The organism is Tenacibaculum larymnensis (assembly GCF_028829235.1).
In the GTDB taxonomy this organism is placed as follows: Bacteria; Bacteroidota; Bacteroidia; order Flavobacteriales; family Flavobacteriaceae; genus Polaribacter; species Polaribacter larymnensis.
The window spans coordinates 114,971-172,641 of record NZ_JAIWJY010000008.1 but is presented as its reverse complement, the minus strand read 5'-3'; the positions used below and the strand labels follow the sequence as shown (position 1 = coordinate 172,641).

Here is a 57,671-nt window from a genome sequence, read left to right as displayed (position 1 = left end):
ACGGTAACTGTATAAGTCCCCTCTGTTAACCCACTAAGGTCTTCTGTAGTTGCTCCTGTATTCCATAAGTAAGTATAATCTGCTGTTCCTCCTGATACTGTCAAGTCAATAGCCCCATCACTTCCTCCACAACTTAAATCACTTCCTAAAAGAGAAAGAGATAATATTGGTGGTTCTGTTATAGTAACATCCGCTAGTGCTATACAACCATTGGCATCAGTTACGATAACATTATGTGTTCCTACTCCTAAGCCACTTACGTCTTCTGTAGTGGCTCCCGTACTCCATAAATAGGTATAAGGAGCTTTTCCTCCTGTTACTGTTAAATCAGCTATACCATCATTAACCCCATTACAAGTAATATTCGTTCCAACAATAGCAGCTGTAGGAGTACTATCAATCGTAATATTTTTTATTATTGAGTTTGTATCACCATCTTCGTCGGTCACAATTAATGTTACCATCTTTGATCCTGCACTTGTGTAATTAACAAGATGAGGGCCTTCTGATGTTGCTACCATCGGAGAAGCATCCGTTCCAAAACTCCATTCATAAGTTAAAACCCCATCTCCTCCTGTAGAAGTATTTGTAAATGTTGCTCCTTGAAATCCGCTATCGTTAGTTCCACAATTATATTCAAATGTAAAATCTGGTGCTATTGGTGTTTGTACATCAATTGGTGGTAAGTTCTCGCCAGAACACTTGGAAGTTTGTGTAGCACATCCTGGTCCTACAACACTTCCTGGTGTTTGCCAAGAAAGATAAACGTCTGTTAAAGTTAATTCTTCACCACAAGTGTAATTTATTAATTCAAACATTTGATAAGTACCTGGACTAATTGAACCTGAGATTCCAATACTAATCTTATCAGTACCTACATAAACATTTCCGTCTTTATCAATTTTATCTGTACCATTCATCAAGTAAAACTGCATGTATAGGTCAATTTTACTTGCTGCTTTTGAAATATCTACATATAAATAAACGTTAGAGAGCTGTTGCCCTACTGTACACGTGCTTATTGGATTTCCATTTATGTCTCCTATATAAACACTCCCTATTTCAACATCCTGAGCTCCACACCCAGAAAGGCTACAGGGACTCTGCATAGATACTGTTGTTTGTGAAAAAATATAGTTAGCACTAAACAACAAAAGTATCAGCATTAATTTTCTTAAATGAGTAGTTTTCATTCCCATACCTTAACTTTTAAAATTTAACTTTTAAATACTCTAAACTTCTTTAGGTATTACTCTTATCAAGTCTTAGTGTTAGCTAAAACCATTTTACGGGGATAGGGTAAAATGGGGGTAGTTGGGGTAATTAAGGGTTACGCATTTCTGAGTATTACAAGAATGTAATACATCAATAATACACAATGGGTATACAATAAAATTTTTTGAGGAAACTAAAATAATACTGAGTGGGAATAGTATTATTTTGAGGGATTAACGTTTTTTAAGTTCTAAAAACTGTTATACCAAAAGTAGCACTTATTTTTAGGTTTAAAAAATGAAATGTTAAAAAAGGGGGTTTTCCCCTATGGCCATACAGGTAAAAAATATGTTCTATATATTTTATAATACTTCTTTTTTAATTAGGTAATTTTGCAGTATGATACAAAACGATACAATTATTGCTTTAGCAACACCAGCAGGGGTTGGTGCTATTGCTGTTATTAGACTTTCTGGGGAAAAATCGATAAAAATTGTAGATTCATTTTTCTCTTCTATAAAGAAAAATAAATCATTATTAAATCAAAAATCTCATACCCTACACTTAGGTCATATTGTAAATAATGGAGTGGTTATTGATCAAGTTTTAGTATCTATTTTTAAAAATCCACACTCTTACACTGGCGAAGATGTAGTAGAAATTTCGTGTCATGGTTCTAGTTTTATTCAACAAGAAATCATTCAACTTTTCTTACAAAATGGTTGTAGAATGGCTGATAATGGCGAGTTTACTATGCGTGCTTTTTTAAATGGTAAAATGGATTTATCGCAAGCTGAGGCAGTGGCCGATGTTATTGCTTCTAATTCTGCTGCTTCTCATCAAATGGCAATTCAGCAGATGCGTGGAGGTATCACCAATGAATTAAAAGAGTTAAGAGCTCAACTATTAGATTTCGCTGCATTAATTGAGCTTGAACTAGATTTTTCTGGTGAGGATGTTGAGTTTGCTGATAGAACCAAATTTAAAGAATTGGTTGCTAAGATATCAGCTGTTTTAAAGCGTTTAATTGATTCTTTTGCTTTTGGAAATGCTATGAAAAATGGAATTCCTGTTGCTATTATTGGAGAACCTAACGTTGGTAAATCTACGTTGTTAAATGCCTTACTAAACGAAGAAAAAGCTATTGTATCTGATATTGCTGGTACTACTCGTGATGCTATTGAAGATGAACTAATTATTGATGGTGTTGTTTTTCGTTTTATAGATACTGCTGGTATTAGAGAAACTGAAGATGTTGTTGAGAGTATCGGAATTAAAAAAGCTTATGAAAAAGCAGAAAATGCACAACTAATTATCTTTTTAATTGATTCTAATAAATACATACACTCAAAAGAATTATTTTTAGAAGAAATAGCAACTATTAAACAGCGTTTTCCTAATAAACGTTTGTTAGTTATTGCTAATAAAATAGATACATTATCTTGCCATGATTCTTCTATTTTACAATCAGAAATTGAAAACTTAATTCTACTTTCTGCTAAACAAAATATTGGTGTTGATGAGTTAAAACAAGAACTTATTTCTTTAGTGAATACAGGTGCTTTAAGTAACAATGAAACAATTGTTACTAACTCACGCCACTTCGAGGCATTAAACCATGCTCTAGAAAGTATTAATTCGGTAAAAAATGGAATTGATTTAGATATTTCTTCTGATTTATTTGCTATTGATATTCGAGAATGTCTACGACACTTAGGAAATATCACTGGTGAATATGATGTTGACAAGGATATTTTAGGTCATATTTTTGGGAATTTCTGTATTGGCAAATAGATTTTCTTTCCTTTAATACTACTTTGTTTTCTTTTTACAACTAAAAGAAAGAATAAGAAAACAACAATATTTATTTCACAGCTAATTTTATTTCTCTTAAATTTATTAATTACTATTTATTTTTACCTTTGCACTATAATGCGAAGAGCAATTCAAATAAAAGCATCTTTTTTATTAGCTATTTTTAGCTTAATATTAGTGCATCAGTCGATTCCTCATTATCATCATGAGCATCAATCTGATGGAGAAATTGCTAATCATCATCATTCTGACACTACTCACGAACATCATCACAATCATTCTGATGAGCAGGATAAAGCTGTAGTTACTAAGAGTATTTTAAATGCTTTTTTAGAGTTCCATTCTCATGGTAATACGCTTGTTAAAGATCATTTACCGAGCTACACCATTCTTAAAAAGCAAAAGTCTTTTGATGTAGAATTGGCTTCAATACCTATTCTTGATGATAATTTTGGATATGTAGATGTTCAGAAAAAAAACAAACTACCATTATATACGCCACCAGATATTGTTTATAAAACATACTTGGCTGGGTTAGAATTACGGGGTCCTCCTGTATTGGGATAAACACGCACTACAAATAGCCTAAAAGGCTATAATACTGTTTAACCTAATAATATAATACAATGAATAAACGTATAGCGTTCACACTATGTGGATGCCTATTCTATATGTTTATGACTGCACAAGAAACTCACTTTAGTAGTCTTTTTAAACAGATAGAACAAAACAATAAAGAGTTGAAAGCTTTTAAGTCTTTTACAGAAAGTGAAAAGTTAAAGACAAAAAGCACTAATAACTTATCTGATCCGGAAGTAATAGGGTATTATTTACCTTTTGCTTCTCAAAGCAATGCTTCTGATTATACCGAATTTGAAATATCTCAATCTTTCGAATTTCCAACAGTTTATGCTGCAAGAAAAAAATGGAGCAACTTAAAAGCAGAGGAATTAAATTATAAGTATAATGAACTTAAACAAAGTATATTACTAAAAGCCAATAAGCTATTGGTAAAAGTTATTTCTCTAAATAAACTGAAGAAGATTAGAGAAAACAGACACCAAAAGAGTAAAAAGGTTTACGAGCAAGTTTTAGCATTGTACCAAAAAGAGCAAGTTGGAATTTTAGAACTTAATAAAGCTAAAATAACTTGGATACAAGTACGATTTCAGGTTGAAAAAACTGAACTTGAACAAGCGTCTTTATTAAAGGAATTAGCAAACTTAAATGGAGGCAAATCCATCGAATTTAATCAAAATGATTATTTAGAAAAAAGCGCTATTGAAACCTTTGAAACGCTTTGGAACAATAAGCTAACAAAAGATCCTTTATTAAATTATTATAACGTTCAAGAAAATGTCTCTTTACAGCAAATAAAAGTAGCGCAACAAAAAATCTTACCCAATTTAACATTTGGATACAATAACCAAGGAATTTCTGGAAATCGTATTTCAGGAATTATGGGTGGTATTTCTATTCCTCTATGGAGTACAAAAAACAAGGTAAAAGCTGCTAAATACAAGCATCAATTTCAGGTAGATAATAAACGGTCTAAGGTTTCTAATATAGAAGCGAAATACTTTCAGCTTTATAATAGCTATGTGTTACTACATAAAAAGTACACAGACTATAAGAACACCATGGCATCATTGAATAGCGATGAACTTATTTACAAAGCGTATGAATTTGGTGAGTTTTCATTTATGGAATATCATCTTGAGTTAGACTTTTATCATAAAGCTATAGATGAAATGCTTAATATGGAATTGGAATTACAGCTTTTAAAAACTGAATTATACAAACACACATTATAACCATAATTAAATTTAAGAACATGAGAAAAATTAAATCAATTTTAGCGCTATTAACGTTAACAGCCTTTGTTTTTATTGGCTGTAAAAACGATAAAAAAGAGCATGGTCATGAACATGATGCTAACGGCAAGCATGTTACTACCGAAGTAAAGAAAGATGAAAGTACCAATGTACAAGAAAATGAAACTACAATTACTGTAAAAGCAGGTAGTGCATTAGAATATAAATTCAAAATTAATAACGGAGAAGTGTTAAGTTATAAATGGTCTTCTACTGCGCCGTTAGTTTTTGATTTTCATGGAGACCCAGAAGAAAAGGATAAATATCCAGAGGGTTATTTTAAGAGCTATTCTAAAGGAACATCTACTGGAGAAGAAGGAAAAGAGACTATGGCTTTTAAAGGTTCTCACGGATGGTACTGGAAAAACACTTCAGATAATGATGTAAAAGTGACTTTAGCTACTAAAGGAAACTACATTATTATTGGAAAAATTCAATAACACTAAAACAAAACAGAAATGAAAAATATGGTTATAATTTTGTGTTGTGTATTCGTTTTTTCTTGCAGCACAAAAAAAACTACAAATGCTACTGCAACTCTAGAAGAGTTTCCTACTAAAAGCGAAACTCTATGGACAGATAAGACAGAGCTTTTTGTAGAGTTTCCTGCATTAGTGGTAAACGAACCAAGTAGGTTTGCAGCTCATTTTACACAATTAAAAAAGCACCTTCCTGTTACTGAAGGAAGTGTAACGGTAAACTTGATTAAAAAAGGGGAAGTTGTAGCTACTCATACTGTAAATGTTCCTAGTTCTCCAGGTATATTTTCACCAACTATTACACCTAAAACACAAGGGAATTTTCAATTAATATTTAAAATAAATACTCCAACATATAAAGACGAGTTAATTATTGAAGATGTCATAGTTTACCACAGTAAAGCTATTGCTATTGAAGCTTTGGGGACTTCCAACGAATCTGGAGGGATTACATTCTTAAAAGAACAGGCTTGGAAAATGGACTTTCAGACAGCTCCTGTGCTAAAAAAAGAAGTTCATGAAGCTATTAAAACTTTTGGTATTTGGGAAGCCGCTCCTAGTGATTTTGAAACTTTGGTAGCTAATGCTAGTGGTAAAGTTACTTTTACAAAAAATATTACCGTAGGTACTTCTATTAAAAAAGGAGAAACTATCATGACAATTTCTAGTCGAGGTTTTGTTTCTAATAATTTAACTGTCGAATTAGAAAAAGCTAAAGCTGTTTACCAGCAATCTGAGGCAAATTACAATCGTAAAAAAGAGTTATTTGATTCTAAAATTATAGCAAAATCAGAGTGGGAACAGGTAGAACGTGATTACACAATAGCTAAAGAAAACTATCAAAATTTAGCTAAAGGATATTCTAGCAAAGGAAAAGGGATTAGAGCTCCTTTTAATGGATATATACAATCGCTAAATGTTAGTAATGGAAGTTATGTTTCCGAAGGAAGTTCACTATTTATAATCACCGATTCTAAATCTAGCTTGCTAAAAATTCAGGTAAGTCCGAAATATTCTAATATACTTCAGCATATAGATAATATTTGGTATCAAACTGATGACACTAATTGGTCTAATATTAAAAGTACAAATGGAGAAATTCTATCAGTAGATAAAACCGTTTCTTTAGAAAAACCGATGCTTTTAGTATATGCTAAAGTAAATGATGCTATTAGCATGCCAATTGGAGGTGTTACACAAGCAACCTTATCTGTTGGCAAACCAGAAATAGGATTGGTTATACCTACTTCAGCTTTATTAGAAGATTATGGAAACTACACCGTTATTGTTCAATTATCAGGAGAAAGTTTTGAAAAAAGACAAGTTACTATTGGAAAACAAAATGGTGATGAAGTTCAGATTTTATTAGGGCTTAAAGCGGGTGAATATGTAGTTTCTAAAGGAGCATATCAAGTAAAAACAGCATCAATGTCTGGTGAAGCTCCAGCACATGGTCATGCACATTAAAAGGAAGTAGTATGTTAAATAAAATATTATCATTATCACTTCAAAATAGGTTAATGGTGCTATTAGTTACTGCATTTTTAAGTATTGCAGGAATCTATTTAGCAAAAAGTATGAATATCGATGTGTTTCCCGATTTAACTGCTCCAACAGTTACCATTCTTACAGAAGCACACGGAATGGAATCTGAAGAAGTAGAAAAGTTAATAAGCTATCAGTTAGAAACAGCAATGAACGGTTCGCCTAATGTACGTCGTATACGCTCTTCATCTGCTGCTGGAATTTCTATTGTTTGGGTTGAATTTGAATGGGGTACCGACATTTATAAGGCAAGACAAATAGTAAGTGAACGTATACCTATGGTTCGTGAAAAGCTTCCTAAAGAAGTTGGTACACCTACTCTAGCCCCTATTTCTTCCATAATGGGAGAAATTATGCTATTGGGTATTCGATCTGAAGAAATGTCTCCAATGGAAGTCAGAACTTTAGCCGATTGGACTATTAGTCCACGTATAAAATCTATTGGAGGTATTGCTAATGTTATTGTTATTGGTGGTGAGTATAAGCAATATCAGGTATTGGCAAATCCAAATAAATTGAGCCAGTACAATATTAGTATTCAAGAACTTTTAGAGAAAGTTAGAGAGAGTAATATAAATGCTCCAGGAGGTATCTTAAATGAATATGGAAACGAATATATTATAAAAGGAAGTGGACGTGTTTATAATTTAAATGACTTAAAGGAAGCGGTTGTAAAGCAAGTTAATGGTCAAACTATTAAGGTTAAAGATGTAGCTACCGTTGTTATTGGTGCTGCTGATAAAATCGGTGATGGTTCTTTGAATGCCAAATCATCGGTAATCATGACTATTTCAAAACAACCAGGAGTAAACACCTTACGGTTAACTAAGAAATTAGATGAAGCTGTAGCAGATCTAAAAACTACTTTGCCAAAAGGTGTTACTGTAGAAAATCAGATATTTAGACAGTCTGATTTTATTCAAGCTTCTATTAGCAATTTACAGAGTACCTTATTAGAAGGCGCATTTTTTGTAGTGATTGTATTATTCATTTTCTTAATGAATTGGCGTACAACTGTTATCTCATTATTAGCAATTCCAATTTCTTTATTGGTATCAATTATCATATTAAAAGTATTAGGATATACCATTAACACCATGAGTTTGGGAGGTATGGCAATTGCTATTGGTGCTTTAGTAGATGATGCCATTATTGATGTAGAAAATGTATTTAAACGATTACGAGAGAATATAAAGAAACCTAAAGAAGATAGACTCTCAGTAATTGAAGTAGTACGGGAAGCATCTATAGAGATTAGAAGTTCTATTATTATAGCAACACTTATTATTATTGTTTCGTTTGTACCATTATTTTTTCTAAGTGGTATGGAAGGACGTTTATTAAAACCATTAGGTATTGCTTTTATAACGTCCGTATTAACATCGTTAATAGTGGCCGTTACTCTAACTCCTGTTCTGTGTTCTTATTTATTAAAATCTGAAAAGGTATTGAGCAAACAAGCTGAAGGTACTCAGGTGGAGAAATGGCTTCAAAAGCACTATTTAAAAGCTTTAGATTACGTACTGAAGATTCCTAAACTTGTATTAACCACCACGATTATAGCGTTTTTAGGTTCGTTAGTGATGCTCTCACAATTGGGAAGAAGTTTTTTACCTGAATTTAATGAAGGCTCTTTAGTAATTAGTATGGTGGGTATACCAGGGATGTCTTTAGAAGAAAGTAATAAAAATGGTAAACTGGCGGAACAATTACTATTAAGTATGCCCGAAATAGATGTGGTTACCAGACGAACAGGTAGAGCTGAACTCGATGAACATGCACAAGGTGTTAATGCAGCCGAAATTGATGTACCATTCAATTTAAATGGAAAATCTAAGGAACAGTTTTACGAAGAAGTCCGAAATAAACTGAGTTTAGTTCCTGGTGTAAATATTACCTTAGGACAACCCATTGGACACCGTATAGATCATATGTTATCCGGTACTCGTGCCAATATCGCTATTAAGATATTTGGAGAGGACTTATCTAAACTTTTCGATTTAGGAAAAGCTATTGAACAAAACATAAAAGAGATTGATGGTATTGCAGATGCCGCAGTTGATCAACAAATTGAAGTACCACAGATACGAATTGTTCCTAAACGTCAACTATTGGCTGCCTTTGGAATGACCGTAAATGATTTGTTAGAACAAATGGATATTGCCTTTGCAGGTGAAACTGCTGGAGATATTTATGAAGGACAAAAGTTTTTTGATTTAATGATACGTTATGAAAAACCTTATAGAAATTCTCAAAAAGCCTTATCTAATGCTTTAATTTCTTTACCTAACGGTCAAAAAATCACGTTAAGTGAGCTTGTTTCAATACAGTCTGTTAGTAGTCCTAGCAGTGTGAGTAGAGAAAACGTACAACGTAAAATCGTGGTTGCTGCAAATGTTCAAGGTCGCGATTTACGTTCTGTTGTAAATGATATTAAAACCAAGATTAATAACAACGTTAACTTACCAGAAGGCTATCGAATAGAATATGGCGGGCAATTTGAAAGTGAAGCAAAAGCTTCTCAATTACTTTTAATGACTGCTCTTGTAGCTATTCTTGTAATTTTATGGTTATTGTATTACGAGTTTAAAAATTTAAAACTGGCTTTTATCGTTTTACTCAATTTACCCTTAGCTTTAATAGGTGGTATACTGATTGTTCATTTTACCTCTGGAATTGTAAACATTGCAGCTACAATAGGCTTTATTAGTCTTTTTGGTATTGCAACAAGAAATGGAATTTTATTAGTTTCAAGGTATGAAGACTTAAAAAATGAAGGAATAAAGGGTATAGTTTTGTTAAAAAATGGAGCTATAGATCGATTAAACCCTATTTTAATGACCGCTTTTACAACGGGGTTAGCTTTAATTCCGTTAGCTTTAAAAGGTAATGAAGCGGGTAATGAAATTCAAAGTCCAATGGCAATTGTTATTTTAGGTGGATTGCTTTCTGCAACACTATTAAACTTAATAGTAATTCCTTGTGTTTATCAATTAGTGAATTCAAAAAACGAGCGTTACCTTTAAGGTAACGCTTTTGTTTTTTTAAATTCTAATAAAAGAAAACAAAATCTTCCACCTCTACTCCACCTTAACCTGCTGAATACACTGATTTTATTAACATTATTACTTTTTGTATCGGAAAGTAAGTTTATTTTCTCAAATTTATAACGGTTTACTACGCTTATAAAACAAATTTCTATCTACTTACATGGGTTTATAATTTTACTATAAAATTTTAAACTTAAAAAATGGGACTATACATTACTAGCGGAGCACTAGCTAGCTTTAAAGAAATGGATGAAGAAGCTTTTCAGCATTACTCTTCAGTATTTAAAAACATCAACAAATTATTAGAATTAAATGGACTTACACCTTACGAAGAACCAGCTGAATTAGAAGATGGTCCTTTAGAACTTGGTGGATTTTCTTACGATTTTATTCATCACTTAAGACGTTTTTACGCTTATTGTGCCGAATATGAAGATTGGACTCCTACTCCATTTAGCCCTAACAGTGAGCCTAATGAAGATTCTATTATAGATGACCATGCATCATTATTAACTTGTCATCTTATATGTCATTCAGATTGTACAGGTTTTTATCTTCCTGTGGATTTTATCGATATTATTTTTGATAATGATGAGACTCCTATTGATGGTGCAATGATTGGTTCGTCATACACACTTTTTAAGGAATTGAAATTTATAGCAAATAAGCTTAATATTCAACTAGATGAAGAAGATACTATTGTAAATATTGATGCTGTAAATAAATCAATAAACACAGAAGAAGACTTTTGGAGAGAGAAACTAGTTTGGTGTGAATTATTTAAAGCTGCAAAGCATAGTATTCGCAACAAAGCAGCAATCATTTTTCATTAAAAACTTCAATAATTAATAAAACACATCTCATAAATGGAAAGAGAGATAATAATACAGTCACAAGAAAAAAAATATCAAACTATAGGAAAGCTTACTACAAGTAAAATTATTGATTTTTTTATCGAAAGTGAAAACGAAGCTTTACTCCATAAGTTTCAAGGTCAATTTTACCCGTATCGTCATTATGATATTAATGCAACACTAACAAAAGCTTTAAAAGGAATAGACAAGCAAAAAATTGTTGATGCTTATTTTCACGCCTCTAGATTAGGTATTATTACAAAAGTAAAAGAAAACAATTATCCCCTTTTACAAAAAGGTATTGAAAGAACACTATCCTCAATTGGAAAAGGATATAATATTAATGTTTTAAGACCTAGTACGGTATATTTACTCTTTGGAGTGAACTCACTAAATGACATAGAAAACCTATACAATACAAAGTATAATGAGTTTTTAGAGAATTTAAAGTTTGTTACCAAGGTTAACTCTTATACAAGTTATCCTAGTCTAAGAAGAAAACTAAAAGCATCACTTTTCTTAGAGAATCCTATACTTTTAAAAAGGGCTCAAAAAATGACTCCTTTCTATAATCAATTTAATTTTGAAACAGCTGGAGCATTGGTTCTACTATTAGTTGACTCTTCAAAAACTTCAAAACAAGTTCTTTTAGAATATCATAAAACAGACTTACCTAGAGAAACAGTTTGGGTTCTTGGTAGTTTTTATAAAGATTTTAAAACTTCCGAAGCAAATAAGCTACTTCTTAACAACTTATATAATAAATATCCTACGGAATGGGTTGACGAATATTATAACTCTATTTACTAGTAGTTTTATAAGTATTTTTGCTTTATGGATTCACTTACACAAATTGTTCTTGGAGCAGCAGTTGGAGAAGCTGTATTAGGAAAAAAAGTTGGTAATAAAGCAATGCTCTACGGTGCTATCGCTGGTACTATACCTGATTTGGATGTGTATATTGGTAAGTTTTTCGACACTGTTACAGCACTTGAAATACACAGAGGTTTTACACACTCTGTTTTTTTTGCAATTGTTTTTGGGTGGATTTTCGGTTGGCTCATTTCCTTGTATGAGAAAAAAGCCTCCACAAAAGAATGGGCGTTACTCTTGTTTTGGGGACTTTTTACACACCCTATTCTAGATGCCCATACTACTTGGGGTACTCAACTTTTTTGGCCTTTAGACATACGGTTAGCTTTCAAAAATATTTTTGTTATAGATCCACTATATACAATACCTTTTTTAGTGTTTCTTTTAATGGCTATGTTTCAATCAAAAGCATCTAAAAAGAGAAGAAAATATAACAACTTAGGTCTTATAGTAAGTAGTTCTTATATGGCAATTACCATTATTGTCAAGGGAATTACTTATACTAAATTTGCGAATGCTTTAAAAGAACAAGAAATAGCTTATAAAGAAATAGAAACCAAACCAACACCCTTTAATACTATTTTATGGTCAGCAAATGTTGAAACTGAAGATGCTTACCTTATCGGTTATTATTCATTTTTTGACACTAAACCAATTGAGTTCTACTCCTATCCTAAAAATCATCACTTATTGGGTAATTACAAAGATGATACTTCAGTAAAACGACTCATTAAAATTACCAAAGGTTGGTATACTGTTTCTGAAAAAAACAATATGTTATACTTAAACGATCTTCGTTTCGGGCTTTTAAGCGTAGCTCCTAATTTTCAACAGTTTGCTTTTAGCTTTGAAATAGATGAAAAACAGGGTGAAATTATTATAAATGAAGTTCCTAGGAATCGTGAAAAAGCAAAACAATTATTAACAGATTTATGGGAAAGAATTCAAGGAAATTAATTGAGTAATTCCTAGTATATATCTTAAACTTACTGCTCTTTTATAAAGCAAAATTAATCAGATTTTAGACAAAATACTTTTACTTTTTTTCAACTGATTTTACTATTTAAAAATTAACTTAAATTAATTTTTTTTAAACAGTTTATTCGCGAATTTTGTTGTCTCAAAAAAAAAATAAAATCTTACCTATGAAACGTTACCTAAAACAATTAAGCTTTCTTCTTATATCATGTTCCCTATTTATTTCATGTTCAAGTGATGACAATATTGAAGAGCAAAAATATTTAAACATTCCAGATGCACAATTTGAGACTAAACTAATCAATCTGGGTATAGATTCTGATGGCATTATCAACCAACAACTATTAAAAAGTGACGCATTAGGGGTTATCAGCCTCGATTTAAACTCATCTAATGATGATATAATTACAGACCTAACAGGTATTGAAGGGTTTACTAATCTAAAAAAATTACATGCAACAGGAAATAATTTAACCACAATAGACTTGAGGTTTAATAAACAGTTAGATACTTTGGTACTTGCTGGTAATTACCTTAAAAATATTGATTTGAGTAACAATACAGAATTAATCAATTTAGACCTTGATGTAAATGAATTAAGTGTTATTACTGGGTTAAAAAATGCTACTAATCTAAAATCGTTAAGTCTATATTATAATTCATTAGAAACGTTAAGTATTGACAACCCTAATTTAGAAACCTTAAATGTTAGAGATAATTTCCTGGTGTCTTTAGATGTTAAAAAGGCAGTAAACTTAAAAACCATTTTAGCACAAAACAATAAGATTTTGGAAGTAGATTTTTCCGCTAATAAAGCTTTAGAAGTTTTAGCTTTATCTGATAACAAGCTTAAAAATATCGACTTGAAATCTAACAGTAATATTGAAGTATTATATTGTTCCAGTAATTTACTTACATCACTAGATATAAGTGGGTTGGTTAATTTGGATCGCTTAACCGTTAATTCAAATCCTAGCTTATTCTGTATTAAGATACATAGTGGTCAAAATATTCCCATGTTTTCTAAATCTGATTACCAAGAATTTAACACAAGTTGTAATTAATAAAATCTTGCTATGATAATATCTCCCAATTACTTAACTTAAATTACTTTTGCTAAAAACAATAATTCTCAGATAATATCACTTAACTTTATGCTTCCGAGAATCTATGAAAATTTAATTTTTCTTTATGCTTTATTCACTTAATGTGTGAAACATTTTTGCAAAAGCAATTTCAAGAAAAATAGAAACCTCCATGTTCGTTTTACCCTCTTCTAACATTTTTAAAATAGTATTTAAATGCGTATGCTTAAAATTATAAAAATCTCCTCCTTCTTTATATAAATCTTCCTTCTTTAAGTTTTCTAGCTGTTCAAGCATATATTTATTTGCTTTGTAAGCTGATTTTCTTTTATTTAAAAACAGTTGCATCTTTTTATTCTCTTTTTTGCTTGATTTATTATACATAGATAAAGCTGTTTTATACTTCTGTTCTACCGACCATTCTACCCTTTTGGCATCTCTATACAATTTCTTAAGTCCATTAAAAGCTAAATCATAATATGTTTTTACATAATCTTGATTCTTATGTAAATGACTTAAGTACTCAATTGCCTTTTTCTTATACTTATTTTTAGATTTTAGTTCAGCATCTTTTAACTCTTGTTCTAATACCAAAAATTTATCTGCTATTTTATTTATTTTTTTTATCTCTTCAAATCTCTTTGCTTTCCCAATAATTAATACTTCTGGAGTTATTTCATGAGGCTCTCCTTTAAACATATGTTCTTTATAAGAAAAACTAAATACACCTCTAGTTCTTTCTTCTTTAGCCTTCTTTTTTGCAGATAAATCAAAAGCGTAATTATAACCGAAAGTAACTGTTAAGTCTTGAGTATTCTTTAAAGAGGTATTTCTAAATAACTGAATAGCACTTAAGTTAAAATTATGCTTTTCTCTATACACATAATTTGTATTTAATCTAAAGTTTGTGGCACTTGCTTTATTTATTTTACTATTATTTTGGTTATAAGAAGTACTAAATGTTGTGTTTAATTTGTCTTTTAGAAATTTTTTATTGACAGCAACTGTTGGTCCCCATGTATACGACTCATCTCTTCCTATAGTATTATAAGTAGTATTTAAAGCAGAGGTTATGTTTATTTTTCTTTGTGGTAATCCTAATGTATAAGAGGTATTAAAATTATGAAATGTTGAACCATTACCTATACGTACAATCCCATTTTCAGCATTTGCTACCGTAGCTAACGAATAATTTGTGTTTAAATTTTGTCTTCTATTTTTACTATTTTCTAAAATATAACTTACATTAACGTTAGCATTTTGAGATAACTGCTTATAGTTGAATCGCTCTTCTTGATTATCTAACAAATTATCATCATTTATAATCTCAAACTGATCTAGTTTATTATTAGTGTAAGTAGAAAAGTTGGAGTAACTTCCTGTTATATTTACTCTTTTATTCATAGCGTAAGTAGCATTTATACTCCCTACTGTTCTACTAGTATTAGTCTCTTTTTGATTGGCTAAATCATCTCTTTGGTATCCTATATTAAACCCTAGACTTATTTTGTTATTAAATAAAGTAGTATTACCGTTTAAAGTAATATTTTCAAAATCATTATTAAAATAATATGCTCCTAATGTTTGGTACCCTGGATCTATACGCTCATACCCTACTCCAAATCGATACTTATCAAAGCTGTATTCCATTTCTGTTTTGAACGCTTTGTAATGTTCTGTTGACGCTCTATTATTAAATAATAGACCTGCTATACCGCTACTGTAGTCTACTCGTTCGGCTCTTAAATCTTGTGTTATCGCCGTTGATGCATACTCCCCTTTAAATCGAAGTCCATCAGTTACAGTTACAGATCCTGACATACTTAATACTAAATTTTCTTTAGGTAATACCTTTTTTTCTTCTGGAACCGCACTTATGGAATTTATTTTGTCTTTTGCATAAAAACCAATTAATTCTAAGCTATACTTTTCTTTTTTAAATCCTACTTTGGCCCCATATCCCATGCGTCTAAAAGCAGGTTGTGTTCTATTATCTTCAGAATCTTCTGTGGCTTTTAATAATCGCCCGTACATTGCTGAAAATGTAAAACTTCCTTTTGGAGTTAAATCAACTCCTCCTCCAGTAAATTGATGACCTGCTAAGGTATATGGTGAAAAACTCATACTCACATCTCCAATATGAGCTTGTATCCATCTATATTTAGGGTGTAAACTCAAACGATTGAAACTAAACGGTAACTGATACTCTAAATCTCCTCCTTGATTCGAAAAACTATAGCTTACTGGAATTGAAAATTCATAAATATTAAAATTTAAGCTTCCTTGTAAAAAATAGGTAAATGGTGCTCTCGCGCTATTTTGGTTTGATGAATAAAACACAGAGTTAGCCGCTATGTTCCCGCTAACTTTAAATGGTTTTCCTCTTCCTATATTCTCAAAATCTAATTGTTGTCCTACTATACTTTCAGCAAAAAATATGCTTAAAGTAAACACTACTACTTTTAGTGTTTGCCCCCTCATTGTAATCATTAAAATATACTTTTTCTTTTTATAACTGTTTTGCTAAACACTCTTCTGAGTCTTTAACTTTTACGTTGTATGCCGCTTTATTTAAATTACTTATTCTTGTTGTCTTTGCATTCGTAAACGGAAACCATGTTTCATTATCAGCATTATTTCCTTTATAATTAACCCAATTCGTGCCATTAAAAACTTGTATTACATCATCTTTTTTTAGTTGGTATAAAAATGTTCTACTACTTTCTCCTGTCGCACTAATATCTATATACCCATCATTCACCGTAAAACAATTTTGATCTGCTGAGCCTGTTACTTGGAAATCAACTTTTGCTGTTTCTTCAATAGTAAACTCTACAGGAACTAAATTTGACCAAGAAATGTCTTCGGGATTTATTCCAACTCCTTTTTTTCCTGTTTGATATTTAAGTTTGTAAGTTCCATGAGGTAAATTGTTTGCCCATTGATACCTATAGGTAGTTTCGTTTATTTTCTCTAGAGATTCTATATCAAGTTTTTGATCTAAAATAACATCGTACTTTCCAGATTCTGTGTTCTGTTGATATATAATAACTGCCAACTTTTCTGTTGTGTATAAATCTCTTTTAAAGTCAAATGTTAGGCTTCCGTCTGCTTTATAATTACAACTTGTTTTTTGGGTTACTATGGGATCTTGTAATTGAGGAGATTCAGAAATAAATACATAAGTATAAGGTTCTTTTGGGCTCCACCCATTACACAACTCTAATTTATATTGAATACTTTTACTCGTATACAAATGAGCTTCACTACCAAATAAGTCTTTAGCCGTAAACGTAATTGAACTTTTTCCCAAGTACTCTTGAGGAAACTTCTTCCAACCATTGGTTATTGGATCATAATACATCCAATTATATACTAATTCATGATAACCTGAAGAAGCCTCTAAGGTTATTGATGTAGTTGTATTATTTACTCCTGGGTCAGGTGTCAGAATTTTAAAATCATTATCTGGTATTATACTTATGTACGTTACTTCATGGTTGTAACAATAATTAGATAAATCTAATCCTTCAATAAAAGTATATCCACAAAATAACTGTTCAGGATTCAATTCTATCAACTCAAAATTATTACTATCACTACAATCAATTTTATTTCCTTTTTCACTCTTTAAAATTCCTTGAATTTCTCCGTCAACTATAGAAATAGAAATACTATTTTTACAAGGAATAGCACCATCAGCTATATCTCCATTACCACAAGTTAAACTCAAGCTTTCTATTACCTCATGAAAAACATAACCTTGCCCAAACCCTAAACAACTATATAATAATAGTATTAACAATAATTTCTTTTTCATTTTTCTCTCCTTACTGTTTTGCTAAGCATTTTTGTGAGTCTCTCACTTTTACACTATACGCTCCTTTATTTAAATTATTTATTCTTGTGTTTTTAACATTGGTAAACGGAAACCAGGTATCATTATCAATATTACTCCCAGTATAGTTTAACCAATTGGTGCCATTAAAAACTTGTATTGTTCCATTTTTAGTCAATTGGTATAAAAATGTTCTATTGCCTTCTCCTGTCGCACTGATATCTATATACCCATCATTCACCTCAAAACAATTTTGATTTGCTAAGCCTACTACTTGAAAATCAACGGGTGTTGCAGGTGCTATAGTAAAGGGGTCAGAAAACTCAAGGCTTTTCCATGTATCGTCTGCATCATCTATTCCTCCTGAACCTGTGTGTGTTTGAAACTTTACTCTGTAACTTCCTGCATCTAAAGGTTCTGTCCAGGTATAACTATAAACTCCAAAATTATTGGTTAAGGTTGATGTATATTCTTGTCCAAACAATACACTGTCATCTGTACCATCATATAAAGTCATTACCAACTCTTCTCCTGAGTTTAAATTTCTATTAAAATTTAAAGTAAAACCTCCATCATTTTTATAGCTACAGCTTGTTTTTTGAGTTACTACTGGTTTTAGTAATTGAGGTGAGCATCCTACGATTTTATATGTCAAAATATCTGAGTATGCATTAATATTCGTTTCTCCTTTTAAAGACGTATATCGAACTCTTAATTGTACATTTTCTCCTACTTGCAATCCTGGGAAATTTGATTGTGATATATTAACTGCACTAGGATTACTTCCATAAGTTAACAACTCCTCCCAATTTGAATTACTTGGTATTTTGTACTCTAAAGAATACATACAATTTGTAGAAATAATTAAACTTTTAGAGTTACAAGATTTTAACTCGTTTCCTGTTGCACCGTAATTATTTATCGCTTTAAAATCTTCTATTTTAATTAAATTAAACTTAGATACTGATCCCGAAACACACCTATTTTTATTTACAGCCTCCATTATAAAGCTAGAATCACTGGTACAACTATTATTTACCGTTTGAATATCACTTGTATGACTACCAGCCGTACAAGATGTTAGCGTTCCTGAAACCGACAAACAAGAAGCACCCAAAGCAGTTATTTCCTTACTAGTTGAAAAAACATAAAATGTATCTACAGAGCCACTATTAGTGTTAGGAGGTGTAGTAGTTACATTATATATTGACTTAGCAACACCATCTTCTATATAGGATATTCTGACACCCCACGCAGGTTGTATAGATGATGTACTAAACGATGCTTTATACTCCAATAAATAAGTATGTTGGCTAAAACTTGCCATACTATACAGTAAAAAAATTATATGTAGTAATTTCTTTTTCACAGCAATTTACAGCAGTTACTCATCTAAGTATTTAGCTAATGAAAATCTATTCTCCTTTATAACTAGTGCCAGTTTATCTAAATTCAATACTTTATTCTTATCTAAAACCTCTCTTTTTAATTCAATAAGTTTGTTGTTTTCATATAAGTCATAAAGTAATTGTGGCTTAATATTTTCAAATAAACTTACCCAGTTAGTAAACCTATCATTAATCTCAACATAACCATTGCTATCTTTCTTATATAGAATGGCTTTATTAATATTATTTCTACTATACTTAATTATACTGTATGTATTATTATTATCTTCAAATGTAAATTTTGAAATTAATGTTGTAATTTCTTTGTCTATCAAATTAAACTCTGGTTTTCTTTCATACTTTTTCTTTGTTTTCTCATTAGAAACCAATTTATTATCATTTAGTAAATATTCTGAAAAAAAAGATTTCTCTAATATAAAATCTTGTTCTGTTTTAATTTTAAAAACTTCTGGTGTTTGCCTCAGCTTCGCTTTTGGATAATTATACCCCTCAACAATAAGTCGCTTATCTTTTACTTTATATAAACTTTCTGTCTTCTTAACTTTATACCATCCTCTATAAATATTCGCTAACTTTTCAAAATCTAATCCTTTATTTTTCCCTCTTGTTTTTTTTATTAAACCTTTTATGAAGTCATCTTCGGACTTTCCTTTTAATAACTCTAGCAAAATAGCAGGCTCAAAATTGGAAAAAATACTTATCATGTATTCTTGATTTAATAAATCACTTATGTACCATCTATCTTTAACTTTTTCTATGGAAATTACCCCTATAATAGGAAATGGTATCTTCTCCATAATAAATGAGTATTTTAGAAAAGCCATATTCCTTCCATTATAATTATACTCATATACTGTTTCTATTTGTATATAATTTTTGGATGTATCATTTTTTTTAACCGCTTCAAAGTGTTCTTCATCCCTAACTATTTTAGTTCTTCCATCTAAGTATTCACTCAATGCCCATTTTCTATTAGAAGCCGAAAAAAAAGACTGTATTAAACCTTCATAAGTAGAATAATCAATTTCTTTTTGAGAACCTACTTGGTTTATACGCAAAGGTGTTTCGTATATTTTATAAGTAGCCATTACTTCTTTTGAAAAACGAATAGCTATACCTTCTCCTTTTTTAAATTGCGAATAACTGATTGTTACTATAGTTAATAATAAAGATGTTATTAATTTTCTCATTATTTTATTTTTTATTTTTTTCTAATATTTTCAATCGTATATAATAAAGTAGTGATGGTATAAATAACACTATTAGTATAAGGTTAAACCATATTCCTCCTAGAGTTTTAGATGGTTTTTTTTCATTTTTCTTTCTTTTAAGAATAAGATTTCTTTCTTCCCATTTACAATACCATACTAAAAAATTACCATTCTCATCTTTATCTAAAGAAGGCATATAACCTGAGATTGTTTTTTTTACTTTATTCTCTTTTAAATAACCTTCAATATAATATAAGTCTGTAGCTTCTCCATCTACATTATAACGCTTTTTCTCTATCAATACATCTTTCACATAGCATGATTGCTTAAAATTGACGGTATACAATAATTTTATTTGATAAAAATCATTCACAATGGCTGATAATACCGCAAAAAAACCTACTATACTTAAAAATAAACTTAAACCTTTCATTTTACTCTTTATATAAATCTATTGGATCAACTAATTGAATTCTTTCATAATATGGTGAAGTTTCTAATTTTTTACCTAAAAACACTAGATAAGCACCTGCATTTAAATCTAAATACACTCCTTTTCTTAAAGGAAATACTCCAAATTTTCCATTAGAATAGCCAATACTTAAAAGTTCAGCTCCTGCTACACCACTTGCGTAACCACTAATAGCAAACCAATCATTATTTTTAAGTAAACTAAACTCTCCTTTTGCACCAAAGGCAACATCTAAACCTATTATTGCAGGATCTATTGATTTTTTATATTCAATCCACTTATCACTCTCTACATATTTTCTCTCTTCACTAACTACTTTTACCTCTCCAAAAGCATTGGCACTAGCTTCAATTTTTACTTCGGCAGTAATATATTCTTTCGCCTTTTTTATTGCCCAATCAGGTATGGGCAACTCATCTATAGGCAATCCCCATTTCCATACAGTAACCTTACCTTTTAATCCTACTTTAAATCCTCCTTTGGTTTTCTTTTCTCTATAATATAGACGAGATTCTATATCTTCTTTATTTTCAGATATACTTTCAAAAGGAACAATTTCATAAAACCAATTAATACCTACTGGACTTGATGTTGATGTCGATTTAATAAAAGAAAGACTTTCTAATTTCTTTCCATATTTTTCAATCAATTTTGTAGCTTCAAAAGCTTTTTTTATTGTTTCTGATCCAAAGTTTTCACTCCCTAAACTAAATTTCCTTTTTTGATAATCTCTTTTTACCCATTTAACGTCTAAGCTTTTTTCTTGCTTATTAGGATAGCCCGCATTAACAGTTGTAGTTACAGTTTCAGTGTCTTCATACAACCATTTAAATGTGGTTTTCTTTCCTTGATGTTCAGTCTCTAAATTATCATTGAAATACCATTTAATATCACTTTTAGAAATAATATCTTCATTTAAATTTGGTGATATTTTTATTTCATAGTCTATTATTTTAGAATCTTTTGTGATGGAAGGTTCGTTAATCAAATAAAGAATTTGTCCTGATTTTGCAGCTCTTTTTTCATTTTTATCTTCTTTAGCAACCAATTCCAAAAACTCAAATTCTTTAACTATTCTTTTAATTGTTACTTTAACTTTTTCTTTATTATAATTAGCAACCACATCTAATACATGAATATCTTTCATGTTAATACCTAAATTATCGTGTGTAGTTTCATTTGTTACAAAATTAGAAGTGTTATCTGTGCCAAGTTCTAATACTTGCCAATTAATTTTCGCATTTTTTGGGTAATTTTTTAATAAGAATGCAAAATTTGTTTGCTCTCTAGAATAAGGAACCTCTATTGTGTCTCCGTTTTTATAACTTTTACCGTTATGCTCTATTACTGCATTTTCACTTTCATTACTTGAAGAATTGTTACTCGTATTTGCATCCCCTCCTGTATTATTAGTTGTATCTGTACCACTACTTGTTCCTGTTCCTGAAGTATCTCCTTGGTTCGTTGCATCAGTATTTGTAGTGTCTGTTGAATCTGAATTATTCGTATCTGGTGTTGAATTATTATCTGTACTATCTCCTGTTGTTGGGCTTTCTCCTGTAGTAGTCTCACTATTGGTTGTATCTGAATTCTCTTCTACTGGTTCGTCTTCTTTAAAGATGTCATCTACTAGGTCTCCTAAATCTTCAATAACTTCATCAGCATCAATAATCCCTCCCCATTCAGGATCGTAATCTGTAACTACTACACCATCAGTAAGCTCATAACTACTATTTACTTGAACATTGTCAAATACTACTTTAATACGTGTGTATTTACCTATATTAACTTTTCCTCCTGTTGCTATGTTTGCCGCATCAATAATTTCTTTTAAATTTTCTAAGAAAGGAAGTGTAATATACCCCCAACCGCTAAACGTACCATTACTTCCTGTTACTTCACGTGTAGTTACAGGAAAGTCTCCTGCAGTGAAAGTTTCATTGATACCTAATTTTGGTAAAGGCTCTTTGTTTGTAATATTAATTTGTGGTGTTAATCCACAATTGTAATATGCAGCTTCATCGTTACTTGGCGTGGTAAACTCTTGAATATTTGAATAGGCAAATCCTGATAACTGAGTACACTCTCCTCCTACACGAAATTCGTACCCGGTAGCAGGTTCTAAATTACGTATTTTCCCCTCGTTGGTATAGCTATTTACCTCAAACCAATCATCATCTCCAAATCCTTTTTTACGATACTGAATTCTATAGCGTAAATGTTCTGAACTTTGCCAATTCACCTGTACCGACTCTGCGGTTAATGCTTGTGAAATAACAAAGCTTGGTGGTTGACAATCTTCTAAATATTTAAACCAAAAAATTTCACTATTACCATCATTTTTAAATACAGAGGTTTCATTAATTCCGTCACTTACAAAAGCACGGACTTGCCATCCGTAAATTTTCCCCGATAATAGTTGTGGGGCTTCGGGTCCTACTAATAATGTTGTACTATACGTAGTTGTTTGATAAAACGGAACTGATGCTAAAAAGTTAGCTTGCGGATTTTGTACATCCCACAGTTCTTTTAATGTAAACTCGTATTGTACGTTGCTTACATTACTATGACGAGGTGTCCAAGTAAATAATATGTTTTGCGGATTGGTTGCATTTACAATATTATCCTTAAACGGTAAATTTAAGATAGGTGGATCGTTTTGTAATAAATATACTGTGGTACAACTTTTAGCCGATAATTTTCTATTAGTAAAATAATCGTATACTTCAAAACAAAAATCATATCCCCCATTTGGTAACGGTGCATTGTACTGCCCTGGCGTGATTCCTACTAAATTATTTAATTGAAAATAAGCCTGTAAATCTAAGTTAGAGAGTCTTAAATTTATTCCTCCATCAACATATATAGGTGTTTCTCCTGCAATTACATCTTGTGTAGTTATAGAAAGTCCTTGTCCTTCTATATACATTTTTAATCGTATTCTACGTCCTACTTCATTTACATCGGTTAATAAGATGTTTGTATATAATTTTTCACTCGTTGTTGTAGCATAGTCTGACATTTTTAAACTATACGGAGGTATTAACTGTGGAGTAACTTGTACGGGATAGGTTTGCGAATATAGTACCGTACTTATAAATACAGTAAAAAGTACCACTATTTTCTTAAATATATTGCTATCGTTTGGCTTGATTTTCATCTGCTTTTTCTTATTTAGCTTCTTTTTGAACTTTTATATCAACTACTATGCGTGAGTTTGTACCATCTTTTACAAACTGTTTTATCTTTACTGCTCCTTTTCGGTTATCTGAAGTTTTAAAAGGTATAATTCTTGGTGTTATGGTCTCGTCAAACTCTTTTAATCCTTCGTTGGTTTCATCCATTGTTAATCCTGCTAGTAACTCATCATTTGTCATACTATTAAAATCTGCTACCGACAATGAAGTACTACAACTACACGATTCCTGATTATTAATCAATTGGATTGTTTGTGCATTAGGAATAGAAGAAAAAGCTACGGTTGAAGCCTGATCCGGACTTACAAACTTATTGTATGAAAAGGATTCATTTAATCCGAAAAAAACAAGATCTATATCCTTTCCTGTTTCATTAGTAACTTCACTCTTTGTATATACTTTTCTTGTTTTGGTTGAAAAGAAAGCTCCAATAACATTCTCTTTATGAGCTGTATTAATTCCTAATTTTACGTTTTCAAAACTTCTTAAGTTGGTATTTTCATAAACCACTATTGTTTTTGAAAACACTTTCTCTTCTTTTCCATTACTTGCTCTTAACTGTAATGTATGAGTTCCTGGTGTTTGAATTTCTATTTCTGGGTTTTCTTCTGAACTACTTGTTATATTGGCTCCTTCAAAAGTCCAATTATAACTAGTTGCACTTACACTTTTATTTGTCAGCGTAACTTTTACAGGAACTTGATAATCATCGTCTTCAAAAGCTACCGCATAGTCAAAATTGGCTGCTAAATAAGGTGCAACTTCTATCTTTTTCTCTTGGGTATAAGTTTCTTCACCATTACTTACTTTTAATCTTATTGTATGCTCTCCTGAAGTAGTAAAAACTACATTTTGTGGATGTTCTTCTGTTGATGCTTCTGGGTTTCCGCCTTCAAAAAACCACTCAAAAGTTGTTGCACCAGTTGTTTTGTTGGTGATTTTTACTTCAACTGGTGAGTAATTATTTTCTAATACTTCAACATCAAAATTTGTTAGAACAGTTGGTTTAACTGTTACTTTTTGAGTTTTCACATCTACACTTCCATCTCTATTAGAAGCTTCTAAAGTGATAAGATATTCTCCTTCTTTATTGTATGTTATAATACCTGGATTTCTACTTGACGAGCTATTGGGTTCTCCTCCTTCAAAAGTCCAGTTATAGGTATCTGCTCCTTCTGTATCGTTAGTGATTTTCACCTTTACAGGAACTGTATAATCTTGGTTCACAATTTCGGTACTAAAATCAACAGTAACTGGTAATGCCACTTCATTAACACAAGCATATAAACCTAATAGCATTATTATAAAAAATAAAACCTTTCTCATTACTCAACAATTACTTTTTGTATTCTTTTTGCTTTTGGAGTTTCTAATAGTAATACATATACCCCTGCTGATACATTCATATCATACAATACTTCATATTCTTTTTGCCCTTTTAGTAGTTTATCTGCTACAACTGAATTTGCTCCTAAACTAAAAAGACGTAAAGAAATTTCTGATTCCTTTTCTAGCTCTACGTCAACAGTAAACTTTCCTTTATTAGGGTTTGAATACACAGCAAACTCTTTTACAAATGGATTCTTAGCTTCCCCTACATCTGTTAAATCTCTTGCTTTTAAAACATTTACTGTTTTAGTTGCTACTTTTTTACAACTTCCTTCATTTGAAATTAAAGAGATATCATAATTTCCAGGTGCTGGAAAACGTAAAACTAGGCCTTCATCAGTTTTTTGAACTATGGTTACATTTGAAGGAATTTCCCACTCAACTGTTTCACTAATAGGGTTAGACACATTAATTAATATAATGTCTTCGCCTACAAAAGCTTGTGACGTTAATATCAATTGAGCATCTATAACAGTGTTTGACTTATGTATGATTATTTCTTTAGATACTTTACATCCATCAACAGTTGTTACTGTTAATGTATAAACTCCTTCTTCAGATAATAACACAACACTCTCATTGCTTGTAAAACCATTTGTTGAAGTCCATGCATATTCTGATATTCCATCCATGGTTACATCATACTCTATAGTTTCTCCATAACAAAGGGTCACTTCACTTGGAACAACATCAAATATTAACTCTTCTGCATTTTTAACTAAAATTTCTTTTGTTGTCTGACAACCTTTTTGGTCAGTAACCATAACAGTATACATTCCTGCACATAGTCCTGTTACATTACTTCCTGTTTGTCCAGTATTCCATGTTACATTATATGGAGCAATACCTCCTTCAATATTTAAGTCTATTTCTCCTGTACAACTATTATAACATACAATATCTTTTACAGTTTCTGTAATTGTTAATGAGCTTGCTTTTTCTACTGTAAAACTGCCTGTAGTTTGACAACCATTTGCATCAGTAACTAAAACGAAATAACTTCCTGCTGCTACAGTAATTTCTGCTGTTGTTTCACCTGAACTCCATGAATAAGAATATGGTGGTGTTCCTCCTTCAACATTTAAACTTATTACTCCGTCATTATTACCAGAACAAGTTACGTTTGACACATCACCTGTTACTCCTAATACTTCAGGCTGTACTACTGTGAAAATTTCACTAGTATCCTCTATCCCTTTTAAATCAATCACCTTTACAAAGTATCTTCCTATTGGTAAATTATAAATAACTTGAGAGTTTGCTATACTATTTCCTGTAGTTGCATCATACCATACATAATTATTACCTCCAACACCACCTGTTGCTACCGCATTTAGTACCGCCGATATGTCTCCATTACATTTAATCGTTTCTACTTGTTCGATTACAACTACTAATGGGTCTGGTTCATCTAAGTTATAAACTTCATTTAACTCACACCCTTTAGCATCTACCACTTTTAAATAATACTTTCCGGTAGGTACATTATTTATTGAAGCAGTATTGCTTATACTATTAGTTGCTTCATCTTTCCACTCGTATGTATACGGTGCTACCCCACCTTCAATATCTACTGATATACTTCCATCTGACAAACCTGCTCCGCTAGGTTCTTCAAAAGTTGTTACTAATACTCTGTATATACTCGGTTGCGTTATGGTAATTGCTTCTTGTAATTCACATCCATTTTCATCTTTTACAGTTACAGTATAAAGTCCTTCTGGTAAAGCAGTAATATCTTCTGTTTTATCACCATTACTCCATTCGTAAGTATACACTCCTGTACCTCCTGTAACAGAAATATCAATGCTTCCATCATTACCATTGTAACAGGTTACTTCTGTTTTTGCGAAAGTGATTGCAAGAGGAGGATTTTCTCTTAGCTCTTGTTCTTTGTAAATTGTATTTCCGTTAGAGTCGGTAACTACCAATCTATACGTTCCTACTAAAGCTGTTAAAGTAGCTTCTGTTCCTATAACTTTTGTTAAATCACTACTACTATACCATTGATAGTTATAGTCTTCACCTGATAATACATATCCTCCAATTACTGTTGAACCAATCGTTCCTGTTTCTCCGTTACAAGCTATTGGTTTTGTAACTGCTAAATTTAGTTCTAATTTGGCAGGTTGAATAAGTGTAAATTCTTTTTCTACTGAACAGTTATTAGCGTCAAGAATAGTCATGACATAAGTAGCTGCATCCAATCCTGTTGGATTGCTTAGATTACTGATAACTGTTGTATTTCCTTTTACTCTTAATTCATAGGTATAAGGAGCAGTTCCTCCCGATACTTCTTCAATATTAATTTCACCGTTTGTCGTTTCAAAACCAGTTAAGTTTTTTTGAGAATCTGTAACTATTGTTAAAGGTGCAGCTGGTTGGTTTACTGTTATTATTTTTTCTATAGGCGGATTTGGACAATTATTGGTATCTGTAATTACCACTTTATAATCTCCAACACTAAGGTTTAATATGTTTTTTTCTGTTCCTATTACAGTACTATTTCCAACTTTATACCATTTATAAATGTAAGTATCTGTACCTCCAATTACATCTACATCTATACTTCCTGTTGAATCTCCATAACAAGCAATATGACTTACAGTAACATTACTAATTTCAACTTTAGTTGGATTTACTACAATACCTTCACTATACGATTTTATATTATTACTATCTGTTATTTCTACACCATAATCTCCTGCTGATAAACCTCCTACTGTTGTATTAGTTGCTCCTGAAATAAATACTTTTCCTCCACTACTATCTATTTCGTACCAATGATATGTATATGGAGCAACTCCCCCTTTTACAGCTACCTCCAATTTACCATCGGTATCTCCATTACAATACAACTCTCCATCACTTGGGATAGTTATAGTTCCTATAAGTTTATCAGGTTGTGTAAGTATTTGATATAATTCATCTGTACATCCGTTTGCATCCGTTACCAATACTCTGTATGTACCATCTCCTAAATTTGAAATATTTTGTAAAGTTCCTACTTCATTATCTGCTTCGTTCAACCATTTGTAGGAATATGGCTGAGTTCCTCCTGATACAGAAATATTGATACTCCCGTCTTTACTTCCAAAAGCTAATGGCTCTTGGTGACTTACATAAGAAACACTCAAACTTTCCGAAGGTTCAGTTACATTATATGTTTTTTCTAAAGTACAGTCATTTGCATCCGTTATAGTTACCGTATATGAACCTATTGACAATCCTGATAAATCTTTTGTAGTAGCTCCGTTTGACCATGCATAGGTGTATGGTGAAGTTCCTCCATCAACAGTTAAAGTTATCGCTCCGTCATTACCTCCTTTACAAGCAACATTTTTTATAGTTTCTCCTATTGACAATGGAGCTGCTGGTTGTGAAATGATCTTACTTTCTGAATACCCATCTTCTACAACACTACCATTATAAATTACTGATACATATACTCTGTATTCTCCTGCTGGTAAACTATCTATTACAGGAGCTGTTCCTGATATAGAAACCCATGAAGCTCCCTCTTTTTTTTCCCATGCATACGTATAAGTTGAACTAGCTCCTCCTGAAACATTAGCATCAATGCTTCCTGTTGCTTCCCCAAAACATTTTACATGTGTTATTATAGGATCAATTTTTAATTCTGCAGGTTCAGTTAATGTCACTGAAAAAGGTGTTTTTTGATTATTACAACCGTTTGCATCGGTTACAATTACGCTATAAGTTCCAGCACCTAAATTAGACACATCTTTTTTATCAGAGAAACTAGTTTTGCTTCCATCTTTAAACCATTGATACTTATACGGTGCTGTACCTCCTGTTACAGAAATATTAATAAAACCATTAGTTCCGTTTTTCTTAGTTGGATTCCCATCACTTGCTTTATCTACAGTAAGAGTTTCTGAAGGTTCTGTAATAATTTTTGTTATCTCACTAGATTTACATCCATTTGCATCAACTACTTTTATAAAATAGCTGTTTGCTGTTAATCCCGTAACTGTTTTGGTGTTGCTAAAAGTTCCTGATTGAGTAATATTATCCACAGAAAGTGTGTAAGGAGGAGTTCCTCCACTCATTGACACAGTGAAACTTCCGTTATTTTCACCTCTACAAGATACATTAGTGAAAGATGTCACCATAGGGGTAGCCAATGCTTTGGGTTCTGATAATGTTACGGTTGTTGTTTTGGTGACATTATACTTATCTTTAACCTCTATCTTATAGTTTCCTGCTGAATAACCTTCAAAACTAATAGGCTCACCTTCAAGCTTAGAATATGTAACTTCTTTAGAACTAAGCACAGTACTGCTTCCTTCTTTATATAAATTAACTTCATAAGTACCATTGCTTCTGGGTAGTCCTCCTTTAACACTTGCGGTTATAGTACCTTTTTCTCCATAACATTTTATGTACTGTATATCTGATGCATCAATAACTAAAAGTTCGGGGTTTGATAATGTAATTGTTTTGATAACCCTATTACATTCATTGAAGGTATCTTTATATTTACTATCTCTTAATTCAACTTTATAAATACCAGAACCTAATTTTTGTATAAGTTCAGAACCTTCAGATATTGGTATTACACCATCTGCAGAATTTGAACTCAAATCAGCTATTAAAACATCATTCTTATATACGAGATAAGTGTAAGCTTCATTTGTCCAACCTTCAGAAGCTTGTATTTGAATCGCCCCAGTTTCGGTTCCATACTCTGTTATTTCTTGATTTTCAATTAAATCCATTTTCAAATAGTCACTAGGTCCTTCAATTGTTACCGTCTCCACCTTATCGTCTGGTTCCTGTTGTGCCCAAGAATTTATTCCTAACAATAAAAACACAGATAGTACTAATAGCTTTTTTACCTCCATAATGTTTAATAAACTATTTTTTTTCATACAACTTTATTTTGCTAAACAACCTTGGCTGTCTTTTACTTTTATTCTATATTTTCCTTTACTTAATCCATTTATAGTAGTACTAGTTCCAGAAAAACTTGTCCAATCTCTTTCTAAAATCTCTGTAGTTCCTTCTATTTTATATACTATGTAGAGGTACGATCTTCCTGCTTCTCCACTAGTAACCTCTAGTTGAATTTCACCATCACCTATCTCAAAACAACTTTCATCATTTAAGGGTGCAGCTGTAAAATCAACATTTGTTGCTTTCTCGATAGTAAAACTAGGAGTCTTGACAAGCTTATCCCAAGAAGAACCATCATCTATTTCTGGAGCGGTTGGTATATCTAAATTTATATTTTGGGTTTGATATAGAAAATAATAGGTTCCTGCATCAATATTATTGGGCCACATATATCCATAGTTAGTGGAATTTAGTGGAATTAATGAATTAGTTGTATGTTCTTGCCCTATTAAAACTCTATCTGATTTATAGAGTGTAACAACTAACCTTTCTTTACTTGAGTCTATGTTTCTACCTAACTTTATCCCTATATTTCCATCCGTTTTATAGAAACAAGAAGTTTTGGTTTTATCATAATACTCAACAAATACTGGAGAACATCCAGTGATTGTATAAGTCCGCCTTGCTACAAATTTATTACTTGCCTTATGTCCCGTTTGAAAATGAATACTTCTCTCTGCTGAACCAGTGGGTAATTCATTTATATCAATACCATTATCTGCATATATATCACCTATATTAATATTAACAGACTGTGTAGCGCTAGCAAGTGTTTTCCAACCTCCATTTCCTATTTGATACTCCCAATCATACCCTCCTTTTAAATTTATTGTAGTAAGTGAACATACAGGATCTGTATTATCGGTTCCTACTATATGAAGAGGATAAACTCTTTGCTGAAAACTACATCCACCATAATTTAAATAACTCCTGTTATTAAAATCTTCTTTTAATATTGTTTCTTCTCTTGTATAATCACAGTCTGGGTAATTTGCTATTCGTATTGCATAATTATATATACTAATAGTCGATTGAGTAAAACCATCTTGTAATTGCATAAAATCAAAATATACATTCCCTACATTACTTGCTGTTGCAAAATAATTACCACTACCAATACCTCCAAGGTTAGTTTTTATGGAAAGACTTCCATTATTAGCATGTAAATAACCTGTTATTTCTGTTTTAACTAAATAAGCATATTCTGGATTTTGCCCGAAAACATTAATAGATAAAACAAAAACTATAAATTGTACTATTATTTTTATTTTGCCATACATTTTTTACTATCTCTTACTTTTACTTTATAAGTTCCTTTCCCTCGACCTCCTATTATTACTTCATTTGCTTTTATATTAGAAGGATCAAAAGAAGTCCAATCAGTGCTTTCATTCAATTCATATTCATACCCTTCTCCTGTTCCTCCACTAACATTGAAAACTCTTATCTTTCCATCTTTTGATTTTACACAGTTTTCATCACTAAACCTTTCAGCTTCAAATATGATATTTAGGGGTGCTTTTATTTCAAATATTTCTGAAAATCTTAAATCGTCCCAACTTGAATCATCTGGTGAAATTCCTCCTGTACCATTGTAAGTTTGATACTTTAACTTGTAATTTCCAGGAGGTAAACCACCTTTCCAAGTATAACTATAAGTACCATTTTTATTATCTATTAAACTTGTAATTTCTTCTTGACCATTTTCTGCTACATCATAATTATTAGAAGTAAATTCATAATATAGTGTTGCTATCATTTTTTCATTTTCACTCTCAATCAAATTTCGTCCTACAGTAAATGTGAAACTACCATCTTCTGTGTAATTACATTTAGTTTCATGAGGTGTTAATAATCGAAGTTGAGGGGAACTATCAATAAAAACAAATGAAAAAATTTCATCAGAAATCCAACCATTAGACATTCTTATTCTAAACTTTATACTTCTTCCTACAAATAAATTTGCGTATTTACCAAACAAGTCTTTTGCTGTAAATGTTACTTTTTCTTTTCCTAAAAGTTGATTAGGAAAATTTCTCCAATTTGAAGAGGTACTAAAATCACCTTTATCATAAGGGTTGAATGTACCATTAATTTTATTTTTTGTTGCTATTGTAGCATTCCCTGGAAATAACTTCTTTTCCTCTGGAGTAAAATCTACATAATATTGCCAAGTATACACTAAGGGGTGATAACCAGGAGTAGCTGATAGTGTAACTTCACTTCCTGTTGAATTATCTCCATTATTTTCTGTTGTTGCTGTTGTTAACTCTGTCTTAAAATAACTAGGCGAAATTGTAAGAAAATGTATAAAGTCATAATAACATATATTTGATATATCTAATAAAACAGGTTCTGGGAAACCTAATGCGTTATCTGTTCCTACTATTCCTAATAACATGTCTTCTAAGTTATAATGATATTCATCGGGCATTCTTATACCATTTGAATCATCTACATATAATGTTGAACCATCTCCTTTTAAACCGTAATTGACACTTATAGTATTTAATGTCGTATACTGAGTACCTGTAGGTGGGTTCTTCTCACAAAAATTCTTTGACCAAAAATTTCTACTTGTATTAAACAGTTTATAACTCTGCCCAAAAGCACTAACAGCAGAAAAAACCATGATTATAAACTGTAATATTATTCTTTTGCTAAGCATTTATTACTATCTCTTACTTTTATTTTATAGGTTCCTTTGCCTCGACCTCCTATTATTACTTCATTTGCCTTTATATTAGAAGGATCAAAAGAAATCCAATCAGTACTTTCATTCAATTCATATTTATACCCTTCCCCTGTTCCTCCACTAACATTGAAAACTCTTATCTTTCCATCTTCTGATTTTACACAGTTTTCGTCACTAAACCTTTCAGCTTCAAATGTGACATTTGTTGCTCTTTCAATAATAAAATTTGATGTTTTGACTAACGTATACCAAAATGGGTCTGTTGCTTTTGGCTTAGATGGTGTAGTTACTTTATTCAATACTTGGTACCTAAAATAATAACTCCCTGCATCAATATCTTTTGGCCAGTTAAAACCAAAAAAACCTCCTCCTAAATCTTTTAATACCAAAACTGTTGGATCTGTAGTATCTAATTGCTTGGTACTGTATTGATTTATTAATATATCTCCGTTGCTATCTTCTTTAAATAAAGTTGCAGCTAATTGTTCTGAAGTATTGATATTATTACTTAATTTCACGCTTATTTTACCATCAGATTTATAAGAACATGATGTATTGCTTAAGTTATAATACGATTCAAAATCTGGAGAGCATTCTGTTAATGTTATTGTATATTTTTGAATAGAATAAACAACTTCATTGGTAAAAGGTGCTGTAAATTTAAATTGCAACTGTAAATTCCCTGTGAATTCATTTCTCCAATTAGTTCCAAAAATATCTAATAAGCTTACATTTAACGGGTATCTACTTTTATAGTTTGGTAACTCTTTCCAACTACCATTTTGATCTACATATTCCCATACTAAACCTGTTACATTATGATTTTGCCCGTCAGAATATTGCTTAAATAAGTCATCTCGTTCACATCTTCTATCTGCTGGTACAATTATTTTCGGTAATAAAACAGCGTGATAACTTATAGGTAAACAATCAATTGAGTTTGATTCTATTTCTATTTTATCAAATATTATTTTTTCTTCTGAAAACTCAGCCCCTTTACATTGATCTGCATATTGTCCACAAGGTCCACCGCAATCATTACTAGGATCATCATTAAAAAAATCGAAATAGTTTAATTTAATTTTCACTATACTGGATAGAACTTCATGTGACCCTTTATAATGGGATAAAACATACCATGAATCTCTATATGAATCAGAATATTTCTCAGTTGAAGAATGCAACACATATAATTCCGATTGAGAAAAACCAAAACAAGAAGCTAATAAAAAAATAAGTATTAGTAATTTTCTTTTCATAAGCAACTTTAATACTTCACTTCAATTTTTCTTATTTGTCCTAAGCTACCATCAACAAAAACAGGGCGTAATATATAAGTGTATATATTATTTGGTTTTACATTTTCATCTACTATTCTATTTGTGCTCGGTAAAACATTTTTTAACAAGGAAACTTTTTCATCTTTTTTCCCTTTATAAATCATTATTTCAACAATAGCTTCTTTATTTACTGTTTTCCAAAACAATTCTATAAAAGCATTCGTTCTGTCAACATAAGTATTCAGTCCCTTAATCCCTTTAAGCAAAGTAAATCTTGGTACTTCTATGGTTGTATGCTTTGTATTGATAGATTGTAAATTACTATCATCTACCGCTTTTATTAAATATTGGTAAGCTGTAGCTCCTTCTACATTGGTATCTTTCCAGTCTGTATATTCAATATGTAAGGTGTCTTTTGGTAACGTTGCTATTAAATTCCATTGAATACTATCCCTAACTCGTCTATATACCTCATGTTTTGCAATATCGTTACTCTGACTGTTAGCCCAAGTTAAATTCACAGTCTCTTTTTTAACATTATAAGATGTTATTACAGGCGGTGCTGGCGGAATAAAGTCTGGTTTTTTCAATACTAAAACATCTGAATATTCAGACATATTATACCTTCTATCTACCGCTACTATTTTATAATATACTTTATCATTTAAACTTTTTACTGAAACACTATCATAAAAAGTTATTGCAAGATGCGGACTAACTGTAATTTGAGAAAACTCTTCTTTCGCATTGTTCCCTTTAAAAACTCGATATCCTAACATATCTGGCTCAATATTCTTTTTCCATTGTAAAGTAACTACACCTAAACTATCTACCTTACCTTCTAAACCTATTGGTTTTACTGGAGGAATAGAGTCTACTGGTTGCACCAACACTGGGTATGATGTTCTGCTATTTCCTTGCTTACCTATAGCGGTAATTGTAAAATAGTTCGTAGGATCTAATTCATCGTATTGAATTTTTCTTGTTCCTTTAGATATACCTTTAATAACAGTTTTATACGTACCATTCGCTTTATTGCTTTTATTAAGTTCAAAACCTTTGATAAATTCAACCCCCTCTTCTAAAAACTCCCATTTTAGAACTACACTTTTATTATTATTTACTACTTTTTTACTTGAAATTTTGGGCACATAAGGCAAAACTTTCACCCCTTTTCCTGAAATAATATCAGAAGGTGGACTTAACTCTCCAAAAGGAGTTCTTCCTTTTACCCTATAGTAATAGGTTTTGTTATTTTGAATGGAATCTGTGTAGTAAATTCTCTTAGTATCTATCCTACCACCGCTATTTAATGTAGTGTACGGCAGCTTATTGAGTTGATTAAAATTTACTCCATCTTCTGAACGTTCTATAAAATAACTATTAAATTCATTTTTATGGATTGCATAGTTCCAGTTTAACATTACCTTTTGATCATCAAAAATAGCAGCTAAGTCTAACGGTTTAGGTAAATCCTGATAGTCTTGAAGCCCTACAAAAACTCCTCCGTCTTTGATTTTCATTTCTTCTTTTGGTACTAAAGGAAAAACTTTATAAACATATTTTTCTGTAGATTTCACCTTTAAATCTTCAAAACCTAACCCTGCTAATTTTGCTACTTCAAAGTCCTGATCTGCTACATATAATGCCCAAGTAAATCGCTGTTCTTGCTCTTGAGACATATTTATAATTCCTTGTAAAGAACCAACTCCTTCAACATCAAAACTTTCTCCAAATAACGATTGAGCCATAATAGCTGCATTGTTATTTTTCTCTATTATACTAATCCATTTTTTTGGTTCTGCAGGTTTAAAAATTCCTAAATCTTTCTCAATAGGCTTTGACAATGTTTGCCCACTAATACTAATGGTGTATCGCTTTAAGCTATAACCATACTTTGCCAATTTTCTAAACGACATTGGAGTTGTTGCTCCCCATCTCAACATAATTTTATGACTACTATGGGGTCTTGCTAATACTTTAATGACATTCTTGTTTACTTCTTTAACTTGTGAAAAAGCTACTAAAGTTGAGAACACAAAAATTAATAGTACTATTATATTTCTTTTCTTAATAAATAGCATTAAAAAGGATTTTTATATTTAAATACTGTACTTGTTCCTAATACTCCTCCTGGCATTACATATTGCATTTTAACCTTATATTTACCAGACCATATCGCTGGGAATACCCCATTGATGATGTAATTATACTTCTGAATTTTCGATGCATATTCAGTAGGATCATTTAAATATTTATTTACCACTTTATATTGTATATCCATAAAGTCTCTCTTATAATGATAAGGCAAATTATATCTATAAGGAATTCGTTTACTTAACAATGAGAATGTAGGGTTATTTCTTAAATACGGTACATACCAAGTTAAGATATCAATTCCCTTTTTAGGTGGAATCCCTAAATCTTTTACATCTCTGTCTACTATAAATTCAGGTTCTAAAGGATACTTTTCATAAATTAACTGATAAATTCTATCTTCATAATAATTATCATCAAGAACTGCTTCAGTTTCAATTAAAGGTTGCTTTCCTGAATACTTACCTCCTTCTAATTCAATTCTATCAAATCTTTCAGATTCTCTAACATCTGTTTGAATAGCATGTACATCTGAATAAATAGGTTCTAGATAATGTTTTACTACTCTTTTATCATCTACTTTCTTAGCAAATGTATTGTATTCACTTGTAGTAAACTCATAGGTCAATAACTCAGTTACTGCTTCGTTATTAACAACACTTTGTACCTCTTTATTTTTAACCTCTACCGTATTACCTTCATAACCGGTATCTTGTTTAGTATAAGAAGTTTCATTTACAGAACCTTCTCCTGCATCTGGTGAACTAATCAATTTCAATGTATATTTCTTTTGATTATTGAATTCGCCTAATTTAAAATTAACTTGTCTTTCACCTTTATTGTAAGATACAGTATTTACAAAACTATGCCCTTCTTCGTTACTATAAACTACATTTTGTTTCCAATTTGTTTCAGGCGCAAACAAGTATGGTTGACCTCTTTTTAATTTCACATAACCAGTTGTACTTTCATCTTGATAAAAATATTTCTGATCTATTACAGGGTATGTATATTCTATATTTTCAACCGGAATATAATCTGGTGCTATACCTGTAGTAAAAGTTCTTTCTTCTATTTCTTGAGCTTTTTTACCGTTGTGCATTAATGTAATCCAACTTCCTGATTTTAATTCTTGAAAACTAACCGCCACTTTTACCTGAATAGCTTTTTGCGGGGGTAAAACATCAAAAGAAACAAAATTCACTACATCTTGTGACTCATTCCACTCTAACTCTCCTTCTATTACTTTTCCATCACTTTTTACGGTAAACTCATCTAGTAAAATTCTATAAGTCTTTACTCCTTTATCGTCTTCTAGTTCAAAAGATTTATTTATTTTCATATTAAATGCTGATTGTGGTGCCGTGAAAACATCGACCTCTGTAGCATCATTATCAGGTGTGACTCCCGAAATTATCTTTATTCCTCCTAATGGAGCTCCACCTATTATTTCACATTCCTCACCGAGCTCAATTTTAAACCTAAAACGTCCTTTTATCATTCCTCCTAGCACACTAAAATGACCGCCAACATAGCCTCTAAACCAACTAGGATTTGGTAATTTTGCCTGTAATAACACAGCTGCTCCGGCTTTTACTATAGGGATTTTTGCTTTATAAAACCATAAATTAACCCTTATTCCTAGCTCTCCTTCTAAATATGCATAGGCTTGTCCGTTTGCGTACCAACCATCAACACCTATTTGTCCACTTCCTTTACAAGCGGTTTCCCCATAATCTTTAATCATGATATCAAACCCTAATCCAGCTCTAAATCGGGCATAAAACATTAAGAAATTCATGTTTCCTGTATCTAGACTAAAGTCCATACCTATAGCAAAACCTCTTCCATCTCCTAATGCATTTAAATCTCTCATATAGTCTAGACTATTTAGGTTTACTCCTAAAATATCAGCTACTGCTTGTGGTGGTGGTGGGCTACCCGGTATATTATCTCCAATCATTAAATAGGTTGTTGCTGATACACTAAAACCACCTATTCCTACTCGAAGTCCTATACGATCTTTCGGAGTTCCCATATGTAAATACCATCCATCTGGTCCAGTATGGAAAACCGCCCATCCTGCTCTACCTCTTGGACCAACACCACTAAAAAAGTTTCCTGGTGTGTTTACATATACTTCCATTTCACTATGAAAAGAATTATTCACAAAATCCATTTCCATAGAGAAATGAGCATCAATCCCCACATCAAAAGTTAATCCATCTTGTGGAAAAGATACTTTACTGTACTCTACTAAATTTGTTTCTTTTAAGTCTTTAACCAACTGATTATTGGCTAAATCATTAATTTTATTTTCAAGTTTATTGAGCTTTTCTTTAAACTTATCCGCAAACTCTAACTTATAACCTTGCATTATATGAGCTTCCCCGAAGAAAAATATCCTATTCAAACCTCCATGGGTATTGAAAGCCATTTCAAAACCAACCTTACCATTAAAAGCACCTTCGTTCGCTAATGCAAACCCTAACATTGCTCTGAACCCTAGGCCTGAGTTAGCGTCTGGAGTATAATCCATTCCTGAAGGAGGTTTTGGAGTCTTAACTGGCACAGGGTTTCCATTTTCATCTAACTCTCCTTGGTATACTAATTTAGGCGGATTAGATGTCTTTTTCATGTGGTAATAAGCACCACCTCCAAAACCGTTAATTTCAACAGGTCCAATCGTAGGTTTTGCTCTCATAGAAGATAAATCAGCATAAGCATCAACATACCAGTACCTTACATCTGTTTTACCAAACCAAGCTGTAGCTTTTACATTAATACTATTAAAATCTGCCTCTAACTCACCGTAAAATCCATTACCATATACAGGATCATTGTCTTTGATATCAACAAGTCCTTTAAACTTAACACTTCCTAAATCTGCTTCAACATTTATTCTTTGAATATCTATTCCATCGTACTTCCATCTATGCGTATTATCCTTATCTTCAAATTTTCCTTTAATTTTTAGTTTTGTACCTCCAGCAAACCCTTTATTCATTAAGTTTACATCCAACGCAAAACTTAACCCTATTCTATTATCATTGGCTGTTAGTCCTATTTCTGATATTGTTACTGGAAAGTTTCCAAATTTCACATCATCTTTATACCCCATGTAATCAACAGAAAAATATGGAGATTCCGTTTGCAACTGAAGATTTTCAAATGTGATGCCTTTAAAATCAACCAGCTTACTTCCATTACTGTTTTTCCTTCCAATAGTTAAACTACCATGCAAATTAGCTTTCGGTCTAAACTTACCCTCCTTAACTTTAAGAGTTACACTTGAATTTGATTTTAAGTGTGCCTCTGCCATAAAAACAGGAAAGTGTAATCCTTTTTTTGCTATGGGTTCCAGAGCTAAACTATAATCATCATTCCCTACATCAATTATAGCTGTATATTTAATTGCTTTCCTAACTCCTTTAACAAGCTCTGTTTGATTAATAATATCTTCCTTTGTAACTTTTCCTGAAGTAGGCAAAGCTATATGCCCACCAAAGCCAGCTCCTGTTATTTTGTTTGCTATAAAAGAAGCATGCAGATCAGTTACAGAAATAGGCCAACCTGAAGCTATTCCTTCTTCGATAGAAAAAAGATTTTCTACTGAGAATTGCCCCGTTATTCCTTCGCCATCAATTAAAAATTCTTTTGCTGAAAAGCTAAGCCTATTTTGTTCATTTCTTTTCATAAACTCCTTAGGCGCAATAATTTTTATTTCTTCTATAGATACTCCTCTCCACAATTCTTCATTCCCAGGAACTAGGTACTTTTCTTTATACGAGTTAGGAAAACTCATATTTGTAGAGTTTCTTAAATCACTAAAATCAAAAACAGCATTTTTAACTTCAAAGACTAACCCTCCTTTACCCCTACCTGTTGTAGATTTTTTATCTTTTAATTGAAATGGATGACTTAAATTTATCTCTGCAATAATATCGTTCCAATCTGACACTACTGTTTTAAAAGAGCCTTTAACCCTTGTTTTTGTATCTTGAATAACTTTGTAGTTGGCGTCCAATGGCTCTAATAGTTCTCTTGAGAACAATACATCGGCCGCTACCCCTATTTCTTTAATTCCAGAACAATCAATGGTTATATAGGTTTTGTTTTCTACAATACCTGTTTTCATATTAAAACCTCCCTTCAATTCCAGTAAACCTTTGTTACCTTGTATTGGTATTGCTACATCACCAAACAAGGATATATTGGTATCACCATAAATTCCCCCATTATGAGATATTTTTATGTTATCTGCTCCAAAAAAAAGCTCTTGTTGCTTTCCGTTCGCTCCTAATTGACCAACTGTCAGTTTAGCAAAAAGTGTAACCTCAGTATAATCTGGATAAAACTTAGCTTTACTTACACCTAATAAAGCTGTGTATTTACCGAATCTCTTTTTAACACCAACCGGTAAAGTAATCATATCATCAGAGCCTAAAACATCTACATAGCTACCTGTTTTTTCTATCGCCTCAAAAACAGAGGTTGCTCTACTTATAAGTGTATCTATCTTAGGATCAGAGTAATTTTCCTTTACATAATCAAAATCAAACTCTCCTTTTGCTTTAGAAGAAAACTCTATTAATTTAGGAAGTGCTTTTTCCGACCTAGAAATACTATCTAAAGGATTATCTGTTGAAGAAAAAACTAATTGAGAGAATACAATAAAAAAGAAAAAAGTAATTTTTTTCATAAGCAATAAGGGGTTAACAATTTCATTTTTAGCCGTGCAAACATATGCAGTAATTTGCTGTTTTCCAAAGTTGAAGAATAAAAAAATTCACATTTTTTTAACAAAAATATTCACACCCTAATTGTTCTCTTTTTTTCTTAATTTTATATCTCATAAAGATTCTAGAAAAACAATGGATAACAAAGCTAATAAACAAGCCGATAAACAACCTTCTGCTGAACCTCCGTACAAATTATTAAGCTTAAGAACTGGTAAACCAAAAGATTGGGCTGCAGGAATTCCTGGAGTTACAAACGCTATAAAGAGTTTAATAAACGATAAGGCTTTAGTTAGAGGAGGAAAAGCTTTGTTTAAAATGAATCAGTTTGATGGTTTTGACTGTCCTAGTTGTGGTTGGCCTGATCCTGATGATGAGCGATCACCTATTGCTGAATATTGTGAAAATGGTGCAAAAGCTATAGCTGAAGAAGCTACTAGTAAAAAAATTACTGCAGATTTTTTTAAACAAAATTCTATTTATGAGCTTTCTCAATTAACTGATTATGAAATTGGACATCTAGGTAGACTTTCTGAGCCTATGTACCTGCCTAAAAATGGTACACATTATGAACCTATTAGCTGGGACAATGCTTTTGCAAAAATTTCCGAACACTTAAATAGGTTAGAGTCTCCAGATAATGCTGCTTTTTACACTTCTGGAAGAACAAGTAACGAAGCTTCTTTTGCATATCAACTTTTTGTGCGTGAATTTGGAACTAACAACTTCCCTGATTGTTCTAATATGTGTCACGAAACATCTGGTTTTACCTTAGCCTCAGTTACGGGTATAGGAAAAGGAACTGCTACTTTAAAAGACTTCTACGATACCGATGTCATCATGATTATTGGTCAAAATCCAGGAACGAACTCTCCACGAATGTTAAGTGCTTTAGAAAAAGGGAAAAAGAACGGAGCTAAAATTATTGCTGTTAACCCTCTTCCCGAAGCTGGTTTAATGGGATTCCGAGATCCTCAAAAAATAAGCGGTATTTTAGGAAAAGGTATCCAACTTGCCGATTTACATCTTCCTGTTAAAATTAATGGAGATTTAGCATTGCTAAAAGCTATCGAACTCTTACTATTACATTTTGAGAAAGAAACTCCTGGTAAAGTTTTTGACCAAGAATTCATCAATAATAAAACAGTTGGTTATGAAGATTTAATTAAGCAAATTGAAAACTATGATTTAGATGAATTAGCAAATGCATCTGGTGTTTTAAAAGAAGATATTCAAAAAGCTGCAGAAATGCTAGCTCATAAAAACCGAATTATTATTTGCTGGGGAATGGGACTTACGCAACAACCTAACGGTGTTGATATTTTAAAAGAAGTTCTAAACCTGTTATTCTTAAAAGGAAGTATTGGTAAGTCCGGAGCAGGTTCTTGTCCTGTAAGAGGTCATAGTAATGTTCAAGGAAATAGAACGATGCTTATTAACCACAGTCCTTCTGTAGAGCAACTTGATAAATTACAAGAGGTTTTCGACTTTAATCCACCAAGAAATAATGGTTATGATGTTGTGAATACCATAAAGGCTATGAATGAAGGAAAAATTAAAGTCCATTTTAGCATGGGGGGAAATTTCTTATCAGCAACTCCTGACACCACTTATACTGCAAATGGAATGAGACAACTTGATTTGTCTGTTTCTGTTTCAACTAAGTTAAACCGAACCCATTTGATTCATGGAAAAGAGGCTTTAATTTTACCTACTATTTCTAAAAGTGAAATTGATATTGTTAATGGTGAGCATCAGTATACAAGTGCTGAAAATGCTATGGGAATTGTTGAATGGTCTAAAGGAGTATTAAAACCTATTTCTGACAAGCTTATCAACGAAACTCACATTGTGAGTCGTATGGCAAAAGCTACTTTAGGAGATAAAAGTGTGGTTGATTGGGATCGATATATGAATAGTTATGATGCTGTAAGAGATGATATAGAAAAATGTATTCCTGGTTTTGACAACTACAATGTTCGTGTAAAACAAAAAGGCGGATTTTACTTACCTAATGCAGCTCGTGAAGGGAACTTTAAAACAAAAGAGTTTGGAGATCGTGCCCCATTTTCTATAACCACATTACCACAAAACACATTAGCTGATGATGAGTATTTAATGGCCACAGTAAGAACTCATGATCAATTTAATACTACTATTTATGGATTAAATGATCGCTACCGTGGAATTCATAATGAACGTCGTGTAATTTTCATGAATAAAAAAGATATTGAAAAAGCAGGTTTTACATCTGGTGATAAGGTAGATTTATATAATTATGATAATAACACAGAGCGTATCGCTCCGCTATTTATTATTGTTGAATATCCTATTCCTGAAAAAAACACTGTCACTTATTTTCCTGAAACTAACGTACTTGTTTCAATCCATAATACCGTAAAAGGAAGTAATATGCCTGCTTCAAAACATATTAAAATTAAAATTAAAAAGCACAATCCTGACATCTATGATAAAATAGAGGGAGTTCTTCATAAGAAGTCCAATTCATAAAAAATTTACTCGTATAGTTTTAATTTATTTTCTAGTTGCTTAATTGTTTTATGCATAGAATCCATTCTATCAAGCATATTATTAATTACATCTATACCTTGCATGTTTACCTCTAAATCGTAGTGTAATCTGATTATTTTCTCTAAAATAGGTAACTGTTCTGTATATAAGTATTTATTGGAATCTTTTACTACAAACTCTATGAGTTGAAAAGATTCAATACTTTCTATAAATTGTTCATCTAAATTGTGATGAACAATAACTTTTTGTACACTTATTAGTTCTGTATTGCCCATATTTATTTCAATTTAGAAAGTTTTGTAAATAACTCTCGTTGTTCATCTGTTAAATTGGTTGGAATATCTATTTTGTAAGTAACATATAAATCTCCAAACTGACCTTCATTTTTATACTTCGGAAAACCTTTTCCTTTCAATCGAACCTTAGTTCCATTTTGGGTACCTGCTTTTACTTTTAATTTAGCTTTATCAACAAAAGTATTAATCACTACCTCTCCACCCAATACTGCGGTATATAAATCAATAGTTTGTTCTGCATATAAATTAGCGCCATCACGTTTAAAATTAATATCAGGTTTAATATCAAAAGTGATGTATAAATCTCCTTTAGGGCCTCCGTTTATACCTTCTCCTCCATATCCTTTTATTTTAATTGTTTGCCCATTTTCTACTCCAGCAGGAATTGTTATTCGTATCTTTTTATCATTTACCGTCAGTACTTGTTTTTGCGAAGTATAAACATCTCTTAAGTTTAATTGTAATGAAGCGTTAAAATCTTGTCCTCTAAATTGTGCTGTACGTCTACCTGAGCTTCTTCCACCACCAAAGGCAGCATTAAAAAAATCAGAAAAATCAGTTCCATCAAAATCTGAGGATGAATATTGCTGATAAGCCCCTCCTCTTCCAAATCCACTTTGACTAGCGCGTTGTTTTCTAGCCTCCTCATATGCTTCTGCATGTTGCCAGTTTTCTCCGTACTCATCGTACTTTTTACGATTTTCAGGGTTACTTAATACTTCATTAGCTTCATTTATTTGCTGAAACTTCTTTTTAGCTTCTTCATCATTCGGGTTTGTATCTGGATGATATTTTCTTGCTAACTTCCGATAGGCTTTTTTTATATCGGCAGCAGTTGCTTTTTTATTTATTCCTAAAACTTTGTAATAATCTATAAATTCCATATCATTTCGATTGACCTAACACACTAAAATTACGAAATTTAATAACATAAAAACAATGCTTTACCCCTACTTCTTTTTAATGTATTTTTGCACTTTTATTTGAAGATTGAATGACAGTAGAAGATTTAGTAGGAACATACAATATTATTGGTAGTAACCAAGATGAAAGTGAGAACACTTATAAAGGCACTCTTTCTTTAACTCTTGATGAAAATAGTAGAATTATTGCAAAATGGATAATTAACAACGAACAAGAACAATTTGGAACTGGCTTTTTTAAGAATAACATTCTTGTTATCAACTTTAATTATAATGGTGATGACAACACTATTTATAAAGGTGTTGCTGTATACTCTTGTCTTTCTAAAAATATTTTAGACGGGTTTTGGTCTGAAAAGCACGGAAATCCTTTATTTCTTGGGGAAGAACGTTGTTTTAGAGTTCAAGAACAAAATGAGTTAGTTAATTAACTTAAATAAGATAATTATAGTAAGTTTAGTCTTCTTTTAAGCTCATTTCTATTAGATCTACTTACAGGAATAACATCTTGTTTTATAAGCACACTATTATCCTCTATATCAATAATTTCATTTGTATTTATAATATAAGACCTGTGTACTTTTAAAAATGATTCTGAAGGTAATTTTTCTTCAATCTTTTTTAAAGGACTGTGAACAATGTAGTTTTTCTCTTCTGTTTTAACTTTAATATAATCGCCTTTAGCTTCTACAACATAAATACTCGGAATATCAATTTTTACTAATCGTCTATCAATATTTACATATAGTGTATTTACATCTGTGGGTTGATCTTTCTTTCCTGGTTTTACATTATTATCTTTTTCTATGGCTGCAATAATTTTCTCTACCGATTTTTTAAAGCGCTCTAACTCTATTGGTTTTACTATGTAGTCTACAACAAAATCATACTCAAAAGCTTCAACAGCAAAATTTCTATCAGAGGTAGTCAATACAATTTTAGGTGGATCTTTTAGCGTTTGAATAAGATCAAACCCCGTAAAATCTGGCATATGAATATCTAAAAAGATAGCATCTACTTTATTATTGTTTAAAAATTTTATTGCTTGTATTGCATTAGAAAATTCTCCTACAAGTTTTAATCCTTCTACTTGTTCACTCACTTTTTTGAGAATCATTCTTGACATTAGTTCATCATCAATAACAATACAGTTCATAGTTAATCTTTTAAAGTTCCTTTAAAAAAGCAAGCATTACAGGCAATACACTTTCAAAATGTTCTTTGTTTTCTATGCTATTGTCTGCAAGGTTGTTTTCAAACTCGTTGGTTATTTTATAGCTTTTTTCTAAGCCTAAAATACTCATTTTATGCTTAATTCTATGAACAATTTCTTTAGTTTTCTTAAAGTCGTTATTTTTAATGTATAAAAAATAGCTTTCTATTTCACCTGAAAGTTCCTCTTTTAAAACTGCTGTAACTTGTTTTTTAAACTCCTCATCTCCTTTAGAAAGTGCATTTATATAAGATAAGTTTGGTTGCTCCATAATTACTTTTTTATTGTAAAAAAGAAGGTTGTTCCTTTATTTATTTCAGACTCTAACCATATTTCTCCTTTATAAAAATCTACAATTTTTTTTACGATTGACAAACCAATCCCTGAAGAGTCTTTAGACTTTTTTAAAGATTGGAAAATTTTAAAAATTTTATCAAAGTGTTCTTTTTCAATACCAATTCCATTATCCTTTATTGAAAACTTATAAAAAGAGTTTTGGTCTTTTACATCAATTTCAATAATCCCTTTTTCTTTATCGTTAAACTTAATTGCATTATTTATCAGGTTTTGAAATAATTGTAGAAACTTTGTTTTGTCTCCTTTTATAATGGGTAATTTCTGTAAAACTTTTATTGAAATGTTTTTTGGCACATATATTACTTTCTTAACTTCTTCAATTAGCAAATTTAAATCTACATCATCGTCTTCTTTAACTCCATTAACTACACTAGAGTATTCTAGCACATCAGTAATGAGTTGTTCCATTTTTTCAAGAGTATTTTCAATATGTTCAAAATTTTGGAGACTAGCTTCATCAAAAACTCCTTCATTATCAGTTTTAATCCAACTGGTCAAAGCATGAATACTTCTGATAGGAGATTTTAAATCGTGGGATACTATGTGTGCATATTCTTCTAGTTCTTGATTACTTTTTGCTACCTTTTTTAATAAGTCAGTATTTTTCTTTTCTACTTTTTTACGTTTTTTAATGTTTATTGCACTTTTTAACTGAAGCGATACTAAACCTGCAATACCTTCTATCGTTTTTAAGTGCTCTTCTGTAAAATAGTTTTTCTCTTGATGCTCTGCATTTATAACTCCTATTACCTTATCTTCATTCTTTATAGGTACTGTTAATTCTGACAGTTTTGGGGTAATATAAACCACGTATCTATCATCTAAACTTGTATTATCTATAATTTCTGAAACACCTGATTTTGCTACGCTTCCAACCACACCTTTTTCAAAAGGTAATCGCATTTTTTCGTAAATTTCTTTGCTCTCTCTTTCTCTTTTATCAAATGATGCTATTAATTCTAATTGTTTTCTCTTCTCATTTACTAAGTAAACAACACAATCGTCAGTATTTAAATAATTAGCAACGCTGTTTGATACTTCCCATGCTATTTCATAGATATCTTCTTTACCTAAAATTGATTTGGCTGTGTTATTTATAACTTCAATTACTTGTCGTTCTTTTCTTTGGTTAGTTATATCTCTAATAATTCCTTGTGCAGCTATTGGAGTATTATTTTTATCAAAAACTACGCTTGAGTTAATATTTACCCATTTTACTTCTTCTTTTTTAGTAATAACTCTAGCTACATAATTGGTGAAGTATCCTTTTTTTAATAATTGTGCGTAAGAATTCATCGCATAATCATAATCTTCTTGTTCAGGATAAATAAGGCTTACAACATTTACATCTTCTTCATTTACATCAAAACCAAATAACTCTACGGCAACATCGTTCATTTTTAACACATTACCATTAATATCCATTACTAGATAAGCATCATTAATATTTTCAAAAATTCCTTTTAATTGCGAATCTTTCTCATCTAAAAGGTCTTCTAATTGTTCATTAACTACCTTTAGCTCTTGAGAAATATTAAATAATTCTAACGATTTTTCTTCTAGTATTTTCTCCGCTTGTTTTCTAGCTTTTTTTTGTCTTTCTAGCGCTCTTTGTAGTATTTCTATTTCTTTTATACTCACTAATTTTTATTGATAATAAACCTTACTTCAGTTCCGTCATTTTTAATTTTTTCTAAAATAATTTCTGCTGAACTATTAAAATGTTCAAACGTTTTATTCATTAAACCTAATCCAAAATGATGCATTGCTCTACTTGATTTATATAGCATTACAAGTGAATTTTCGCTTTTCTCTTCAACAAGAAATGTTGGTAATTCTGCATCTGGATAAATCTTTTTTACTTCTACATGAATATGGTCTTCAATAGATGACAGCATCTCTATAGGATCATTATATGTAGCTAAAAGTCCGGGATAACTGTCTTCTATCACTGAAAAGAAATGTTCTGCGTATACTAACAACAAATCATCTATTGAAACTCCTGTATTATTACTCAAATTCTCTAATAATTGTAGCATTTCAGAAAATTTGTATGTACCAATAGCAGTGTATACTCCACCAGAATCTAACTCAGATTGTTCTATAATTTTATCTACCATTTCGATACCAAATTTATCTTCAACTAAATCCAAGAACTCTGTAAAAACAATCCCTTTCATATTTTATTTTTTAAATTCATTAAGGCTCCAATACCCTATTATTGTTCCTATTTTTTTTTCATAATCTTGATACTTTAAAGGCTTTAAAACATATCCTGCTATTCCCAATCTATAACATTCTGTAATGTCTTTATCATTATCTGATGTTGTTAGTACTATGGTAGGAATATGTTTTAACTTTTCATCATTTTTTAGAATAGATAAAAACTCAATCCCGTTAGTATCAGGCATATTCAAATCTAATAAAATTATATTTGGTAAATCTTTTTCCAATAAAGATAAGGCTTCTTTTCCATTATTAGCTTGTGTAATTATATGATTTTCTAAAACAGGAGTAATAGCTCTATTAAACTTAAGCACCTCTATCTTATCATCTTCTATTAAAAGTATTTTTATTTTTTTATTCAAAATCTTAGATTAAAAACTAACTTGATAAAAATAAATCAAATCTAAAGTTATGGTTTTTTTCTTTGATAAAGAACTATTTATCTATAGATGAAATGCGTTTTACTATAGACGAATTGATTTTTTACTTTTTTCACCTACTTTTGAAACAAATCTTTTAAGCTATGCAATGCCCTTGTAATCCAAATAAAAAATACAGTGATTGCTGTCAAAAAGCACATCAAAACATTCATTCAGTTACCTCAGCTGAAGCTTTAATGCGTTCAAGATACAGCGCTTTTGCACTAGCTAATATCGATTATCTACAAAAAAGTCACCATAGTAATACCAGACCTTCCAAAAGAGAAAAGAAAGAAATTTTAGCTTGGACAAAATCTGTTAACTGGATAAAACTAGAGGTGTTGCACACAACAGAAACTACTGTTGAGTTTAAGGCTTTTTTTATGGAAAATGGCAATATCGATGTTATCCATGAAAACTCTCTTTTTTGTAAAGAGAATGACCATTGGGTGTATCTTGGTCAAAAATAAGACTGTCGAAAACGTCATTTCGACCCAAGGGAGAAATCTTTTGTTTGTTACTCGTTTTTAAGAGATTCCTCCTCGTCCCTCGTTCGGAATGACATTTTATCTTAGACAATCTCATTAATACTACACTAAGAATTCAAATAAATTAGGTTTATCATTTAAATATTCACCATAAAAACTACGCTCTTTCATTCTACGAATTAAAGGTTGTAAATCTTCTTTCTTTTCTAATTCTATACCTACTACAGCTGGTCCGTTTTCTCTATTGGTTTTTTTAGAATATTCAAAAAAAGTGATGTCATCATTCTCTCCCAATACCTCAGCTACAAACTCTCTTAAAGCTCCAGCACGTTGTGGAAAACGAACAATGAAATAATGCTTCAATTTGCCATATAACAATGCACGTTCTTTTATTTCGGCAGTACGAGTAATATCGTTGTTACTTCCGCTAATAACACAAACTACATTTTTACCTTTTAATTCTTCTTGATAAAAATCAAGTGCACTTATAGTCAAAGCTCCTGCAGGCTCTACTACAATGGCTTCTTTATTATACATTTCTAATATCGTTTGACACACTTTTCCTTCAGGAACAGTTATCATATCCGATAAATTTTCTTGACAAATTCTGTAGGTTAACTCTCCTACTTGCTGAACTGCTGCACCATCTACAAACTTATCAATACTATCAAGCTTAATATTGTTATTTTCCTCTAACGATTTTTTCATAGAAGGTGCTCCTGCTGGCTCTACTCCTATAATCTTTGTTTTTGGGGACAGTAACTTAAAAACACTTGATAAACCAGAGGCCAATCCACCACCACCAACAGGTACAAAAACATAGTCAATAGGTTGTTGTGATTGCTCTAAAATTTCTAAACCAACGGTTGCTTGTCCTTCTATAATTTTTTCATCATCAAACGGATGTACAAATGTTTTTTGCAAACTATCGCATAAAAGTTTTGCTGCCTTGTAAGCATCATCAAATGTATCTCCTATTAATTGAATATCTACAAAATCGCCCCCAAACATTTTTACTTGTTCTACCTTTTGTTTTGGTGTAGGTGCTGGCATGTAGATAGTACCATAAATTTCTTTTTTTCTACACGCCAAAGCAACACCTTGTGCATGATTTCCTGCACTAGCACATACAATTCCGTTTACTAATTCATCTTCCGTTAAGGAACTAATTTTATTATAAGCCCCTCTAATTTTATATGAACGGACTTGCTGCAAATCTTCTCTCTTTAAAAAGATATTAGCATTGAATTGTTGTGACAAGTTAAAATTTTCTTGCAACGGAGTAACTGCTACGACTTCTTGTAAAGTCGCAGCAGCTTGTTGTATTGCTTCTAATTTTGGAAAATAAGTTTCTTTTTGAACTTCCATAGTGTTATGCTAAAACAGGTTCTTCTTGATTGACGCTTGTTTTGATTACTTTCATTGCAGTCATAGCCTCTCGCAACTCTGCACCTACTTCTTCAATAGGATGATTACGAATTGCTTTATTCACTTTAATTAACTCTAGATTATCTACTTCATTGGAAGTGCTGTACTCTTTTCCAATAACATCAGTACTTACTTGTTTCATAAAATCAGTCAACAACGGTTTCGCTGCATGGTCAAATAAATAACATCCGTATTCAGCAGTATCAGAAATAATTCTGTTCATTTCAAATAATTTCTTACGAGCAACAGTGTTTGCTATTAGTGGTAACTCATGTAGTGATTCGTAATAAGCCGATGCAGAAATGATTCCTGATTTCACCATGGTTTCAAAGGCTAATTCTACTCCTGCTTTTACAAAAGCTACTAACAAAGTTCCTTTATCAAAATACTCTTGATCTAAAATTTCTTCGGAAGTTGCCGCTGTTTTTTCAAACTGAGTTTCTCCTGTCGCTGCTCGCCATGTTAGTAAATTTACATCGTCATTCGCCCAATCTTCCATCATCGTTTTTGAAAAATGACCAGACATAATATCATCCATGTGTTTATTAAACAAAGGCTCTAGTACCTCTTTTAATTCTTCGGAAAGTTGGTAGGCTTTAATTTTTGCAGGATTCGATAAACGATCCATCATATTGGTAATTCCTCCATGTTTTAATGCTTCTGTAATGGTTTCCCATCCGTATTGAATTAATTTAGAGGCGTACGTTGGTTCTACTCCTTCTTCAACCATTTTATTGAATGATAAGATAGATCCTGTTTGTAACACCCCACATAAAATGGTTTGCTCTCCCATTAAGTCTGATTTTACCTCAGCAACAAATGATGATTCTAACACACCTGCTTTATGACCTCCTGTAGCAAATGCATAGGCTTTTGCTTGTGCTAACCCTTTATTTTCTGGGTTATTTTCAGGATGTACTGCAATTAAAGTAGGAACTCCGAATCCGCGTTTGTATTCTTCTCTTACCTCTGTTCCAGGACACTTAGGGGCTACCATAATTACTGTTAAATCCTTACGTACTTGCATACCTTCTTCGACAATATTAAATCCGTGAGAGTATGATAAAGTTGCTCCTGATTTCATTAATGGCATTACAGCATTTACTACCTGCGTATGTTGTTTGTCTGGTGTTAAATTACATACCAAATCGGCAGTTGGAATTAGCTCTTCATACGTTCCTACTGTAAAACCGTGTTCAGTTGCATTTTTATACGATTGACGTTGTTCTTTAATTGCTGCTTCACGTAATGCGTATGAAATATCTAAACCAGAATCGCGCATATTTAATCCTTGATTCAATCCTTGTGCTCCACATCCTACAATTACCACTTTTTTACCTTCTAATGCTGCTGTTCCGTCTGAAAACTCATCAGCATTCATAAATCTACATTTTCCTAATTGTTCTAATTGCTCTCTTAATGATAATTGGTTGAAATAATTTTTCATTTTTATTTGTGTTGTTTATTTATGCTGTTATTAATTGTAATAGTTTTGATACTGGCATTTCTTCTTTCGTAATGGCAATTCTTCCTGAACGAACAAATTGCTTAATACCATGTTTGTCTAAAATATGATAGAGTTCTTCTACCTCTTCTTTACTTCCTGATTTCTCAAGAACAAAAAAGTTTTTGTTCACATTAATGACTCTTGATTTACTTTGATTGATAATTGTTTGGATATCATCGTTATCGGTCAATAAGTCTGTACTCAGTTTAAACAAACACGATTCTTGATACACAGTTTCTTCATCTGTATGGTAAAAAGCTTTAATTACTTCCACTTGTTTTTCTATCTGCCCGATAATTTTTTTCATTTGCTCTTCAGTAATCTTTACTAAAAGTGTAATTCTAGAAACACTTTTTATTTCTGAGGAAGAGCTATTAATACTTTCTATGTTAATGTGTCTTCGTTGAAATATTGCTGATATTCTATTCAATAATCCAATATTATTTTCTGTATAAATAGAAACCGTATAGGTGTTTTTTGTACTCATATTTTATTATTTTAATCGAACATCAGATACTGATGCTCCAGTTGGAATCATTGGAAATACATTATCTTCTTTCTCTACGCAAACCTCTAAGAAATAAGCTTCTTTAGATTGTATCATTTCTTGAACAGCTGTTGCTAAATCTTCTCTTTTAGTTACTTTATTCGCTGCCATATGATACCCTTTAGCAATTGATACAAAGTCAGGGTTTGTCATTACTGTTGAAGCATATCGTTTGTCAAAAAACAACTGTTGCCACTGACGTACCATACCCAAGAATTCATTATTCAGTACTACAATTTTAACAGCTGCTTTCGTTTGTAAAATTGTTCCAAGCTCTTGAATCGTCATTTGATAACCACCATCACCAATCACAGCTACAACTTCACGTTCTGAAGCTCCCATTTTTGCACCAATTGCTGCAGGCAGGGCAAATCCCATGGTTCCCAATCCGCCAGAAGTAATGCTACTTTTAGTTTGGTTGAATTCAGCATAACGACTTGCTATCATTTGATGCTGTCCTACATCAGTTACTACAATAGCTTTACCTTCAGAAGCTTCATTGATTTGTTTGATAACCTCTCCCATTGTTAAACCATCTTTGGTTGGAAACAGGTCGTTTTTTATGACATTATCAAATTCTACCGCATCTAAATTTCTAAACTCTTGTAACCATTCTTTGTGTGAATTTTCTTCCAAAAGAGGAAGTGCTGATGCTAAAGTTTCTTTTACATTTCCTAAAACAGCTACATCTGTTTTTACATTTTTATCAACTTCTGCAGGGTCTATTTCAAAATGTATCACTTTTGCTTGCTTCGCATAACTGTTTAAATTTCCTGTTACACGATCGTCAAAACGCATTCCTATGGCAATTAACACATCACATTCATTGGTGAGTTTATTTGAACTATAATTACCATGCATTCCTACCATACCAACATGTAGCGGGTGTTTTGTTGGTAAAGCAGATAAACCTAACAAAGTACTTGCTGATGGAATTCCTGCTTTTTCTATAAACGCTTTAAATTCTTCTTCTGCTTCTCCAAGTATTACTCCTTGCCCCCAAACTACAAATGGTCTTTCTGCATTGTTAATTAACTCAACTGCTGCTTCAACACTTTGCATATCCATATTTGGAACAGGTTGATAACTACGAACCGAAGTACATTTTTTGTATTCAAAATCAAATTCTTCAAATTGAGCATTTTTAGTAATGTCTACCAATACAGGTCCTGGTCTTCCTGAGCGAGCAATGTAAAATGCTTTCGCCATCACTTCTGGTATCTCGCTTGCTTTCGTTATCTGATAATTCCACTTTGTAACAGGAGTTGAAATTCCTACGATATCCGTTTCTTGAAAAGCATCAGAACCTAATAAATGCGCTCCTACCTGTCCTGTTATGCATACCATTGGTGTAGAATCTATCTGTGCATCAGCAATACCTGTAATTAAATTCGTAGCTCCCGGACCCGAAGTTGCCATGGCAACGCCAACTTTACCTGTAGCTCTTGCATATCCTTGTGCTGCATGTGTGGCTCCTTGCTCGTGACGTGTTAATACGTGATGTAGTTTATCTTGATATTTATACAGTTCATCATAAACTGGCATGATTGCACCACCAGGGTATCCGTATAACAAATCGACTCCTTCAGCTAGTAAACATTTGATTACAGCTTCTGCACCTGTAATAGTTACTTTTTGTGTTGTTTCTTGTTCTGTTTGTTGTTTCGTTTTTGTTTCCATAAACTCAGCTTTATGCTTTAGCTTTTAGCTATATGCTTAGTTATTTTATTTAATTTTTAAGACTACTAGATGTAGTATTGAATCTTAATTCTCATGTCTTTTTCTAAAAATCAAACACTTTTAGGCAAGCCTCAGGAGGTCAACCCTCTGGCTATCGCCCTGCGATTAAAATTCATCGGTTACACATCCGTTAGATGCTGATGCTACTGTTCTTGCATATTTATATAGTACTCCTCTTTTTACCTTTAAAGGAGGAGCAATCCATTCTTGTTTTCTCTTTGCTAATTCTTCTTCAGAAACAACTAGGTTTATTGTATTGGTTTCTGCATTGATGGTTATGGTATCGCCATCTTTTACCAAAGCAATTACACCTCCTTCTTGTGCTTCTGGTGTAATATGCCCTACTACAAATCCGTGAGTTCCTCCTGAGAAACGACCATCGGTAATTAGAGCAACCTCTTTACCTAACCCTACTCCCATAATAGCTGCTGTTGGTTTCAGCATTTCTGGCATTCCAGGACCTCCTTTAGGACCTTCATAACGAATTACAACCACATCTCCTTTTTTTACTTTTCCATCTCGTATGCCGTCATTCGCTTCATATTCTCCTTCAAATACTTTTGCCTTTCCAGAAAAATACAATCCTTCTTTTCCTGTTATTTTTGCTACTGAACCTTCTTTAGCTAAGTTCCCATAAAGCATTCGTAGATGACCTGTAGCTTTAATAGGTTGCTCAGTAGGTTTAATTACATCTTGCCCTTCTGTTAAACTCGGAACCGTAGCTAAATTTTCAGCTAATGTTTTACCTGTTACAGTTAAACAATCACCATGTAACAATCCTTTTTCTAGTAGATATTTTAAAACTGCAGGTGTTCCTCCTACTTTATGTACATCTTCCATTAAATATTTTCCACTAGGTTTTAAATCGGCTAAGAATGGCGTTTCATCAGAAATACGTTGAAAATCTTCTAAGGTAAACTTCACTCCTGCTGCTCTTGCTATCGCTAAAAAGTGTAGTACTGCATTAGTTGAACCTCCCATTACTGTTACCAATCGTACCGCATTTTCTAAAGATTTTTTAGTAACGATATCTGATGGTTTGATATCTTTTTCTAGTAATACACGTAATGCTTCTCCTGCCTTAACACATTCTTGTTCTTTGTTATCACTAATTGCTGGATTGGAAGAATTGTAAGGTAAACTCATACCTAGCGCTTCAATAGCTGATGCCATAGTATTTGCGGTATACATTCCTCCACAAGCACCTGCTCCTGGACATGCTTTTTCAATCACACTTTGATATTCTTTTTTAGTAATTGTTCCTGCAACTTTCTCTCCCCATGCCTCAAAGGCAGATACCACATCTAATTTTTTTCCTTCATGACACCCTGAAGCAATGGTTCCTCCGTACACTAAAACAGAAGGGCGATTTAAACGCAACATTGCCATTAATGCTCCTGGCATGTTTTTATCACATCCTACTACGGTTACCAGTCCGTCATACGACATTGCTTGCACTACGGTTTCCATAGAATCGGCAATTACATCACGTGATGGTAGTGAATAACGCATCCCTGGAGTTCCCATAGAAATTCCATCAGAAACTCCAATGGTATTAAATATCAATCCAACTAAATCAGCGTTTTCGGTTCCTTCTTTTACCAATTTCGCTAAATCGTTTAGGTGCATGTTACAAGGATTTCCTTCGTATCCTGTACTTGCTATTCCTACCAACGGTTTTTCTAAATCTGCTTTTGATAACCCTATGGCATGCAACATTGCTTGTGCAGCAGGCTGTGTATCATCTTGTGTTACTTGTTTACTAAATTTGTTTAGTTCCATGTTAACTTGCTTTTCTTTTTTGACGTAAGCCTAACACTTCGTCTTTATATAATTTCATTAGTTTGTGTCCGTGAGATTTTTCCCACGCTAGTGGAAATTGATAATCGTCTAACGATTGTAATCCAACTACTTCAGCTGCTGTTCCTGTAAAAAAGCAAGCATCTGCCTGTTTTAATTCTTCTAGCGTAAAATGTTTTTCTTCAACAGGTATTCCTTCTTCCTTACACAAATCGATAACCGTAGCGCGTGTAATTCCTGCCATGATATGGCCTCTTGGTGGAGTGTATAATTTTCCATCTTTTTGCATAAAAACATTTGCTCCTGAACATTCTGCTACATTACCGTTCATGTCTAATAATAGTGCTTCATCATATCCGTTATTTTTTGCTTCATTAGTTGATAATATTGAATTTGTGTAGTGTCCTGTTACTTTAGCTTCTACAAAACATGATTTCGGATTCGGGCGTTGAAATGAAGACGTTTTTACACGTAGTAATTTATCTCCCATATATTTCCCCCATTCCCAGCATTGAATAACTAGGTTTGTTTCTTTAGAAGTCAACAAACTCATATCGGCTCCAGTAGTGACTAACGGACGGATGTATGCATCTTTCAAACCATTACGTTCTAATAATTCATACGTAATTTGTGTTAGTTCTTCTTCTGAATAATCTAATTGAATATTCATTACTTCTGCGCCAAACTTTAGCCTTTTGTAATGCTCATACGACTTAAAGACTTTAGTTCCTTCCGTTGTATTATAAGCTCTAATTCCCTCGAAAACTCCGTTCCCGTAGTGTAAACTTTGGCTATACAAATTAGCGCTAGCATCTTTAGCTTTGATAAACTGTCCGTTGAAAAAAATTACTGTTTCCTCGTTATAGTACATTTTTAGTTGTTTTTACTGTTCAAAATTATTTTTCGCTTTTTACTTTACTTTCTTGTTTTTTAAGGTTTTGATGATTTTCACTGACTCTCAAAAACATACAAAAACCTTAAAACCAAACACTTAAAACCAAATCATTATGATATTCACGGTATAAAAAAAGCCTGTATCTTGAGTTAGATACAGGCTTCCTTATAGGCAATAACTATCTGCATCAACTCGGTGGAGAGCTAATAATGACAATAATAATTACCACGATGTTGAAAAATTGATTCATGATTTTTGCAACTAAAAAAGGCTTCCTAAATTTAG

39 protein-coding genes and 1 pseudogene (1 of these 40 cut by a window edge) are annotated in these 57,671 nt (G+C 31.9%); 13 read left to right on the top strand and 27 right to left on the bottom strand.

What is annotated here, in order from left to right; genetic code table 11:
* A pseudogene (locus tag LCI24_RS12665) lies at positions 1 to 1,199 on the bottom strand (hypothetical protein) (its annotated part extends 552 nt beyond the left edge of the window); the annotation flags it as partial.
* A gap of 415 nt (positions 1,200 to 1,614) precedes the next feature.
* On the opposite strand from LCI24_RS12665, the gene mnmE reads away from it, so the two are divergent.
* From mnmE to LCI24_RS12615, 10 genes are all read left to right on the top strand, one after another.
* Positions 1,615 to 3,009 carry a tRNA uridine-5-carboxymethylaminomethyl(34) synthesis GTPase MnmE gene (mnmE, locus tag LCI24_RS12660; protein ID WP_274640702.1) on the top strand — a complete coding sequence of 465 codons (1,395 nt, stop codon included), beginning with the start codon at positions 1,615 to 1,617 and terminating at the stop codon, positions 3,007 to 3,009.
* A 138-nt stretch (positions 3,010 to 3,147) separates the two neighbouring features.
* Positions 3,148 to 3,597, top strand: a complete 450-nt coding sequence (locus LCI24_RS12655) for a hypothetical protein (RefSeq protein ID WP_274640701.1) — start codon at positions 3,148 to 3,150, stop codon at positions 3,595 to 3,597.
* A 59-nt stretch (positions 3,598 to 3,656) separates the two neighbouring features.
* On the top strand, positions 3,657 to 4,844 hold the full coding sequence (locus tag LCI24_RS12650; protein WP_274640700.1) for a TolC family protein: 1,188 nt from the start codon (positions 3,657 to 3,659) through the stop codon (positions 4,842 to 4,844).
* 20 nt (positions 4,845 to 4,864) lie between these two features.
* Entirely contained in the window at positions 4,865 to 5,344 is a 480-nt protein-coding gene (locus LCI24_RS12645) for a hypothetical protein (RefSeq protein ID WP_274640699.1), read from the top strand.
* A gap of 18 nt (positions 5,345 to 5,362) precedes the next feature.
* On the top strand, positions 5,363 to 6,850 hold the full coding sequence (locus LCI24_RS12640; RefSeq protein ID WP_274640698.1) for an efflux RND transporter periplasmic adaptor subunit: 1,488 nt from the start codon (positions 5,363 to 5,365) through the stop codon (positions 6,848 to 6,850).
* 11 nt (positions 6,851 to 6,861) lie between these two features.
* Positions 6,862 to 9,954: an efflux RND transporter permease subunit gene (locus tag LCI24_RS12635; RefSeq protein WP_274640697.1), complete on the top strand. Its 3,093-nt coding sequence runs from the start codon at positions 6,862 to 6,864 to the stop codon at positions 9,952 to 9,954.
* A 224-nt stretch (positions 9,955 to 10,178) separates the two neighbouring features.
* Complete coding sequence (locus LCI24_RS12630) at positions 10,179 to 10,811, top strand: hypothetical protein (protein WP_274640696.1); 633 nt, start codon at positions 10,179 to 10,181, stop codon at positions 10,809 to 10,811.
* 33 nt (positions 10,812 to 10,844) lie between these two features.
* Positions 10,845 to 11,642, top strand: coding sequence for a hypothetical protein (locus LCI24_RS12625; RefSeq protein WP_274640695.1), 798 nt, complete (start codon positions 10,845 to 10,847; stop codon positions 11,640 to 11,642).
* A gap of 24 nt (positions 11,643 to 11,666) precedes the next feature.
* The gene (locus LCI24_RS12620; protein ID WP_274640694.1) at positions 11,667 to 12,662 is read left to right on the top strand and encodes a metal-dependent hydrolase; all 996 of its coding nucleotides are present in this window, start codon (positions 11,667 to 11,669) and stop codon (positions 12,660 to 12,662) included.
* 188 nt (positions 12,663 to 12,850) lie between these two features.
* The gene (locus tag LCI24_RS12615; protein WP_274640693.1) at positions 12,851 to 13,747 is read left to right on the top strand and encodes a leucine-rich repeat domain-containing protein; all 897 of its coding nucleotides are present in this window, start codon (positions 12,851 to 12,853) and stop codon (positions 13,745 to 13,747) included.
* A gap of 132 nt (positions 13,748 to 13,879) precedes the next feature.
* Here LCI24_RS12615 and LCI24_RS12610 read toward each other — a convergent pair whose 3' ends face one another.
* The 13 genes from LCI24_RS12610 to LCI24_RS12550 are packed head-to-tail and all read right to left on the bottom strand — an operon-like array spanning position 13,880 to position 40,978.
* A complete protein-coding gene (locus tag LCI24_RS12610; protein ID WP_274640692.1) occupies positions 13,880 to 16,258 on the bottom strand; it encodes a porin family protein in 2,379 nt (792 codons plus the stop codon).
* A gap of 19 nt (positions 16,259 to 16,277) precedes the next feature.
* A complete protein-coding gene (locus LCI24_RS12605; protein WP_274640691.1) occupies positions 16,278 to 17,588 on the bottom strand; it encodes a hypothetical protein in 1,311 nt (436 codons plus the stop codon).
* A 10-nt stretch (positions 17,589 to 17,598) separates the two neighbouring features.
* Complete coding sequence (locus LCI24_RS12600; protein ID WP_274640690.1) at positions 17,599 to 18,933, bottom strand: hypothetical protein; 1,335 nt, start codon at positions 18,931 to 18,933, stop codon at positions 17,599 to 17,601.
* A gap of 57 nt (positions 18,934 to 18,990) precedes the next feature.
* The gene (locus tag LCI24_RS12595; RefSeq protein WP_274640689.1) at positions 18,991 to 20,205 is read right to left on the bottom strand and encodes a hypothetical protein; all 1,215 of its coding nucleotides are present in this window, start codon (positions 20,203 to 20,205) and stop codon (positions 18,991 to 18,993) included.
* Positions 20,206 to 20,209: 4 nt separating this feature from the next.
* Positions 20,210 to 20,659, bottom strand: a complete 450-nt coding sequence (locus LCI24_RS12590; RefSeq protein WP_274640688.1) for a hypothetical protein — start codon at positions 20,657 to 20,659, stop codon at positions 20,210 to 20,212.
* A 1-nt stretch (position 20,660) separates the two neighbouring features.
* Positions 20,661 to 23,858 carry a fibronectin type III domain-containing protein gene (locus LCI24_RS12585; protein ID WP_274640687.1) on the bottom strand — a complete coding sequence of 1,066 codons (3,198 nt, stop codon included), beginning with the start codon at positions 23,856 to 23,858 and terminating at the stop codon, positions 20,661 to 20,663.
* Between the two features lie 10 nt (positions 23,859 to 23,868).
* Positions 23,869 to 25,221 (bottom strand): PKD domain-containing protein, encoded by a 1,353-nt coding sequence (locus LCI24_RS12580; protein WP_274640686.1) that lies wholly within the window; start codon positions 25,219 to 25,221, stop codon positions 23,869 to 23,871.
* Positions 25,221 to 30,179 carry a hypothetical protein gene (locus LCI24_RS12575; RefSeq protein WP_274640685.1) on the bottom strand — a complete coding sequence of 1,653 codons (4,959 nt, stop codon included), beginning with the start codon at positions 30,177 to 30,179 and terminating at the stop codon, positions 25,221 to 25,223. The genes LCI24_RS12580 and LCI24_RS12575 overlap by 1 nt, the downstream gene beginning before the upstream one ends.
* Before the next feature lie 6 nt (positions 30,180 to 30,185).
* Positions 30,186 to 31,484: a hypothetical protein gene (locus LCI24_RS12570; protein ID WP_274640684.1), complete on the bottom strand. Its 1,299-nt coding sequence runs from the start codon at positions 31,482 to 31,484 to the stop codon at positions 30,186 to 30,188.
* A complete protein-coding gene (locus tag LCI24_RS12565; protein ID WP_274640683.1) occupies positions 31,469 to 32,836 on the bottom strand; it encodes a hypothetical protein in 1,368 nt (455 codons plus the stop codon). The genes LCI24_RS12570 and LCI24_RS12565 overlap by 16 nt, the downstream gene beginning before the upstream one ends.
* Before the next feature lie 17 nt (positions 32,837 to 32,853).
* Entirely contained in the window at positions 32,854 to 34,158 is a 1,305-nt protein-coding gene (locus tag LCI24_RS12560) for a hypothetical protein (protein WP_274640682.1), read from the bottom strand.
* Between the two features lie 8 nt (positions 34,159 to 34,166).
* Positions 34,167 to 36,263 carry a fibronectin type III domain-containing protein gene (locus LCI24_RS12555; RefSeq protein ID WP_274640681.1) on the bottom strand — a complete coding sequence of 699 codons (2,097 nt, stop codon included), beginning with the start codon at positions 36,261 to 36,263 and terminating at the stop codon, positions 34,167 to 34,169.
* Positions 36,263 to 40,978, bottom strand: a complete 4,716-nt coding sequence (locus tag LCI24_RS12550; RefSeq protein WP_274640680.1) for a hypothetical protein — start codon at positions 40,976 to 40,978, stop codon at positions 36,263 to 36,265. The genes LCI24_RS12555 and LCI24_RS12550 overlap by 1 nt, the downstream gene beginning before the upstream one ends.
* Positions 40,979 to 41,150: 172 nt before the next feature.
* On the opposite strand from LCI24_RS12550, the gene LCI24_RS12545 reads away from it, so the two are divergent.
* Entirely contained in the window at positions 41,151 to 43,526 is a 2,376-nt protein-coding gene (locus tag LCI24_RS12545; RefSeq protein ID WP_274640679.1) for an FdhF/YdeP family oxidoreductase, read from the top strand.
* A gap of 5 nt (positions 43,527 to 43,531) precedes the next feature.
* Here LCI24_RS12545 and LCI24_RS12540 read toward each other — a convergent pair whose 3' ends face one another.
* On the bottom strand, positions 43,532 to 43,822 hold the full coding sequence (locus LCI24_RS12540; RefSeq protein ID WP_121147290.1) for a chaperone modulator CbpM: 291 nt from the start codon (positions 43,820 to 43,822) through the stop codon (positions 43,532 to 43,534).
* 2 nt (positions 43,823 to 43,824) lie between these two features.
* Entirely contained in the window at positions 43,825 to 44,727 is a 903-nt protein-coding gene (locus tag LCI24_RS12535) for a J domain-containing protein (RefSeq protein WP_274640678.1), read from the bottom strand.
* Between the two features lie 110 nt (positions 44,728 to 44,837).
* On the opposite strand from LCI24_RS12535, the gene LCI24_RS12530 reads away from it, so the two are divergent.
* Positions 44,838 to 45,197, top strand: a complete 360-nt coding sequence (locus LCI24_RS12530; protein WP_274640677.1) for a hypothetical protein — start codon at positions 44,838 to 44,840, stop codon at positions 45,195 to 45,197.
* A 14-nt stretch (positions 45,198 to 45,211) separates the two neighbouring features.
* On the opposite strand, the gene LCI24_RS12525 is transcribed toward LCI24_RS12530, so the two are convergent.
* From LCI24_RS12525 to LCI24_RS12505, 5 genes are read right to left on the bottom strand one after another with little or no spacing between them, the layout of a single operon-like run.
* Positions 45,212 to 45,922 carry a LytR/AlgR family response regulator transcription factor gene (locus LCI24_RS12525; protein ID WP_274640676.1) on the bottom strand — a complete coding sequence of 237 codons (711 nt, stop codon included), beginning with the start codon at positions 45,920 to 45,922 and terminating at the stop codon, positions 45,212 to 45,214.
* A 10-nt stretch (positions 45,923 to 45,932) separates the two neighbouring features.
* Positions 45,933 to 46,250 carry an Hpt domain-containing protein gene (locus LCI24_RS12520; protein WP_121147286.1) on the bottom strand — a complete coding sequence of 106 codons (318 nt, stop codon included), beginning with the start codon at positions 46,248 to 46,250 and terminating at the stop codon, positions 45,933 to 45,935.
* 2 nt (positions 46,251 to 46,252) lie between these two features.
* Positions 46,253 to 47,977 (bottom strand): GAF domain-containing sensor histidine kinase, encoded by a 1,725-nt coding sequence (locus LCI24_RS12515; protein WP_274640675.1) that lies wholly within the window; start codon positions 47,975 to 47,977, stop codon positions 46,253 to 46,255.
* On the bottom strand, positions 47,977 to 48,516 hold the full coding sequence (locus LCI24_RS12510) for a heme NO-binding domain-containing protein (protein WP_274640674.1): 540 nt from the start codon (positions 48,514 to 48,516) through the stop codon (positions 47,977 to 47,979). The genes LCI24_RS12515 and LCI24_RS12510 overlap by 1 nt, the downstream gene beginning before the upstream one ends.
* Before the next feature lie 3 nt (positions 48,517 to 48,519).
* Positions 48,520 to 48,924, bottom strand: coding sequence for a response regulator (locus LCI24_RS12505; protein ID WP_274640673.1), 405 nt, complete (start codon positions 48,922 to 48,924; stop codon positions 48,520 to 48,522).
* Between the two features lie 161 nt (positions 48,925 to 49,085).
* Between LCI24_RS12505 and LCI24_RS12500 the strand changes: the two genes are divergently transcribed.
* A complete protein-coding gene (locus LCI24_RS12500; RefSeq protein ID WP_274640672.1) occupies positions 49,086 to 49,451 on the top strand; it encodes a YchJ family protein in 366 nt (121 codons plus the stop codon).
* A 120-nt stretch (positions 49,452 to 49,571) separates the two neighbouring features.
* Here the strand turns inward: LCI24_RS12500 and ilvA are convergent, their stop codons facing one another.
* The 6 genes from ilvA to LCI24_RS12470 form a co-directional block, all read right to left on the bottom strand.
* The gene (gene ilvA, locus LCI24_RS12495) at positions 49,572 to 50,837 is read right to left on the bottom strand and encodes a threonine ammonia-lyase IlvA (RefSeq protein WP_274640671.1); all 1,266 of its coding nucleotides are present in this window, start codon (positions 50,835 to 50,837) and stop codon (positions 49,572 to 49,574) included.
* A 4-nt stretch (positions 50,838 to 50,841) separates the two neighbouring features.
* Positions 50,842 to 52,344: a ketol-acid reductoisomerase gene (gene ilvC / locus LCI24_RS12490; protein ID WP_274640670.1), complete on the bottom strand. Its 1,503-nt coding sequence runs from the start codon at positions 52,342 to 52,344 to the stop codon at positions 50,842 to 50,844.
* A 19-nt stretch (positions 52,345 to 52,363) separates the two neighbouring features.
* The gene (ilvN, locus tag LCI24_RS12485; RefSeq protein ID WP_274640669.1) at positions 52,364 to 52,891 is read right to left on the bottom strand and encodes an acetolactate synthase small subunit; all 528 of its coding nucleotides are present in this window, start codon (positions 52,889 to 52,891) and stop codon (positions 52,364 to 52,366) included.
* 6 nt (positions 52,892 to 52,897) lie between these two features.
* Positions 52,898 to 54,631, bottom strand: a complete 1,734-nt coding sequence (ilvB, locus tag LCI24_RS12480; protein WP_274640668.1) for a biosynthetic-type acetolactate synthase large subunit — start codon at positions 54,629 to 54,631, stop codon at positions 52,898 to 52,900.
* Between the two features lie 165 nt (positions 54,632 to 54,796).
* Positions 54,797 to 56,473 carry a dihydroxy-acid dehydratase gene (ilvD, locus tag LCI24_RS12475; RefSeq protein ID WP_274640667.1) on the bottom strand — a complete coding sequence of 559 codons (1,677 nt, stop codon included), beginning with the start codon at positions 56,471 to 56,473 and terminating at the stop codon, positions 54,797 to 54,799.
* A gap of 1 nt (position 56,474) precedes the next feature.
* Positions 56,475 to 57,362, bottom strand: coding sequence for a branched-chain amino acid transaminase (locus tag LCI24_RS12470; RefSeq protein WP_274640666.1), 888 nt, complete (start codon positions 57,360 to 57,362; stop codon positions 56,475 to 56,477).
* Between the last annotated feature and the right edge of the window lie 309 nt (positions 57,363 to 57,671).

Excerpts from the sequence above, each read along its gene's own strand:
- LCI24_RS12590 (WP_274640688.1), bottom strand. The coding sequence starts at position 20,659 with ATGAAAGGTTTAAGTTTATTTTTAAGTATAGTAGGTTTTTTTGCGGTA.
- LCI24_RS12510 (WP_274640674.1), bottom strand. The coding sequence starts at position 48,516 with ATGAAAGGGATTGTTTTTACAGAGTTCTTGGATTTAGTTGAAGATAAA.
- LCI24_RS12500 (WP_274640672.1), top strand. The coding sequence starts at position 49,086 with ATGCAATGCCCTTGTAATCCAAATAAAAAATACAGTGATTGCTGTCAA.
- LCI24_RS12620 (WP_274640694.1), top strand. The coding sequence starts at position 11,667 with ATGGATTCACTTACACAAATTGTTCTTGGAGCAGCAGTTGGAGAAGCT.
- LCI24_RS12650 (WP_274640700.1), top strand. The coding sequence starts at position 3,657 with ATGAATAAACGTATAGCGTTCACACTATGTGGATGCCTATTCTATATG.
- ilvC (WP_274640670.1), bottom strand. The coding sequence starts at position 52,344 with ATGAAAAATTATTTCAACCAATTATCATTAAGAGAGCAATTAGAACAA.
- LCI24_RS12530 (WP_274640677.1), top strand. The coding sequence starts at position 44,838 with ATGACAGTAGAAGATTTAGTAGGAACATACAATATTATTGGTAGTAAC.
- ilvA (WP_274640671.1), bottom strand. The coding sequence starts at position 50,837 with ATGGAAGTTCAAAAAGAAACTTATTTTCCAAAATTAGAAGCAATACAA.
- LCI24_RS12560 (WP_274640682.1), bottom strand. The coding sequence starts at position 34,158 with ATGAAAAGAAAATTACTAATACTTATTTTTTTATTAGCTTCTTGTTTT.
- LCI24_RS12610 (WP_274640692.1), bottom strand. The coding sequence starts at position 16,258 with ATGATTACAATGAGGGGGCAAACACTAAAAGTAGTAGTGTTTACTTTA.
- ilvD (WP_274640667.1), bottom strand. The coding sequence starts at position 56,473 with ATGGAACTAAACAAATTTAGTAAACAAGTAACACAAGATGATACACAG.
- LCI24_RS12645 (WP_274640699.1), top strand. The coding sequence starts at position 4,865 with ATGAGAAAAATTAAATCAATTTTAGCGCTATTAACGTTAACAGCCTTT.
- LCI24_RS12615 (WP_274640693.1), top strand. The coding sequence starts at position 12,851 with ATGAAACGTTACCTAAAACAATTAAGCTTTCTTCTTATATCATGTTCC.
- LCI24_RS12525 (WP_274640676.1), bottom strand. The coding sequence starts at position 45,922 with ATGAACTGTATTGTTATTGATGATGAACTAATGTCAAGAATGATTCTC.
- LCI24_RS12520 (WP_121147286.1), bottom strand. The coding sequence starts at position 46,250 with ATGGAGCAACCAAACTTATCTTATATAAATGCACTTTCTAAAGGAGAT.
- LCI24_RS12585 (WP_274640687.1), bottom strand. The coding sequence starts at position 23,858 with ATGAAAATCAAGCCAAACGATAGCAATATATTTAAGAAAATAGTGGTA.
- LCI24_RS12625 (WP_274640695.1), top strand. The coding sequence starts at position 10,845 with ATGGAAAGAGAGATAATAATACAGTCACAAGAAAAAAAATATCAAACT.
- LCI24_RS12535 (WP_274640678.1), bottom strand. The coding sequence starts at position 44,727 with ATGGAATTTATAGATTATTACAAAGTTTTAGGAATAAATAAAAAAGCA.
- LCI24_RS12630 (WP_274640696.1), top strand. The coding sequence starts at position 10,179 with ATGGGACTATACATTACTAGCGGAGCACTAGCTAGCTTTAAAGAAATG.
- mnmE (WP_274640702.1), top strand. The coding sequence starts at position 1,615 with ATGATACAAAACGATACAATTATTGCTTTAGCAACACCAGCAGGGGTT.
- LCI24_RS12575 (WP_274640685.1), bottom strand. The coding sequence starts at position 30,179 with ATGAAAAAAAATAGTTTATTAAACATTATGGAGGTAAAAAAGCTATTA.
- LCI24_RS12565 (WP_274640683.1), bottom strand. The coding sequence starts at position 32,836 with ATGGTTTTTTCTGCTGTTAGTGCTTTTGGGCAGAGTTATAAACTGTTT.
- LCI24_RS12570 (WP_274640684.1), bottom strand. The coding sequence starts at position 31,484 with ATGTATGGCAAAATAAAAATAATAGTACAATTTATAGTTTTTGTTTTA.
- LCI24_RS12555 (WP_274640681.1), bottom strand. The coding sequence starts at position 36,263 with ATGCTATTTATTAAGAAAAGAAATATAATAGTACTATTAATTTTTGTG.
- LCI24_RS12640 (WP_274640698.1), top strand. The coding sequence starts at position 5,363 with ATGAAAAATATGGTTATAATTTTGTGTTGTGTATTCGTTTTTTCTTGC.
- LCI24_RS12595 (WP_274640689.1), bottom strand. The coding sequence starts at position 20,205 with ATGAGAAAATTAATAACATCTTTATTATTAACTATAGTAACAATCAGT.
- LCI24_RS12545 (WP_274640679.1), top strand. The coding sequence starts at position 41,151 with ATGGATAACAAAGCTAATAAACAAGCCGATAAACAACCTTCTGCTGAA.
- LCI24_RS12470 (WP_274640666.1), bottom strand. The coding sequence starts at position 57,362 with ATGTACTATAACGAGGAAACAGTAATTTTTTTCAACGGACAGTTTATC.
- LCI24_RS12605 (WP_274640691.1), bottom strand. The coding sequence starts at position 17,588 with ATGAAAAAGAAATTATTGTTAATACTATTATTATATAGTTGTTTAGGG.
- LCI24_RS12655 (WP_274640701.1), top strand. The coding sequence starts at position 3,148 with ATGCGAAGAGCAATTCAAATAAAAGCATCTTTTTTATTAGCTATTTTT.
- ilvB (WP_274640668.1), bottom strand. The coding sequence starts at position 54,631 with ATGGAAACAAAAACGAAACAACAAACAGAACAAGAAACAACACAAAAA.
- LCI24_RS12550 (WP_274640680.1), bottom strand. The coding sequence starts at position 40,978 with ATGAAAAAAATTACTTTTTTCTTTTTTATTGTATTCTCTCAATTAGTT.
- LCI24_RS12600 (WP_274640690.1), bottom strand. The coding sequence starts at position 18,933 with ATGGCAAGTTTTAGCCAACATACTTATTTATTGGAGTATAAAGCATCG.
- ilvN (WP_274640669.1), bottom strand. The coding sequence starts at position 52,891 with ATGAGTACAAAAAACACCTATACGGTTTCTATTTATACAGAAAATAAT.
- LCI24_RS12540 (WP_121147290.1), bottom strand. The coding sequence starts at position 43,822 with ATGGGCAATACAGAACTAATAAGTGTACAAAAAGTTATTGTTCATCAC.
- LCI24_RS12635 (WP_274640697.1), top strand. The coding sequence starts at position 6,862 with ATGTTAAATAAAATATTATCATTATCACTTCAAAATAGGTTAATGGTG.
- LCI24_RS12580 (WP_274640686.1), bottom strand. The coding sequence starts at position 25,221 with ATGAGAAAGGTTTTATTTTTTATAATAATGCTATTAGGTTTATATGCT.